We start from the raw sequence: 57,671 nt of genomic DNA, 5'->3' as shown, positions 1-57,671 counted from the left end.
GACTTTACAGGACGCGCAAGGCGCACCGAATACTGGATGTTTTTCTTGTTCTACATTATTTTTTACGTAGTTTGTGCAACAATTTCCTATGCTCTTGGTTCTGAAGCCCTCACTGCAATTTTCTCACTAGCTTTACTTATACCCTCGCTGAGTGTTGGTGCTAGACGACTTCATGACACAGGGCGCACTGGTTGGTGGCAGTTACTTAACCTTATCCCGATCATTGGGACAATTGTTTTAATAATCTTTTTCGCACAAGATAGCTCTGAAGATAATAAGTACGGACCCAACCCTAAAGCCGCTGTATAGCCTTACCAGTATGGCTAGGCACGCATCTAAAAAAACGCATAACAATTTTCTTTATGCGTTTTTTTAGCAATCCATTACTGTCGTTAGCTTTTTTCATTAACAACGCCCCCTAAACAAAGCGCTCCCAACGAATTTTATTCAAACCTTATTCAGCAAATCGACAGATTACATTCGACTGTACTTTACATCTCAAAAATACTGTATATATTTACAAGTACTGTATATATCATCATGTTCAACTTTATTAGAGTGTGGTTATGTTAGCGAATCTTTCGATATCAAATTTTGCTGTTGTAAAACAACTTTCAGTTCATTTTGAAAATGGTCTTACCGCTGTGACGGGTGAGACTGGGGCGGGTAAGTCTATTGCCATCGATGCATTAAGCTTATGCCTAGGTGAACGAGCAGACGCAAACGCAGTTAGAAAAGGTTCTGCTAAAGCTGAAATAGTGGCACATTTTTCACTGGTTGATAATGCCAGTGCAAAGGCATTTTTAGATGAACACGAGCTCACCTCAGACGAGGATGACAGCAGTTGTTTTGTGCGCCGCGTTATATCAAAGGAAGGTCGCTCTAAGGCATTTATCAATGGTACTCCAGTATCGTTACAGCAGCTTAAAGGTCTAGGGCAAACGCTACTTTCAATTCATGGGCAAAATACCCACCTGCAATTGTTAAAAGAAGATTATCAGCGCCAACTTATAGATAGTTACGCCAGCCATAATCAGTCGCTCGATGATGTAAAAACCGCCTACACAACGTGGAAAAACAAGCAAAGAACACTAGATGAGTTGCGCGCGAAAGCACAGCAGCGTGAAGACCGTCTACAGCTTTTAACTTACCAGGTGCAAGAACTTGACGAATTTGCAATTGAAAATGGTGAGTTTGAAGAGCTAGAAGTAGAGCATAAACGACTTAGCAACGGTCAAAGCCTGTTAGAGCAGGCTCAAACAAGCGTTTACAACCTGTACGAGAATGATGAAGGCAATGCACTTAGTGTTATTCAAGGGAGTATAGAAAGGTTAGCGGAGCTTGAAGCCCATGATGCCAGCTTGACACCAATTATAGCGCTTTTAAATGAAGCCTCTATTCAAGTGGAGGAGGCAGCGAGCGAGCTGCGTGGATATTGCGATCAGCTAGAAATTGACCCACTGCGTTTGCAGCAAGTGGAAGCGCGGTATTCAAAAGCAATGGAGTTAGCTCGCAAACACGCAGTAATGCCTGAAGCGTTAGCTCAGCATCACCAAACACTTTCCGCAGAGTATGCTTCACTAGGTGAGCAGGAAAGCTTGCTTGAAACTCTAGAGCAAGACGTTGAAGATGCAAGACAGCACTACCTTACTACCACCAAAGGCTTATCAGAAAGCCGTGCTAAAGCAGCTAAAGCCTTCGCGGGAGATATAGAATCGCAAATACAACAAATGAATATGCCCCATGCAAAGGTGTGCATTGACATCCGTTACGACGAACTAAAAAAACCTGCGCCATCAGGGTTAGACACTATTGAATTCAAAGTATCTACCAATCCGGGACAAGATGCTGACGTGCTAGAAAAAGTAGTGTCTGGCGGTGAATTGTCGAGAATTGGCCTGGCAATTCAAGTTATCGCAAGTGATAGTCATGCCACGCCTACTATGATCTTCGATGAGGTAGATACGGGAATAAGTGGCCCTACAGCGTCTATTGTTGGTGCACTGCTTCGCAAACTGGGTAAGCAATCACAAGTTATGTGTGTAACCCACTTACCGCAAGTAGCGGCGCAGGCACATAATCAGCTTTTTGTGACTAAGATCACCGATGGCGAAAGCACAGAAACTCAAATGATTCCGCTTACCAAACAAGACCGTATTGACGAACTAGCAAGATTGCTGGCTGGCGACAAAGTAACCAAGTCTGCGTTGGCGAACGCAAAAGAGCTGCTTAAAAGCGCAACATCGAACTAAAATGCAGTTGATTGGTCATAGCTGTCAATGTAGCATGCCTTCGCGCTTGCAATAAAACAGCTGAGGCTTCCTAATTTTGGAAGCCTTTAGGCACTAACAAAGGCAATACTGGACTTATATACGCATGAAGTTGCACCATCTTATAGTTATTCTCGGCATTACATTTACGACTACGGCCTGCTCAAACTGGATTTTTAGAATCGACGTTCCCCAAGGTAACTTTCTGGATCAGCGAGACGTAGAAAAGTTGCGTATTAATATGACGAAAGAGCAAGTAATTTATGTTCTTGGTAATCCTGTTGTTCAAGACTCTTTCGATAACGACACTTGGTATTATGTATATGATATGAAGCGTGGAATGAAGGATCGCGGCGACGATTTCCAACGTCAAATGATCATAAAATTTGAAGATAACAAAGTCGCATCTGTTGAAGGTGACTTTGAGCTTTCAGAAGATTTTAACACCCCGCTAGACGAGTAGATTTATAGAGTCTAGATAATTAAGCTGGGTATCGACTTTCCTGTAGTCATAATTCTGTTTTTCAGTGTGTTTCAATGGCAGGTTATCTCGCTAGTCATTGGGAATAATGATGTTGTACAGTTAAAGAATGAACGTCTGAGCATAGGTATATGGTCTGCGCTAAGTTTGCGCTTATTGGAAGACTGGGCTTTTAAAGCATTTGTAAAAGCGTTTAGCCAACGTTTTTTAGCGAAGCAGTATTATTGATTACTCGCGCTTTTCGAAATGGAGTACAAAAATGGAGCATAGCTTCTGGCATAGTAAGTGGAATAAAAATGAAATCGGATTTCATGAACCCGAAGGAAACGCCCTTCTTGTCAAATATAGCCATGTCCTGCTTAATGTAAAAAGCGATACGATTGAAAGTGAAGCTTTAGTTAACGAAAGCGCCTCTTCGGAGAAAACGCAAAAACGTATTTTTGTTCCTTTATGTGGAAAAACAAAAGATATTGCTTGGTTGCTCTCTAAAGGCTGCGAAGTGGTTGGTGCTGAATTAAGCGAAATTGCTATTACGCAACTCTTCGAAGACCTTAATTTAACTCCAACTATTAAGTCATCTCCCAAAGGCAAGGTTTACTCAGCAAATCACATCACTATTTTTGTTGGTGATATTTTTAAGTTAACTCCTGAAGATATTGGTGAAGTTACTGGCGTGTACGACAGAGCTGCTCTCGTCGCCCTACCCGATGGTCTTCGCGAGCGTTACGCTGAGCATATGGTATCGTTAACTCGCTGCGCGCCTCAGCTTTTAATCACATTCGACTATCAACAAAGCGAGTTACAGGGCCCTCCATTTTGCGTTAGCCAAAGCATGGTTGAGAACATGTATAAAGAGCACTATGCTATCTCATTGCTTGAACGCTCTAATTTAGAAGGTGGACTTAAGAAAAAGGTAAAAGCAGATAATTTAGTATTTACACTTTCATAGTAAAAACCTTCGATGCAGCTTGCCAATCAGCTGTATACGTAAACTCACATACGTCGAAGTTTTCTCCCCACATATTTGCTGGCACAGTGATGGGAGCGTTAAATAACAGCCTAGTAATAGGTGACTGAGGTAGGGAAAACAAGAGAGGAAAAACAAGAGACCAAGTAAGTCACACGCAGCCCTAACCCCACCAACTGTTAACAACCTGTTACCATCCAACCACAAATTCATCCGTATTTGATATCTGTATTTTATCTCTGTAATTCATAGCAGCTCCCGAATACATCCCCTTTACTCGGGGATTTAGCAAGTGCCAAGCCATTCCCTTAAGCAGCTTCAATTTGTAAACAAATTGTAATAAAGGATAATTTGCACAATTCCTACTTTGCACTAGTATCAAAACCAGACAACTTCGTTAGTGTATTTTTATTTAAAAATCAGTACTAGGTGTTTCTGAGAGAGTAAATGCACTCAGGATGTCGCGAAAAGGACCTTCAGTCAGGCAACACGGTATTTAATTTAGCAACACTGGTGTAGTGAAAACTGCATTGCTATCTGGTATCGACTTTGTAAAAGCCCTGACAAACGCATCAGTTAAAAGAAAAAAATAAAGATAAGTACACACGTTGGTTGTTTTTCAATGGCTTCTTTCACTTCCAAAATGAAAGAGCTGAATTGCGTATTTTTAAGTGCTCGACCTATTCACTACTTGCACTTCGAAACCAGCGCAAACACTCAAAACTAATACACACTACGTTAATTGAGAGTAATGCCGCATGACCATAAAACGAAACTGGCTTAGCATAGCACTCGCTGCGGGCGCAACTGTTGCAATAGGCGGATGCCAAAACGACGATGAAGCGATTGGCGGAACCTTAGAAAATCCTCCTCCACCAACATCAGCGAATTATGAACTAATTTGGTCTGATGAATTCGATGGCAGCACGCTAGATACCTCCAAATGGGAAGTACAAGTGGGCGATGGCTCGTCCGAGGGACTGCCGCCTGGCTGGGGAAACAATGAACAGCAGTACTACACCGCAGATAATATAAGCGTAGAAGATGGTTTCTTGGTTATTGAGGCTAGAGTGGGTGATTCGCCAGACCCGAATTTTGCTTTCACCTCAGGCCGTCTGCGCACACAGGGAATATTAGATTTTACGTATGGTCGAATTGAAGCCCGTATTCAAGTTCCAGAAGGGTTAGGCTTATGGCCAGCGTTTTGGACACTAGGAAGCGATCCTTCTCCTTTTGGTGAGTGGGCCGCTAAAGGCGAAATAGACATCATGGAGTCTTTCGGACAAGCAACTCCGTTCATAGCAGGAACCGTGCATTATGGTCAACGTTTCCCCCTAAATGAAAGCGCTACCAAAACTTATGAAATAGATCCAACCGATGGCTTTCACGACTACGCAGTCGAGTGGGACTCTCAGCGAATTCGCTGGTTTGTAGACGGGGTTCATTATTTTACGGTGAGCCGCGATACCTACTGGAACTATTATTTCAAAAACCAAAGTGAAGGCTTCGTAGTTGGGGAAGAAGACGCACCGTTCAACGAAAATCAGCATTTGCTCCTCAATCTTGCTGTAGGCGGCGACCCAGCGGGCATGCCAAACCCTAACGATACCGATGTATTCCCTGGTCAAATGCTGGTGGATTATGTTCGGGTTTATCAATGCCCACTTGCTCCGGTTAACGACGGTTTGGGCTGCGAAAACAGTATTGACCAAGTCGACCCCTTTATCATTACCCAAGGCGGAGACGGTACCCCACCACCGCAAAATGTGGAGATAAACAGCTTTACCCTATACAACAATGGACCGGGAGTTCTATTTGCAGATAGCAATAGCGAACGTCCACTGGGTATTGGCGTATTTGACAATGATGGAGCGTTAACAGTAACTGAAGTCGATTCTGGCGACACGGAGCGCGGCACGGTTATTGAAATCAACACTTCAGGTGGTGGTAACATTCAAATTAACGACCCCGAGGGGAACACGTTTGAGCTATTTGGCGTTGGTCGCGCAGACAACAATGAATTCTATGGCGGCGAATTGACGTTTGATGTGTTTATTGACAGTGCATCCACCAATGCAACTATGCTGCAAGTTGGTGTAGATAGCGGGTTCCCTAACGTGGGCTTTATACAAATTCCACTGACAGATTTACCTCAAGACGAGTGGACATCAGTGTCACTTGCTCTCAGTGATGTTATTCAAAGCAATATTGGTGCTTTTGGTGGCGGTCCTCTGAATATTGAAGAGGTGCTCAACCTTATAATACTTGAACCTGTTGGCGGTGCTGCCCGCATACAGTTCGACAATATAAACCTTCTTTGCGGTGCTCCAGCCTCTCGTCCTTGCGGCATAGTGAGTATTACCACCGTTCCACAAAATGTGTTTATCGATAGCGTTGACCCGCTTTGGGACTTTGGTATTGGTGCGGCAGACAGCGGTTCAGGCTTTGCCACTTACACCGACGGCAGTAATCCAGATGGCGTTAATAAAATTGAATGGGAAGTAGTAACGTCTGACGACGCAGCTCGCGATCAAGTTATCGATATCACCTTCAACGGCGACGGCGAAAGTGGTGTATGGTTTATCGCCACCGAGCCCGTTAACCTTTCTGGTTATAATAACGGCGCCGTGGTTTTTGACCTTTTCGTTTCCGACTTCGGCAGCGATACAAATACCGTAACCATGCAAGTAGACTGTGTATTCCCCTGTACAAGTGGCCCACAAGATTTAGGGCGACCTGCAGACGGTGAATGGCAGGAAATTGAAATTCCTTTAAGTCAGCTGATAAGCAGTGGCTTGAACACCGCTAATGTTAGCTCTGGCCTTGTGCTTGCAGTAACAGACGTTAATGCCACAACCTCGCTCACTGTAGATAACATACGCTGGGAGCCCACGACTGAGATTGTGGAGGAGGAAGTGCTGCCACTTGGTTTCTTTGCTGACTTTGAAGGAGTTAACCCGGCAGCCACTGCACTTGGTGGAAATTGGCAAAGCTTTGGAACGGTATTCGATGCCAATGGCGGCTTCATTTATAACTACGGCCAACCTTTCCCGACACCGCTTAACAGCAATAGTTTTGCCAATATAGCCACGGGGTTAGGCGGTGACGAACAAGGCTCGCAGCAACTCGTTATATTTAACGACTACAACAATCAAGATCACGGAAACGGTCTGTTGATAGAGGCTGCAACCTTCCAGCAAGTAACGCTTACAGCTGACGACTCTGGTATCTATACGTTTAGCTTTGATGCCCGAGTTCCCGATGAAGGCGCGATTACTGAACCCACAATAGCCACTGCATATGTGCAAACTCTAGACCCTTCAAACGGCTTTGCCACGACGGCGAGAGTTGAAATCGATTTATCGATGATTTCGAGCACAGAATGGCAGACCTACTCTGTTGACTTCAATATCGACGGCGAAGCTATGGCTGGACAATTACTAGAATTTGGCTTTACCACTCGCACTACAGGTTTTGCCCCCTCTGCCATAGTGGTAGATAACGTCGACTTCAACCTAGCCGAAGGCGGCATTAGCTATAACACTGATTTTGAAAGTGGCGACGCAAGCGCCGATGCCATAGGTGATAACTGGCTAAGCTTCGCTGCGGTGTTTGGTGCAGATGGAAACTTTGCCTACAGCTACGGTCCGTTCCCTGCGCCTAACAACACCGGTGGGTTTACCAGTTACGCCACAGGTGAGGCAGGTGAAAGCCAAGGCTCTCAGTACCTAAATGTATTTAGCGACTATAACAACGGCGACCATGCTGGCGGACTTACAATTGAGGCTGCAAGCTTTCAAGAGCGCATATTCTCTGCTGCTGATGCAGGTAACTATACGTTCTCTTTTGATGCCAAAGCGCCCTTTGAAGGCGGAATAGCACCACCTACAACGGCGTATGCCTATATTCGTGTACTCGACCCTAATAATGGTTTTGCCTCTACCGTCGACATTCGCGTTGATTTAAGCGAAGTCAGTAACAGCGAGTGGTCTCGATACACTGTTGAAGCGGTGCTTGAGCAAAACTTAGATGGTCAAATACTTCAGTTTGGATTCTCTAACTCGGCCACGGACTATAACCCCAGCGGCATTTTCTACGACAACCTAGTTTTCGCAAGGGCTGAATAGAGGGACATGAATATGAAATTATTTACTAAAGCTTTATTCAATGCGGAGCAAGGCGCTATGTTGCAAACCAAGACCAGTTTTAAATCCTTGTGCAAGTTTCTGTATATTCCCGTGTTCGCATCTTTGGTAAGCGGTTCGTTAGCGGCGCAAGAGGCCGACGATAAGACGAAAGAAAAAGATGCCGACGTTGAACGTATAATAGTAACTGTGGAACGTCGAACTCAAGATTTACAAGACTTAGCGGGTACCGCCTTTGCGTTTTCGGGAGAAGACTTAAAGTCTCAGGGTATTCAGGATATTACTGATATTTCCGAATCTATTCCTGGGCTGGAAATAGGTAATAACCAAGGCAACGTGGAAGTTTGGATCCGAGGCATTGGTAGTTCAAATAATACAGAGCTTGGCGACCCCGCAGCCGCAACCCATTTAGACGGTGTGTACATTCCCCGTCCATCTGGGATAGGTTCGGCGTTTTTTGATATCTCAAGGGTAGAGGTTAATGTTGGCCCCCAGGGTACATTGCGCGGGCGAAACGCAACTGCGGGCTCGGTGAATATTATTCCATGGCGGCCCGCTATTGGTCAGTGGAATGGTAGCGCCGAGATAGAGTTTGGTAATTACAACCAACGTGCTATTACTGGCGCTTTGAATATACCGGCCACTGACAAACTCGCATTTCGTATTGCCGGCACTAAAATCGATCATGACTCATATTATAATGATGTTGGTCCGTTAGACTTAGAGCTTGCCGAAGCTGCTGATAATCTTGGCTTACGCTTCCAAGCGCTCTACGAACCGACTAACGATTTGAGTATTTATTTATCTTATGACTTTGCTCGCGAACAAGGTACTGGTTATACCGGAACTAATTACGCTCTGCCTCTGGGGTTAGGTATAGATCCAGATGATATTGAAGATCCTCGTGACGTGGTAGGTAGGGGCTTTACGCCAGTGCAAGATACCATTCACGACGGCTTTAAAATTGAAGTCACATGGGACTTGGGAGACGCGTTACTGGAATACAACGGTAGCTATCGCGATTTAATTTACGATTATCAAGCCGCTACCCCACTCTCTCCCGATTTTCCGGGCGTTTTTGAGGCATTGGATCCTCTCGAACAAGCATTAGACGATTTCTCACGCTTTCAGTTTTTGACTGACTCTGAGTCTATCATTCACGAATTGCGTTTGTTATCCGACGATGACGCGAGCCGTCTAACCTACACTGCCGGTGTATTCTTGTTCGACGAACGTCAGCAAACGTTTCTAGCGTCTGCTGGCGATAGAGGAGGTTTTTTCCAAGGGGCAGAGTTTAACCAACCTAACACAGATACCGACTCTTTCTCTGTTTATGCCGATGCCACGTACGAGTTCAGTGCAGATACTCGTTTCACAATAGGCTTGCGATACACCGAAGACACCAAAACCCGTCAGGGCGTGAATGCACGTTATGCATTTGCGCTAGGCGGTTTTGACGTCAACACGGGCAATCCGTTTGGCTGCTGTATGGGTGCCAGAGTTGGTACTGAAGGATTCGCATTTGCAGGGTTTGGACGTTCTATTTATGATCCCGACCAAGATGGTGATGGTTCAGTTTCTGACGACGAGTTCTTAAGCTTTTACTTTGATGGTATTGCTCAGTTTGGTGAACGCGATACGCTAGACGATATTTTCGCAAATGGCATCACTCCAGGTGGCGCAGATGTACGTCCAGCCTGCTCAGACAGCGACGTTACTGACAACTTGATTTGTAATCAGGACGGTACCCATTCGTTTGCCGTTCCCATTTCGCCTAATAACTCTATTACCGTGCAAGATGGCCGCATAGATAATAGCTTTGTCGACTGGCGTTTGCGCTTAGAACACGATTTAAATAATGACCAGCTTGTTTATGGCCTTATTGCTACCGGTCATAAATCGGGTGGTTTTAACGATACGTTCAGCGATCCAACAACAGGACTGACACTAGCTCCCACCTATCAGGAAGAAAGCGTTACGTTGTTTGAGTTTGGCTCTAAAAATGAATTCGATTGGGGAGATGTACCCACTACATTCAATTTCTCTGCGTTTTACAACGACTACCGAGACCAAGTATTCACCAACTTGCTGTCTGTAGAGCAAGCGCTTGAATTTAACTCTGGTGCGCCCGTTGACCCACTCGACGCTACGCCTGGAGCTTTGGTTGTGTCATTTAGTTTTAACGCTGCAGACTCTGCCATTTACGGCATGCAGTTCGATGGCAAATTTGAACTGCCTTACGACATTAATCTTAGTTGGACAGCCCTATGGCTTGAAGCTGAGATTGAAGACAGCCAAGATATTCAAGACTCACGATTCCAAGCTGACGTGGCACCAGATGAAGCCGTTTTTCAATCTATTGATGGAAATAGACTTCCTCGTACCCCTCGCTACCAGCTTAACGCAAGCTTAAGTCAAATATTCGATATTAGCTCGGGCACCATTGATTACGTGATATCCGCTGGCTGGCGTGATGAGCAGTTCTTAACCATTTTTAACAGTATAGATTATCAAAACCCTGATAACCCTCGTCGCCGACTTGACGATAGCGTAGATGCTTATTGGACAGTCGACGCCGGGCTTGGATATACCCATGGCGATGGTGCACTGCGTTTTGAAGCATTTGCTAATAACCTGTTTGATGAGGTGCGCACTGCGGCCACTATCATTACTCAGTTTGATAACACTCGCTTCTTTACGCGCCCAAGAACCTTTGGTGTCCGTATGCGCTATACTTATTAAAAGGTATCCATAACAAGATCCCCACGCGATACCCTTAGATATTATTAAAAGGGTATCGCAACTGGTATCGCAATTTTCTGCTCGACGCCTTTGCAACAAACTTAAATTTTCAAGGAGTGACGTAGTGGCAACACATCGTAAGAAAAAATCGTTTTTATTGTTAGCCTGCTTACTTTTCCTCTCACCAGTCCTATTTGCTAAACCCATTCATGTAGAAGTAATTAAAACCCAAGACGACGGTTTTGTGCTTATGCGCGGAGATAAGCCTTACACAGTTAGAGGTGCTGGCGTAGACGGCGCTGATTTAAAAACACTGGCTGCTCATGGTGCAAATTCAATTCGTACCTGGTCTGTTGATGGTGGTGTCTACCCTGCCTCAGTCCTGTTAGATAAAGCCCATGAGCTTGGTATGACGGTCTCATTAGGTATCGACTTCGCGCGTGAGCGACATGGTTTTGATTACAACGATCCCGTCGCTGTTGCTGAACAACTAGAGCGAGTAAAAGCTCAGGTAATTAAACATAAAGACCACCCTGCACTTCTCACTTGGTTTATTGGCAACGAGCTCAACTTTGATTTTACCAATCCGAAGGTTTACGACGCGGTTAATCAAGTTGCCGAAATGATAAAGCAGTTAGATCCCCATCATCCAACCACAACCACCTTGGCAGGTTTCGATGAAGATGCTATGGATGCCATCACACAACGTGCTCCCGCGTTAGATTTCATCAGCTTTCAGCTTTATGCAGACGTGGTTAACTTGCCTAAATATGTAAAGTCTTATGGGTATGAAGGACCCTACATGATTACAGAATGGGGCGCGGTAGGACACTGGGAGGTATATAAAACAAAATGGGACGCACCGGTTGAAACAACAAGCTCTGAGAAAGCGAGCAATTACGCTAAAAGTTACCTGAAAGCCATTCAGCCAGAAGCAAAACAAGTTATAGGTAACTACGTTTTTTTGTGGGGTCAAAAGCAAGAGCGAACAGGTACTTGGTACGGTATGTTTTTAGATTCTGGGGAGCGCACTGAAGCCGTTGATGTTATGCACTACATCTGGACTGGACAATGGCCGGCCAATAGAACCCCTCGCGTTAGCCCAATAGGCCTAGACGGTAAAGTTGCCTTCGACAATATTTATCTTTTTATGGGTGACGAGTATGAGGCAACATTGAACGCCGTAGACCCAGATAATGATAAATTAAGCTTTAAGTGGGAAATACGACAAGAGTCTACCGCCACCGAAGTAGGAGGTGATAAAGAAGAGATCCCTGAACTGGTGGAGGGCTTGATAGAAGATGCCTCAGTTCAGAAAATTAAGTTTAAGGCCCCCAACACATCCGGAGCTTACCGTCTCTATGCCTATGTGTATGATGGAAACGGAAATGCGGCACACGCGAATATTCCGTTTTTTGTAAAGTAGGTGGTACTATTTTTCACTTAGTGTAGAGGCCGAAGAAATCTTACCATCGAGAATGAACTAATCTAAGTTGGCACCTTGGTGATGTGATAATTACCTAAGTGTAGTCAGCCTCATCACAGTGCCGGCCCTCTTTTAGATCGCAATCTTCTCGCTTGGCCTTGTTAAGCCAATAAAAAGTATAAGAGACGATGGCAATTCCGGCGAGAATATTAGATGCACAAATGGCATAAAACACCCATTCATAGTCGAAAAACAATGACGCGAGAAAGCTTAGAGGTATATATAAAAGTCCGCCTCTAACGATATAATGCATCAGTCCAGTTAGTGGCTTACCTAACGCGTTAAATGTTGCTGAAGAGACGATTACCGCGCCATAACCGCACAAACTGATTATTACCGCATACAAATACCCATTGGCGATATTTGCCACCTCGTTATCTGAAGCAAGTGCTTGGGTAAATGTATCTGCAAAAAACGCGGTGATAGTAGCGACTATTAATGCCCAGAGCACAGAAAAAACATAGCAATACGCCACTGCCGAAATTACTCGCTGCTTTTTATTCGCCCCCCAATTTTGCCCAACAATTGGACCAATAGCCGCGGAAAGTGACAACATCGGAATACTTGCAAAAGACTCAATTCTGGTGGCAACACCAAATGCCGCAACAACTTCTTGAGAATAGGCTGCCATTATTCCCGTTACCACACCAATCGACATTGGATTAACAATACTTCCTGTGGCAGCAGGTACCGCAATTTTAAGAATGCTTTTCACCGATTGGATAAAGTCTGAAAACGCAGGAACGGTTTTAGTCAACATTTTAGTCTGAAAGCCTACCAAATATAGCGCTAAGACAAAGGTGAATACTCGAGCAATCAAGGTACCGAGTGCTGCTCCTTCTATACTCATAGCTGGAATAGGACCATAGCCAAAAATAAATACCGGCGTAAGAACAATATTTACAACCGCAGAACAGACCATAATGAAACCGGGCCAACGCGCGTTGCCGACTGAACGCAAAATAGCATTGGCGACCATAGGGATAACTAAAAAGGGCATCGAGATATACCAAATCTGCATATAGCGTCGAATAAGGTCTAGTGTTTTTCCTTGTGCGCCAAGCAGGCTAAACAGTGGATCTATAGTGAAATATCCGATTGTGCTTAAAAGCGCCACTATCGTGCATGACAATAATAAGCTATCGACGGAATAACGCCTCGCTGATTGCTTATCGCCTGAGCCGTATGTTCGGCTGACCAAAGAAGCCGTTCCTGCACCAAGTCCACTTGAAAGGCTAGCAATAGTCATAGTGACTGGAAAAGTAAAAGTGAGCGCCGCAAGCTCAGTTGTGCCAAGCTTACCGACAAAGTAAGTATCTACTAGGGCAATGGAGAACACAGCAGCTATGCCAAGCATCATCGGAAAAGCTTGAGAGAATAGAATTGGAATTAATTTGCCAGAAGTGAGATTCGAATCAGACATTACGCTCGCGCAAAATAATAACTACGGCAAACAATTCGCATTAGCTCAGTTGGGCAATAGGTAGTCTTATCTTAGTCTTGATAGAAGGTTAAAGTTCAAGCTATCAGTCCTGACTCCTTCTTTCATACGGACGCGCAAATTCTAATAAACCTGGGATTGAATTAGTTCAACGTCAGCTACGAGCTTTGAGTCCAATTGCTAAGTGCAACTCTATCCTGATGTAGAGAGAAACGTTGCCATAAATCATCATTGCCGCCCCCATTTCTTTCCACCCATTTCTACCAACCGAGACGCGGCTCTTCGAAAGGAAAAGGCGAGATCGTTGGCAGACGAAAATTGTGCCAGTGACACGCCAATTCGTCCCGTCGCCGACCACTCATAATATTTCCCCTCTTTGGTGCGAATCATGGTGGTCGCAAAGGAACTCGAGTTTCCTCCCTTATCATTAACAATCAATTCTTCATCTCCGTCGCTACTTTCGACTTGCGCTTCAAAATCAACAAACAATTCGTCGAGCGGGACTTGTGCCGCCAGTACCAAGCGAGTACGAGACTCATAACACGCGTCAATGAGGGTCACGAAACGTCGCGCTTCGTTGAGGTGATTGGCGTCCAGTTGGGGGACGCCTTCCATGATGATGACCGGAAATCGGCGGCATAGGGAAATATAATCGGCCGCTCCGAGCGGTTGGTAGCACAACTCGGAAAAGTCAAACCAGGCGCACCGGTCATTCAACCGGGCAACCTGGACGGTGCGGCCAAAGTGGACGGGAATGAACTCGGCTTCAGTTCCGGTTGCAGTGCCACCAAAAATTTCTTCCAACTGAGCCTGCAGTTCCCTATTAATACTATTATCGCCAAGAATTTCTTTGCCTGACCAAAAATAGGATTGACCATCCGCTCGACTTTCGAGTCGATAATCCTTCTGGGAGTCCTCCATGGAGATAATGTCGAACGTGTCTTTCGGCATGTCGATGAATGGTAAAAAAAGAGAGCGGTTTATACCTCCCTCGTACAAGGCATCGGGGGAGCGATTCGAGGTGGCCACCACAACGACATTGCAATCCAATAATAACAAAAACAGTCGTTTCAAAATCATGGCATCGGCGACGTCTGTCACTTGAAATTCATCGAAACAGAGGAGTTGGGCTTCTTGTGCCAATTGTTGTGCAATGATGGGAATCGCATCACCTCGTGGATGCTTCTCTTTGTAGACAAAGATTCTATGATGGACATCTAGCATAAATTCATGAAAGTGGACGCGGCGTTTGGTAATTTTTGCTTGCTTGTGACTGTCATTATTACAGCCAGAATCATCATCAGGAACATTAACCAACGAGTAAAAGAGATCCATTAGAAAACTCTTTCCGACCCCGACCGGCCCATGAATATATATGCCTCGCGGTGGTGGACCAATAGACCACAAATTGAACTTCTTTCGAAAAAAAGACTGGGCGGATGTTAAGGATCGCGCCAGTGACAGAGGCCCGCTACTTGTAAAGCGACTCGCTGTCTGATCGTCAGTGCTTATGGGTACTGGTGGCATCGAGGTAAGAGACTCGTGCAGGGCATCGAATTTTGCCGCCAGAGCGACCTGCGCGTCATCTCGTCGCACCTCCCCCGCGTCCACCTTGAGTTCATACGCCGCTGTCACTGGGCCTATCGAGGAGCACCGCCAAGCGACACGAGGTTGTGCTATCGTCGTGTTCATCATCGTCTTCGTCTTCATCATGGAACTGATGAGTTTATTAACATGATGGATGTTACGTTAGATCTCTGTATAGGTATCAAATGAATTTGTATAAACCTACAACTACAGCGCCAAAGCAATTAGGTACTCTGAGTTAATAAAGCCAGGCTGCACCGGCTTAGCGTTTTGTTGTTTTGTCGTTAGCTTTCAAAGCGGCGTTTAAAACAAGCTAGCCAAATTCAGCGATAGTCAGAGACCTCTTAAAGACCAATTAACACTTCGATGCCATACAATGCTGCGCCAATGCAACCACCGACAATTGTGCCGTTGATGCGCACTTTTTGAAGATCTCTTCCAATATTAAGCTCTACTTGCTCGGCCATATCTTTTTCATTCCAGGTGTTAATCGTGTCTCTTATGTGTGCGGTTAAAAATTGAGCGAGCTCAGGTGCCATATATTTTGCAGCTTCACCAATATGCTTGTTAAATGCTTTAGACAGCTCACTATCGCCTCGCAAGGAACTGCCTAAATCCTGCAGAAGACCAGACACTTTTTGTTCTGCTCTCCCCTCTTTCTCTTCTAGCGAGCGCAGTAACCATTCGCTAAAACGTTGCCATGATGAATGTAAATACCCTTTCAACGCAGGGTCATCAATGATCTTTTCTTTGAAGCCGTTAACCTTTTGCTCCATGTCATCACTATGCTGCAAATCGTGCAGAAATTCGTTCACTTGCTCGTCGAAAGCCAGTCGAATGGGGTGAGATTGATCTTGGTAAATGTCTTCTAAAATAGACGAAACCGCCTTAACAGCAATAAGTGCCCCCTGCTCACTTAACCAACTAGATGGCAATATTTTCTCTACTCTGCTGTACTCAGTTTTTAGCCAAACAATTAACGTATCGGCAATATATTCTTGGGTATCGGGCTGACTGAGTAGCCCAGCTAATTTCCCAAGTAATCTGTCGAGTACTACTTGGTGCTGTCCTTCTTTAGTAACGGCATTCAACGAAGTAGCAATTAACTGATTTAACTCTAAGCTTCTTACCCCTTTTTCAGCGGTTCTTGAAATGAAGTCTTTTACGGGTTTGTCGTCTAACACCTTCAACATACCGCTGAGTGCATCACACAAAAAGCGGCTTAATTCCTGCGCATTTTGTGGCGACTCAAGCCATCTGCCAGCGCCTTTAGCGGGGTCGCTTTCACTGATTAGTTTTTCAATTGCCATAGGGTTAAAGAATTTTTCTTTCACGAATTCCGAGAGATTATTGGCAATTGCGCTTTTGTTACTGGCTACAATGTTAGTATGAGGAATGGGATACGCTGAGGGAATAGGTTTAAACAGAGCAGTTACTGCAAACCAATCTGCTAAACCGCCCACCAAAGCCGCTTCACTGGCCATTTTTATAAGTTCCAGCCACCAACTCGAGGAAACCTGAGGGCTGTACTTTTGTGTGAGAACAGTAATAACAAAAATAGCAGCTGCTATCATCAAGCATGCCAGAGCCTGTCTTTTCGCTCTTTGCAACTGTAGGTGCTTATCCAGCATGCATTTTCCTTTTTCGACTTAGTGGCATTAAATGTAGCATCTTATCTTTGCACACATGATTTTCTTCAGTTCGTACTAATAGTGAGTAAATAAAGAGCTGCAAATATCGCGCCCATTGAAAATAGGTAGAATAAAGGATGAGTCATTGCCCCATAACGCAATGCCCCAAAGCGATATGCATAATTTAGTACTACTTCTCTCCTGTCTTCCACACAACTGACTCGCGATTAATTAAACGCCATAAATAGCAAGAAACTTAACAAATTGGCGCTTTTAACAATTTTGTCACCAAACCTGCCACAAAAACGCATTAAAAATGCATTAAAAATCGTAAGCCATTGATTTTAAACACTTAAACCATTTGGCACAGTACGTGATAAGCCTAAACATAGAATGAGTTTAAATCCTAAATTAGTGATGCTGGAAACTCCTCAACTTTCTTTTTTTAATTTTTAACTTTTTACTTTTAAGGTTATTGCAATGAACAAATCTTTTTTATCTGCCGCTGTTATAGTGCTTGGAACCACATTGCTAAGCGGCTGCGTTATTCACGTGGGAAATGCCAGTGCTTTAGATGGCAACGACGTAAGCACGATGCTGGGAAATATTAACATTGCCAGTGGTAAACACGCAGGCGATATATCGTCAGTGAATGGTAATGTAGATATCAAAGAGCATGGCAGTGCAGCCGAAATAAGTATTGTTAACGGTAATTTAGATATGAGTAGCCATGTTACCGTCGACAGCATTGATATAGTGAATGGCGACGTTGCTGCATCATCTCATCTTACTGTTAAACGAAGCATTGAGACGGTTAATGGTGATATTTCATTACAAGCTAACGGCAGTGTTGGTGGCAATATTGAAACCGTAAATGGAAATATCAGTATTACTGATGTAACGGTGAATAACGATATTAGCACCCTTAATGGCGACATAGATATTACTGGCAACAGTGAAATACACGGAGACATTATTTATGAGCACAATGAAAGTAACTGGGGCAACGACAAGGACAAGTTACCAACGTTAACGATTGGCAAGAACGTAACCCTTCACGGCAACATAATTTTAAAGCGTAGAGTCGAGTTAAATGTCGAAAGCGCAGACATAGATAAGAAAGTTGTTGTAAGCTATGACCATGCGAAATAGCTAAGAAAAATTGCGGAAGATATCGTCCTTTGGTAATCACACTCACATGACCGAACAAGAGAAAATGCTCGCAGGCGAGCTTTATTTCCCCTCTGATAAAACACTTACGGCACTTCGCAAGAACTGCCGTAAACAGCTAGATATTCTCAATAGCACCTGTCAGACCGAGCACAAAAAACGAACTCAGTTACTCAAAACATTATTTGGTAAAACTGGAAAGCGTTTGTATATCGAGTCTACGTTCAAATGTGACTATGGCGAGAACATATTAGTTGGCGAAAATTTTTACGCCAATTTCAATTGCGTAATTTTAGACGCCGCCAGAGTGACCATTGGTGATAACTGCATGTTGGCTCCACAGGTGGGCATTTACACGGCGACACACCCTACAGATCCAAAGCAAAGAGCCACCGGCATTGAGTTTGCAAAACCTATCACCCTTGGAGACGACTGTTGGGTGGGAGGTATGGCCGTAATTAACCCTGGCGTTACACTTGGCAATAATGTGGTTGTCGCTTCTGGCGCTGTGGTTACCAAGTCCTTCGGCGATAACGTCATTATTGGTGGTAACCCCGCTCGCGTGATTAAAGTTATCGATACTCACTCTACTGAGTAAAAATGTTCAAAGAGCGCGGGTTTAGCAGATTAAGAAAGGTCGCTTAAAGTAGCAAAGCCAACAAGGTTTTTGCCTTTGTGTTTAGCACTGTAGAGCGCCTCATCTGCGCACGATAGCATCTGATTCGGCAAGTCTTTCATGGTAAGTTGTTCAGGCGTTACACTGACGACACCGAATGAGCAAGACGCGTTAAACCTGCGCTCTCCTTCTCCGAACTGAGCTTTCGCAACATAGCTGCGAATACGCTCAACAATAACTGGGGCATGATTTTCGTTTTGTGTATCGGTGAATAAAATAACAAATTCATCGCCGCCAAGCCGAGCAATGCAGTCAGATTGGCGAATATTTTCTTTTATTATACCCGTGACTTGCGTGAGCAGCGCATCTCCGCTTGCATGGCCATATTTATCGTTTATCGCTTTAAAATTATCTACATCAAAAACGCAAACAGATACCCACTGTAGCTCTCCCCTCATCATCAAATTTATCGCTTCAGTGAGACGTATTTCTAAGTAACTGCGAGAAAAGGCTTGGGTTAAATGGTCATACATTAAACGGTCGCTTAGTAAGCGCCTTTCCTCATAAAGATCATCGATATGTAGCACCAGCGCCCATGCAATGCAGGACGTAACACAGAAAGAACCAACCCATGTCAGCGGCGGAAGATCAATAACCTGAATTCCCGTTAACATGTCACACACGCCGGTAAACATCCAAAACATATTGGCTATTAATAAAAGTAAAACGGTACTCGAGTTGCCATTGTCCTGTTTTCTTTGCTGTCGGTTGAAGACTCGGACTAATACGAAGATACCGTATACGGCCAATATCAAAATCCATGCCCCCATACCTGAAATAGCGGCCCGTAGACTAAGCCCGTGTAATAAGAGGACGTTGCATAAAAAGCATTGGCGAGAAAAAGCGAGCTGGGTATAGCGGTAGCAATCGAAAAAGCCGCGCAAACCCCATAGCACCATTTCAACGAGGTGGGTGCCTCATATTCGAAGAAGGACAGATAAAAGTGCAAGCTGATCACGGTGGTAAACATGGCGGCAATCACCGTAATACGATTTGAAACGCTCAGATAAATAAGGTTGTCACTTGAGTTGAGCAGCACGGCAAAAGCACCAAAAAAGATACTGCTGACGAGGGCCCCAATGGAGAAAATTAAGTAATATTTTACCGACTCCTCATGGCGGGACGTCAGGCGATAATACAAGAGTATAAAGAATAAACTTAGTAATAAGCAGACCGCAGAGGTAATGAATAAAGGCAGCGATAATGCGTGAATCATTTTTGTTATTTACGCCCTTTTCTCTCGTTTGCTTTTAAGCAAAAGCATATCATCAATACTCGCTGCAAATAGGCTTATCAACTATCGAAGCGCAAACGGCCATGTATTTTTTATAGTTTAATTAGAATTTCTTACATAAATATATCAGCTGTTTTTCGTTTGTTTCATATGAAGTCAGCAGAACTATCTACGTTAATGCAAGCGCACAAGCGCTATCCTTTCTTATTTTAGCCAAGGCCTGCTTTTTGCACATCTTTTTTTATTAATGAATGTTATGAATAAGTAATACATAGATAAATAGAATAAGGACTAACTAATGACAGATATCACCTTTTCGGCATATTTTGCTTTTTTCCTTTACTTACTACTTTTACTTGTGCAGTGGGGTGTAGCAACTATTAGTAAAGCAAAACAACCTAATGCTGTTCCCGGCAAGATAGATGACGAATTGTCTCACAATAGTTTTGTATTTCGAGCACACCGCACGTTCCATAACACTCTTGAAAATAGTGCATTATTTATAGGGACGATAATGCTTGCCTTTGTGTTAAATTATCAAAGTACGGTATTTGCACTTTGTATCTGGGTTTATCTAATTGCCAGGTTCATTCACATGGTGCTGTATTATGCGATAGCCACTGAGAAAAACCCCAGCCCCCGTAGCTATTTCTTTTTAATTGGTGTTGTTGCGAATATCACCATGCTGGTGTTATTGGGAATGCGGCTAGTGGCGTAACTTGATTTCATAGGGCCATATTTGGAAGAGAAACCATGCGTATTACACTGCTTTGCAATTTAGATATTGCCAGTAATTTAGCCGCCAACCAGTTAATTAATGCACTCCCCGAACACCAGTTTAGTATATTGATGACGTCACAGGTTGGCGGTAATAACAAAAGACCGGATGCATTAGAGGCGCTTTCGTTTTATGAGAACGCCCTATTTACGCAAATACTTTTTCCCGCGTTAGAGTGTAATAAGGGAACTAATAAACAAGGACACCTTGACTCCTCTATAGAGAGCTCGCAAAACAAGGACGCCCCATTGCTCACATTTGACGCCATGAAACAACGTGGCATTGACATTCATATTGTCTCCAATATTAACGAAGGCAATGGGCTTGAGCGTTTAACAGCAAGTAATCCCGAATTAGTTTTGTCAGTTCGTTTCGGTCGAATATTGAAAGAGCCAGCGCTTAATGTGCCTCAGAATGGCGTTTTAAATTTGCATTCAGGATTACTGCCTCAGTACCGAGGAATTATGGCGACATTCTGGTCGATGCTAAAAGGCGAGCCACAGATAGGCTGTACGTTGCACCGAATACAGGACGCTGGAATTGACACCGGTGATATCGTATCTATTCACCCTATCGTTACTGATTATGATAAGTCGTACTTTGACAACATGCTTGCCATTTATCCTCAGGGTTTAGAGGCAATGATTGATGCTGTGAAACGAATTGCCGATGGCAAACAGTTAGACGCACTATCACAGGATATGTCGCAAGCAGGTTATTTCACAATGCCTGATCAAGCGTCGATAACACTCTTTGAGCAAAAAGGCTATCGGTGGGTTAATCACGATAAATTGATTATGCTAGCAAAACGATTTATGCCCAATGGCGTTGTAATGTAAAATACTGGTTTATGCTCTGCGGGTTTATATTGTGTAGGTTTATGCTCTGCGGGTTTATATTGTGTAGGTTTATGCTTTGCAGATTTATGTTGTGCGTAGCGAAAAAATGAAACCAACTATAGGGATAATGTGTGAACAGAGTTTTACTGGCTAAATTGTTCGGTTTCATTATTTTGGGAAGCGTTTTCAATTACTCAAAAGAAACTAATGCCAACGAACTACACTTTTCCCAGAAACTAGATATTCAACTGCGTTACGACAATCGCTCGAATAGACCAAGTCGAGAGCAGTACCGTTTTCGTTATTACCCCTCTTTGGCGCTATCTAAAACCTGGTCTCTCAACAGTTTTGTTGTAACGGGAGACGGGTTTTCTTCAAGTCACAACACCATTGGCAGTAGTAACACAGATTATCTGTACGCAAGGCGACTTTATATTCGTCACCAAGGTGATTACGGAAAAACCGAATTTGGTGTTATTCCAACGTACAAAGGACGAGTTTCCTCTACTGGTCTTTCAAAAGACGGCTGGATAACCGGCCTTAGGCATGTCCGCCATCTTCAAAACAACAGCGCGCTCGAAGTCGTTATCGGACAGCTTGCCAACGAGCAGGCTAACCACGCGTTAGGTTTTGGAAAGGGAAACAGTGGTGATAACTATTTTGAAGTTGAATACTCGGCGAGAATGGGACAGCGACACAGCTATGAGGCCAGCATAGAGCGAATGCTGCGTGGAGATTTTCTGCGTGCTGAATATCGGTTTAATTATGCCACTAACAACACCGTGTTTTTTGAAAACGTTCAGCGAATAGATGCTACAGCAAATAAGTTTGTTGCAGGTATGAGTGGAGAATTCTCCGGCACATTTTTGAGCCTACCTTATCCCATTGAGTACTTTGCCTATTATTCCTATGTGGATGACGGATTTGGCCAGCGAGTAGAGCTTACCGAGGACTTTTTAGGCACTGGGCATGGTGGTTCAGTAGAAATAAGCAGCGTATTGTCTACACAGCATGGGTTGGACTGGTTTGTAAGAGTAGATACCGTTGATAGTGTTAGCCGCTTGCTTGCGGGCATAAAGCTCTCTTTGAACCGGTGACTACAAGGGCGTGTTTAATACAAAAACACCCATCAGACCTGCTTTAGAGCTTGATTCAATATTAAGCGCAACAGGTTAGGATGGGTGCTTATTAAGCTGAAATGTACTAGCTTACCCTAGAATGACTCCCACTCGCCGTGCTCGGGTACCTTGGGTTTAAGGTTCGTTACTGTGCTGCCAAGGTTTTCTATCTGCTTTGGTCGCACGCTGTTTATATGAGTTTCTCTCGGTATCATTGAAGAGTGGTTGCTTTGCAAATTTCTATCGCCGATATCAAACACAGAGACTCTATTTGATAAGTTGCCAGCTTGCTGCTGAAGGCTCTCTGCAGCGGCCGCCGCTTCTTCTACAAGTGCTGCATTTTGCTGCGTTACTTCGTCCATTTGCACCACCGCTTTACTGACTTCTTCAATTCCAGAAGCCTGTTCGGAGCTTGCCGCTGCTATCTCGCTCATTATATCGTTAACCCGCTTAATCGAAGTGACAACTTCTTGCATGGTGTCTCCAGATTGCCTAACGAGGGTATTTCCACTGTCTATTTTGCTTACTGAGTTGGAGATAAGCTCTTTAATTTCCTTTGCCGCTTCAGCAGAGCGCTGTGCAAGGCTTCTTACTTCTGAGGCGACTACCGCAAAGCCTCTTCCCTGCTCACCGGCACGTGCGGCCTCAACAGCCGCATTCAGTGCGAGAATATTTGTTTGAAATGCAATGCCATCAATAACTCCAATGATGTCAGAAATTTCTTGCGCAGACTCATTAATCGACGACATGGTATCAACAACTTGGCCAATAAGGTCGCCTCCCTGCGTGGCAACCAAACAGCTTTGCGATGCCAACTTATTGGCCTGCTCTGCATTTTCGGCGTTAAGTTTTACCGTTCCGGTAAGCTCTTCCATACTCGATGCAGTTTCTTCTAAGCTAGACGCCTGCTGCTCTGTTCTACTGGAAAGATCGCTGTTACCTGTTGCTATTTCCGTAGATGCAGTAGTGATAGTTTCTACGGCGTCATAGATAGAGCCTATGGTACTGCTCATTTGTTCGATAAATTGGTTAATGGCCTCACCGAGAACTTGAAATTCCCCCTCAAATTGACGGTCGACTTTGCATTTTAAATTGCCCTTAACCAGCTCGCCCATTATAAACTTGATATCGTTTATCGCCTGTTTTCTACCAGTGATGTTTACCGCGAACTGAACAACTTTAAAAGGCTTTCCGTTTTGATCGAGTATTGGATTATAAGACGCCTGTACCCACACTTCTTTTGACCCGCGACCTACGCGTTTAAACTCACCGCTCACCAACACACCTTCTCTCAATTGTTCCCACAGCTGGTTATATTCAATACTGCGCTTGAACTCTTCATCGACAAACAAGCTGTGATGGCGACCCTTTATCTCTCTAAGGTCGTACCCCATCATATCGAGGAAATTGTCATTGGCTGAAAGTACCTTGCCCTCTAAGTCAAATTCCACTACCGGCTGTGCTTTATTTATTGCATCGATTTGCCCCTCAAAGTAGGCATTTTTCAGTTTCGACTCGGTGACATCGGTTGCAAATTGGACTATTCGAATCACTTTGCCCGCACTGTTTTTTACTGGATTAAAAGTAGATTGTATCCACACTTCCTCTCCATTTTTATCTACAATGCAGTATTTACCATCTTGCTCGGTTCCCTCTTTTAGTTCACGCCATAGGCTTGAGCACTCTTCCGACTTTTTGTAATCACTGGTATGCAAAGTTTTATATTGCTTTCCAACAAGTTCATCTTTCGAGAACCCCAGAATTTCTTGAAATTTGTCATTGGCATTTTCGATAACTCCATCCGCGTTCATTTCAACTACCGCTTGAGCGTTATTCAATACATTTAGCATGGTCGTTTTTATGAGTAATTCGGATTGGTCGACCCACTCAACCATAGTGCCAATATTACGATTAGATTGATCGAAAAGAGGCGTTAGGGTGAGTTTAAAATTTAAGTCGCCAATACTAACCGAGGACTCCATGGTAGATTTCAATTCGGCAAGAACATGGCGCTGATGAGAGGGGTTTTTATGAAATTGATCGATATTCTGTCCCACCAGGTTATCGGCTGAAAACGTGGGAAGGATGGCTTGTAGTTTTTTCTCGTTGTCTTTAAGCAACTTTTTAACCGCTTCGTTTGCATAAATTATATTGCGGTCTGCATCTGCCATCATAATGCAGCAGGTTGTTGCATTCAGTGCTTGTTCGTTTCGTTGGGACTGCTTTGCGTCGGTCGCTGATGTAAATTCATCTAGCCATGTCATCACGCCCATGTTATTCACCTTTCTGTACTGTTATTGCTGTCATCAATTGAAACAAGTCCAGTAGAAAATTCCATTTTTTGGGCTTGTAATAGAGAGCCGACATGTCTGTAGTCTTTCTGTTTTAACCTTATTTGAACCCCTCGGCTGCGCTAATTAACGCTAAGCCGCGAGCTTCGAAAATATCAGTCAACTGCTCCCAAATTTGCCTGATCTTGTAAGACTGCCAACTTAAAAACCAACGTTAGAACGCTAGCCCTTTAAGTATTAATATAATTTAATATTCATCCATTATACTTTTGAATACTTTTATGAAAAAAATTTAATTTATACAGAAACTGAAATAGCAACTAAATTTCAATAACTTACCTAGATAAAGAGATAGAAAAGCAGAACCAATGTCATAAAAGCGAAAAAACAAACGCGACAGATACGACATTTGTTTATACTGACACCCTGTAAAAGGCCTTGTGACGACAATATTAGATTTAACGCTAGCGGACATTTTCCTGCCCCGAATTTGACCACCGCACAAAAAGCTTACATGTGTTTGTTAAGAAAAAAATTTTTAAGATTCTTTTTATTTAGCAGGCACGAACAATAATAAAAACAGGAATACGAGATAATAAAAACCACTGCGATAGGTTTTAATATCGCAGCGGCTCTGAAGTGTTAAACCCAAAGATGGTTGGCCCTAATACTTAACGCAAGAGTCAAATGGGCATTTTAGAAAAAAACGCACTAATCCCATTTTGGAGCGAAGTCTGGGTCGACAATTCGCTCGCCATTATCGAGCTCATCGATAGCGGTCAAATCTTCCTCAGAAAGCTGTACGCCGCCATAAGCCAGATTTTCCGCCAAGTGCGTTTTGCTGGTAGAAGATGGTATGGCGTATATATGACGCTTCTCCATCCATGACAACACCACCTGCGCTGGTGAGGCATCGTATTTTGCGCCAATACTAATGAGTGTATCGTCTTTCATTACCTTGCCTACAGCAAATGGCATGTACGCAGTTATCTTGATGTCTTTTTCTCTACAAGCTTCAACTACAGCGCGATTTTGCATAAAAGGATGCAACTCGATTTGGTTAGTGTAAAGCTCACCTTTACCTAAAATCTTTTCAGCTTGATCCAGCTGGTCGATGGTAAAGTTAGATACGCCAATATGACGAGCTAAACCAAGTTCTTTTACCTGTTTGAGTCGGCCTAAGTAGCTTTCTAGGGTGATATCGTCACCGGGATAAGGCCAATGAATTAAGAGAAGATCGACGTATTCTAATTTTAGCTTTTCCAAGCTTTCGTGAACACTTGCCATAAACTGGTCTTCACCGAGGGACTCGTACCATACTTTGGTAGTCACAAAAATATCGGAACGGCTTAAACCACTGGTTTGGATAGCATCACCTACCTCAGATTCATTTCCGTAGAATTGCGCAGTATCAATGTGTCTAAACCCTACACTTAGCGCGTCGACGACTGCTTGTCTTGCTTGGCTACCCTCTAAACGGAACGTTCCCATTCCCATTTGCGGCATGTCTTTCATACTTTCTCCTTGTGATTGAAAAAACATCTTGTTCGCTTTTTCCTACGGACACATTAGAAAGAGGATCGACTTTTCGTTTGTTATAAAACAGGAAAACTGGATTAATACCATTAGTTCGCATAGATAATTGCCCACTCAGAAGGCGCTGGCAAGTTACCCAGCGAAGCCTGGGAATGCAGGAATGGCTGTTAGGCAGATTTAGCGGGACAAAGAAAAAAGCGCTCTTTCTCAAGAGCGCTTATGTTAATGGGTAGCTGGGAATTTATTTACGCTTTGCAGGTCTCGCAGTTCGCTGCTTAAGCCCTTGCTGCTTGCGCACCTTGTGCTTTTTCACAGAGCGACGCATGCGGCTTAACCTAACGTGATCCAGCTTGCCTTGTTGGTTCACATTTACCATGGTTTGTGTTTCATCAGCTAGCTGCACATGCTTTCTCAGCGCGTTAACATCTGATAGTTCAAGTTCTACCCAAGCACCTTGCGGAAGGCGCTTTTGAAGCTCAATAGGTCCGTATTTAACGCGGATAAGACGACTAACCTGAACTCCCTGCGATTCCCAAAGACGACGTACTTCGCGATTGCGTCCTTCTTTAAGAGTAACGTTGTACCAGCGGTTCATACTCTCGTCTTCACCGGTTTGTGGTGTAGGCGTACCAGATACGGTTAAAAATTTTGCTTCACCGTCTTCTAACTGAACGCCTTTTTTCAGGGTGCTGATGGTTTTGCCTGTCACTTCACCAAACACCCGAACGGCATACTCTCGTTCTACTTCGCATTTAGGGTGCATTAAGCGATTTGCCAATTCACCGTCATTGGTGAACAGCAGTAAACCACTGGTGTTCATGTCTAAACGACCCACTGTAATCCAGCGGCCTAGTCGGATAGCGGGGAGTCGGTCGAATACAGTATCGCGCCCTTCGGGATCGTGCCTACTGCATAGCTCGCCTTCCGGCTTGTTATACATAAGCACACGGCACACAGGCTGCTCGGTTTGACGAGACAGCAAGTGACCGTCTACACGGATATTGGCCGTACCATCTACGCGGTCGCCAAGTTTTGCCACAGCGCCGTCTACCGACACTCTGCCATCATCAATCCAACGTTCCATTTCACGTCGCGAGCCTAGCCCTTGATTAGCTAGTACTTTTTGCAACTTTTCAGTCATGGGTAACTTCACTCTATTTTTGCTTGTTTACGGTCGCACGGTCTATTTAGACGGTGCCTCATTTAACACCTTAAGCGTCGGGTCAGATTCACTATTTTCCGCCATATTTTCAAAGGCATCGGCATCTGGCAAATCGGCCAGCGATGACATTGAAAAGTAATCCAGAAACTCTTTTGTTGTAGCATAAAGCGCAGGACGCCCTGGCACTTCTTTGTGCCCTACAACTTTAATCCAACCTCGTTCTGTGAGTGTTTTTATAATATTGCTGCTTACCGCCACGCCTCGAACCTGCTCAATTTCACCGCGGGTAATGGGTTGGCGATAGGCAATAAGCGCCAATGTTTCTAACATTGCGCGCGAATACTTAGGCGCACTTTCCTGCCATAATTTACTTAACCAGGGGCTAAGCGCATCAAGAGACTGAAAACGAAAGCCGCTTGCTACTTCAATAAGCTGTATTCCTCGCGGCTGATAATCTAGCTTCAGCTCATTGAGTATTTTGCTTAACGTTCGGTCAGCCACTGTAAATTCGTTTAGCACAGTATCTTTTAGCTGCTGTCGGCTAATGGGTTTATCTGCAACAAATATAGCAGCTTCAACCAGCTGCTTGAGCTGCGCCGTATTAATCTTCTTCATGAGCGCCTAATTTTACATGAATTTTAGCGTAAGGACCCGCCTGCACACAAAAAATAAGCTGCGCTTTTACCAGCTCTAAAACCGCGAGAAATGATACTACAACACCGGCACGCCCCTCTTCCGGGGTAAAGAGCGCCTCTAGCGAAGAATAATCGGTATTGTTGAGTAAATCTAAAATCATCGACATTCTTTCTCGCGTGCTCAATGCTTCTCTGGCAATAGTATGGTGCTCGAATGCCTCTGCGCGCTTCATTGCTTGACTAAATGCCAGTACCACTTCGGCAAGCGATACATCTGGCTCAACGCGTATGGGAACCACGTTAGAACTCGTCGATACACTCACCTCAAAGATATCGCGCTCTAGTCTGGGCTGCAGGTCAAGGTCTTCTGCCGCTTGTTTTACCAATTCATATTCTTTTAACCGACGAATAAGCTCAGCACGAGGGTCCTCCTCTTCCTCACTTTCATCACTTCGCCTAGGCAATAACAAGCGAGACTTTATCTCAGCCAAAATGGCCGCCATGAGTAGGTATTCAGCAGCAAGTTCTAGCTTTAACGCCATCATGGCGTCCACATATTCCATGTATTGCTTAGTTACATCGGCAATGGGCAACACGGTAATGTCAAACTTTTGCTTTCTAATTAAATAAAGTAATAAATCAAGGGGGCCCTCGAAGGTTTCTAAAATCACCTCCAGCGCGTCGGGCGGGATAAATAAGTCTTCAGGTTTTTCAATTAGCGCTTCGCCGTTAATAAATGCTAACGGTAATGGCTGTTGAACGGGTGCGGTTGCTGCTGCACTGGCGTCATTCCCCACAACGCTGTGCTCTGAGCTAACCTGTATTTTGCCTGCACTACTGTTCAACAGTTTTTCTCATTATTGGAACGGCGTAATGTCACCGGTACCCTCGCGCAAAATAACAGGGGTATCGTCTGAAAGGTCGACAACGGTAGTCAAATGCTCACCAATGTACCCGCCATGAATAATTAGGCCGACTTGCTTTTCGAGGTTTTCACGAATAACGTCAGGGTCTGATTCTGCCGCGGTATTGCCAGGTAAAATTAATGACGTAGACATTAGCGGCTCTCCAAGCTCTTCCAATAACGCCAGAGCAATAGCGTTGTCTGGCACGCGAATACCAATTGTTTTTCGCTTGGGGTTTTGCAAGCGCTTGGGTACTTCACGGGTAGCTTTTAATACAAAGGTGTAGTGCCCTGGCGTATTATTTTTGATTTGACGGAACGCTGTATTATCAACTTTTGCGTAAATGGACAGTTCTGACATGTCACGGCACATCAAGGTAAAATTATGGTCTTTACCTATTTGACGAATGCGGCAAAGCTGCTCAAGCGCTTTTTTATCTTCAATTTGGCATCCAATGGCATAGCCAGAGTCAGTAGGATAAACCACCACTTCGCCATTGCGAATTAACTCACAAGCTTGGCTAATGAGGCGCTTTTGAGGGTTGTCTGGGTGAACGTAAAAAAATTGGCTCATAGTTTCTCTCAATCTTGTGTGTTAGGTACGCTGCTCGATATGCTGCCAATTATGCCAGACAGGTGTCAACTTGCTGTTTATACCTAAATTCTTTCCAAGTTCAGTCCAACGAGACGGAAAGTGAAAATCGGAACCCGCAGAGGCGTAAAGGCCGTGATTTTCTGCTAGCTCGTTAATAAGTTCTTGTTTGGTTTTGTTAATGCCAGGAAACGCAGTTTCGATTGCATCACCACCACTTTGCTCAAAGAAAGCGACAAGTCTTCGCAGCCATTTTGCCGTCATGTCGTAATGCGCAGGATGTGCCAATACCGCTTGCCCACCCGCGTCTTGAATCCACGATATCGCAGTATCTATACTTGGCCACTGCGCTTTAACGGCAGCCCGTTTACCTTTACCTAAATATTTTTTGAACGCGGCGTTCATGGTGGGAACACCGTAATTATTCACCAGCACCCTCGCAAAATGGGCGCGGGTTACTTGCCCAACACCGGCGAGTGCTTTTGCTCGCGCTAGAACGCCCTCAAAACCACATTTTTCTAATTTTTCTGCAATTAACTCAGCCCGCTCTTCCCGAGTGTCTGCCTGCTGCTGTAAACGCGCAAGAAAGGTTGGACAATTGCGATTGACATTAAGCCCTACCACGTGAATATCAAAACTGTGCCAAAGCGTCGATATTTCTACACCGTCAATAAGCGTAAGCGCACGTTTTTGCTGTGCTTGAGTAGCATGGGCTTCGCTCAGTCCAGCAACGGTATCGTGGTCTGTAATTGCAAGGACATCCACCTGCATAGTGTGCGCGCGAAGCACGAGTTCAGCGGGCGTGAGATGGCCGTCAGAAAATTTTGTATGGCTATGTAGATCTATTTTCAATGTATTATGCAAATTTAAGGTTGACACAAAAGGCGTTTTGTTTTCTTCTATAGGCACAGAGTATACGTTTTTACAGCTTCAATGCCTATTGAAGTTTGAACCAAACACAGAGTTATTCATGCATTCTTTATTAAATTCGACAGCAATGAAAATTGCAGCTTGGTGGTGGCACTCCCTAGTTTAGCGGGCGGTGTGCATGGTAGTGCGTGAATGAATACACAAAAGGCCCGTTAGTACGGGCCTTTTTTTTATCTTTTTGCAGTTGGAGAGTAAGCAAAAATGAGTTTAGCAGAACTGGGGACATCTCCAGGCAAGGTAGAAACCATCGAACAGGCGGGCCGATATATTGACGACCCTCTTGCCGCTTTTGCGCATATTTGCGGTGAAAAAAGTAATGCCTTACTTCTTGAATCTGCAGAGATAGATTCGAAAGACGATCTTCAGAGCTTATTAATGGTAGACGCCGCTTTACGCCTTGAGTGTAATGAAAATAAAGTGACTGTGACTGCATTAACGGCCAACGGCAAATCGGTGCTTCCGCTTTTCCTCTCTGAATGCCCGGAGGGGTTAAATGTGACGGGTAATGATGAGATGTCTGTCTCTCTTGAGGCCGATATCGCATCAGCTGAGTTAGATGAAGATAGTAGACTGAAAGCGGCTAGTGTTATGGACGCACTACGCATCATTGTGAATAAAATAATCCCAATAAGACAACACCCCCACGCGGTATTTTTAGGGGGCGTTTTTGCCTACGATATGTTGGCCGGATTTGAAAATCTTCCCAATGTGGCTGACGGAGAAAATGACTGTCCAGACTTTGTTTTCTATTTAGCTGAAACGCTTATTACTGTAGATCATCAAACTCGCGAAACTAAACTATTAGGCAGTGTTTTTAGCGGTGCAGACGTAGCACAACAGTATTTTGCGGTTGCACAGCGTTTAGAATCATTGCATCAGCAGCTGCACGCTATGCCAGAAACACCGCAGCTAACGGGCCAAAAGAACCGCGATACTGCAAGAACTCAGTTCAGACAAGCACAAAACGGACAGTCACTCGTAAGTACAGATATGAGCGACGAAGTGTATTGCAACCACGTACTCGATTTAAAACAGCACATATTAGCGGGGGATATTTTTCAAGTAGTACCATCGCGTACTTTCTCCCTGCCATGCCCTTCTCCTCTTCTTGCCTATGCAAAATTAAAAGAACAAAATCCCAGCCCTTACATGTTCTATATGCAAGATGCCGAATTCGCTATTTTCGGTGCGTCACCAGAGTCGGCATTAAAATACGATAGCGAAACCAACCAGGTAGAAATTTACCCTATTGCAGGAACCCGTCCTCGCGGTAAACATGCCGATGGTAGTATTAACCATGATTTAGACGGTCGAATTGAATTAGACTTGCGCGAAGATACCAAAGAGAAATCTGAGCATATTATGCTGGTTGATCTTGCTCGCAACGACGTGGCGAAGGTGAGCCAACCAGGTACCCGCTTTGTTAAAGACCTATTTAAAGTAGACCGTTACTCTCATGTAATGCACCTTGTTTCACGTGTGGTGGGTCAGCTTCGCGATGACGTAGATGCGCTAAATGCCTATCAAGCGTGTATGAACATGGGCACACTGGTTGGTGCTCCAAAAGTAAGTGCAGCTACGCTTATTCGCCAAGTCGAGCAAAAACGACGAGGCAGCTATGGCGGTGCAGTAGGCTACATAAATGGGCGAGGCGATATGGATACCTGTATTGTTATTCGTTCTGCCTTTGTAAAAAATAACACAGCCTATATTCAAGCTGGTGCCGGTGTAGTGCACGACTCAATTCCTCAGGCTGAGGCTGATGAAACCAGAGCAAAAGCGCAAGCGGTTATTGGAGCAGTGCGCGCATCACTTGAAGAAGAATTTGAGCCAACAGCTCAGGCTGGTGAAAAGCAAGCCAGCGAGCAGGCCTCAAACAATGAGGGCTCGGCATGAACACAGCGATGAAAACACCAACGGATACACCTGTGAACTCACAAAACACTACAACTCCAACCACGTTGTTTTTATTAGATAATGTAGACTCTTTTACCTACAACCTAGTAGACGAACTCAGAACGTTAAACCTAGATATCAAAGTGTATCGCAATACCGTATCTGCCGACTTGCTGTTTGAACGTATGCAAGAGCAAGCCACAAAAGGCCCGGTACTTCTTATGCTATCACCTGGCCCTGGAGCACCTAGCGATGCCGGCTGCATGCCTGCTTTATTAGAAAAAGTCGCAGGCCAGTTTCCCGTTATCGGCATTTGTTTGGGTCATCAGGCTATTGTAGAGCACTACGGGGGTGTTGTAGGGCGTGCCGCTCAGGTTATGCACGGTAAATCATCCGCGATTAGTCACTCAGCGAAAGACATGTTTCAGGGGTTGCCACAGCCTTTGCATGTAGCCAGATATCACTCGCTAGTTGCGCATTCGTTGCCAGACAGTTTGACGGCGTGCGCTTCGTGTCTTAACGAAGATGGAAGCGAGGCCATTATGGCGGTGTATAATGAATCCGACCATATGCTCGGCTTTCAATTTCATCCAGAATCGATATTAACAGCGCAGGGGAGTCTTTTGCTTAAACAGAGCATTGATTACCTCACATCACAAGGAATTGCTCATGCTTAATGCTGCCACACTTCTAGAGCAACTTATGTTGCATGAATCATTGTCACAATCTGAGGCTTTCAGCTTGTTTAACAGTATTATGCACGGTGAGCAAAGCGATGCCATGATTGCCGCAGTACTTACATCACTAAAGATGAAAAAAGAGTCTCCAGGAGAAATAGCGGGTGCGGCAAGCGCGATGGTAGCGAATGCACTTCCCTTCCCTACGCCAGATTATGAGTTTGCTGATATTGTTGGTACCGGCGGTGACGGTCACAACACGATAAATATTTCGAGTGCCGCAGGGGTCGTTGCCGCGGCATGCGGTGTAAAAGTTGCCAAACACGGCAACAGAAGTGTGTCTAGTAAGTCTGGTTCTGCTGATTTGTTTCGTCAGTTTGGTTTAAACCTTGAAATAAGCCCTGAGCAATCGCGCAAGTGTTTAGATGAAGCAAATTTCACATTTCTTTTTGCGCCTGTTTATCACGCAGGCATGAGGTACGCAGCCCCCGTGCGAGCTGCGCTCAAGACCAGAACACTGTTTAACATTTTAGGCCCACTTGCCAACCCTGCGGGTCCAACTCACGGTGTTTTCGGCGTATACTCTCCCGAGTTGCTTGAACCTTACGCAAAAACCCTTATGCTGCTCGGTCAGCATCGCGCAATGATAGTTCATGGCGACGGGCTAGACGAGCTTGCACTTCACGGTGAATCAATCATTTACGACCTTGAACACGGTGATATTCGCGAGGTTACCGTAACCGCCAGTGACTTTGGGTTATCTAGTTACCCTCTTTCTGCCATTGAAGGTGGAGAGCCAGAGGAAAATAAAGAATATATTCAAGCAGCGCTAAACGGTGAAGGTAAAGAAGCTCACCGTGCTGCTATAGCCATGAACTGCGGCGCCCTGTTAAAGGTAACAGGTAAAGTATCGAACTTTAAAGACGGCGCGGAAATGGCAATGGAAGCAATGAAAAAAGGTGCGCCCATGCAGGTGTTATCACACGTAGCAAAAATTACTCAGGAGGTAGGCACGAATGGCTAATGTGCTTGAGAAAATAGTTGCCGATAAAAGAGAAGAAGTTGCAGCAAGAAAGTCTGCACTGCCGCTAGACACATTTAAGTCGCAGCTTACGCCTTCACAAGAAAGTCTTTTCGCCGCGTTGAGCGAGCCAAATGCAGGCTTTATTTTTGAATGTAAAAAAGCATCGCCCTCGAAAGGGCTCATTAGAGAAAATTTCGACCTAGATGAAATTCTTGCTGCCTACACACCGTACGCTGCAGGTATATCAGTACTTACCGACGAGAAGTATTTTCAGGGTACCTTTGAATATCTCAGTTACGTTACTGAACGAGTGGCGCAGCCTGTTTTGAACAAAGATTTTTTTGTAGACACTTACCAAGTGTATTTGGCTCGGTATTATAATGCTGATGCCGTGCTATTAATGCTAAGCGTGTTAGACGATGCAAGCTACAAAGAACTCGCCGACGTTGCGGATTCATTGAACTTAGATATTCTCACCGAAGTGAGTAACGAAGAAGAGATGGAGCGCGCTATCGCTCTTGAAGCAGGTATCATTGGTATTAATAACCGCGACTTGCGCGACCTTTCTACCGACCTCGCGACTACCGAACGACTCGTACCCATGCTTGAAGGTGCAACTCATGATTTTGTTGTTATCTCAGAGTCTGGCATTTACACCCACGACGATGTGTTAAGACTCTCAGCAGTGTCACAAGGATTTCTTGTGGGCAGTGCATTAATGGCACAAGAAGACCTTCCCCGTGCGGTAAAAACACTTGTGAATGGTGCTGTAAAAGTGTGCGGCCTAACCAGCCCATCTCAAGCTCAAATGGCCTTTGAACGCGGCGCTAGTTTTGGTGGGTTGATTTTCGCTGAAAAATCTCCTCGCTGCGTAAGTAAAGATACCGCGTTGGGCATCACACAATCGGCACCTGGTGCCTATGTGGGAGTGTTTGTAAATCACTCAGTGGATGAAGTTGCAGATATAGCCTCATCAGCAAATCTATTCGCCGTGCAGTTACACGGAAGCGAAGACGATGCTTACATTAACGAGCTAGCCGGCAAACTGCCTAGCCACTGTGAAATTTGGGTTGCGGTTGGCGTAAAAGATTCAATACCTAGCGAAGTAAATAGCCATTTAGATAACAAACTAGTACACCGCGTACTCTTAGATTGCCAAGTAGGCAGTGCTAAAGGTGGTACTGGGGAATCGTTTGATTGGTCATTACTTGACAATATTGAACAAAAACAAAATATCATCCTTGCGGGTGGCATTAGCCCAGATAACGTTGAAGATGCTATTGCCACTGGCTGCGGTGTGCTAGACGTAAATTCTGGTGTTGAAAATGCACCGGGTGACAAATCAGCAGAAAAGCTTGCTGAATTATTCACAGTCTGCCGCCGCTATTAATTAAAAAACAGGACAACGTATGAACCAGTTAGATACAAAATTTGGCGAATTTGGTGGCATGTACGTGCCCGAATTGCTAATTCCAGCTCTTGATCAGTTGGAGAAGGAATTCTTAGACGCAAAAGAAGATCCAAGCTTTAATAAAGAGTTTTTGTCGCTTCTCAAAGATTATGCCGGTCGTCCCACCCCGATGACTCTGACTCGCAATTTAGTGAGTAACCCTAAAGTAAAACTTTACCTAAAGCGTGAAGACTTACTTCACGGTGGCGCGCACAAAACCAATCAGGTGCTAGGTCAAGCATTATTGACAAAGCGTATGGGTAAAAAAGAAGTTATCGCTGAAACCGGTGCAGGTCAACACGGTGTTGCTACTGCACTAGCCTGTGCATTACTTGGCTTAAAAGCGCGTATTTACATGGGTGCTAAGGACGTTGAGCGCCAAGCGCCAAACGTTTTTAGAATGAAGCTTATGGGCGCGGAGGTTATTCCTGTAAACGCCGGCTCAGGTACACTGAAAGATGCCGTTAACGAAGCGATGCGCGACTGGTCTGCTAACTATGACACTGCTCACTACCTTTTAGGTACTGCAGCAGGCCCGCACCCTTTCCCCACCATTGTACGCGAATATCACCGCATGATGGGTGAAGAAACTCGTGCGCAAATTATGGAAAAAGAAGGCAGATTGCCTGATGCTGTTGTGGCATGTGTGGGTGGCGGTTCAAATGCTATTGGTATGTTCGCAGACTTTATTGATGAGCCTTCAGTTCGCCTAGTGGGCGTTGAGCCTGCAGGTAAAGGTGTGCACACTAAAGATCACGGTGCCACTATAGTAACCGGCACAAAAGGCATTTTGCATGGTGCTTACACCTTCATTATGCAAGACAACGAAGGTCAAATTGAAGAGAGCTACTCTGTGTCTGCTGGTTTAGATTACCCAGCTGTTGGCCCTCAGCATGCTTACTTACACGATATTGGTCGTGCAGAGTATGTGGCAGCAACCGACGAAGAAGCGCTGAACGCGTTTAAATTGTTGGCACGAAAAGAAGGTATTATTCCTGCGCTTGAGCCATCTCATGCACTAGCTCACGCTTTGAATATGGCAGATGAAGCAGAAGAAGAGACCATTATCGTTGTTAATCTTTCAGGCCGTGGCGACAAAGACCTAGAGCATGTAATTAGAGTATTAGGAGATGATATATAATGGATAGATATGCAGACATGTTCTCTCGTCTTAACGAGAAAAATCAAGGCGCGTTCGTACCGTTTGTTATGGTAGGCGACCCAGATTTAGCGCAATCTGAAGCCATTATTTGCCAGTTAGTAGAAAGCGGCGCCGATGCGCTCGAGCTTGGCATTCCTTACTCAGATCCTATTGCCGATGGTCCAACAATACAGGCTGCAAGTATTCGTGCGTTAAGCCACAAGATAAAAGTGGCAGATTGCATGGCGTTAATTTCACGAGTACGAGATAAGTACCCTGAAGTGCCCATTGGTTTACTGCTGTACAGCAATCTAGTGATGGCACAAGGTATTGGTAACTTCTACAAAAAGGCACAGGATGCCGGTGTTGACTCCATATTAGTTGCTGATGTTCCTATTCGCGAGGCTGCACCGTTTCAACAGGCCGCGCAGGATACTGGTGTATCGCAAATCCTTATCGCACCGCCAAATGCCACGGATGAAACCATGGAGAAAATTGGCGAGTACTCTACGGGCTATACATATCTGCTAGGACGCGCGGGTGTGACTGGTGCTGAAACTGCTGCCAACGTTCCTGCATCTGACCTCATTGAGCGACTTAACAAACACAATGCCGCGCCAGCACTTCTTGGCTTTGGTATTTCAACGCCTGAGCAAGTAAAAAGCGCGATTGATGCCGGGGCTGCAGGTGCGATATCGGGCTCTGCTACCGTCAATATTATTGCTGCGAACCTGGATAACAGTGAAAAAATGCTTAGTGAATTGGATAGCTTTGTATCCTCAATGAAAGCTGCAACAATAAAAGGCTAAGCATATGCTTTACATGATTTGTGCTACTGATGTCGCTGAAAGCTTAGAGAAACGTCTTGCTGCTCGGCCTGCGCATTTAGAAAGACTGAATGCCCTTAAAAGCGAGGGCCGCCTAGTTTTGGCTGGTCCTTTCCCTGCTATTGATAGCCCTGATCCCGGCCCTGCCGGATTTACAGGTTCGCTGGTTGTGGCAGAATTTGATTCCTTGGAGGATGCGCAAGCATGGGCAGACAACGACCCTTACATTGAAGCCGGTGTATATGAAAGCGTTATAGTGAAGCCTTATAAAAAGGTACTGCCGTAACGCTAGCGTTGGCTACCGTCTTATTTTAAAAGTTGGCGAGAGTCGATTGCCAGAAAGAAAGAGAGAAAGATTGAAAGAAAGCTTGTTTTCGCATGCATTTCTACTCTATGAGGAGAGGCATGTGCGTACCAAGCTTTCTTTTTCTGTTTACTGACCGCAGGTAGTACCTATGGCTTTCCTCTCCATCGCTTTAAACGTTCAGCTTTAAGCTTTAAAAAAATACCCCTGCTTTTATAAGTCGACCTTTATGTGATCGCCCATTTCTTCAGGCTGAACATTCTTGCCCGTCAGCATTTTAAATACCCCTTTGATAGACGGGTCTGCGTCCCAAATTTCAGCATCATCTAACTCAAATCTGAGCATAAGCAGGCTTGGATCGTCTTTGCCCTCTTCGTACCAGGCCTCCACGGGGTTAGACCAATACTTGTCTATAATTTCAGAGCGGCTTTCGGTAACTAGCGTCCCGCGAATACAGGCAAACACGTCGTGTCCCTTAGACGCAAAATGGATCATTGCCTTTCCGCCCTGAGCAATTCGGTTGTCTTTGGTTGTGTAAAACCAAAACCTTCCATCAGCATCACTGTCTAATTGCGCATACATAGGTTCTGCGTGCATATCTTTATTTACAAGGCTCACCATTACCTTTGGGCTCTGTGACATGGCTTTCCACATTTTTGTTTTGATATCGTCTGACATGGTTCCTCCGTAGAGAACGTTTTCATAATAAAAACTTTGGTACCAGAGTTAACGCACATGTCATGCCACTAGGACGGTTATGACAGCAGCACTGCTTTTAAAACTCAACTTCAACCTGTTTAAATGACCACCAGCAGTCGTTAGAGCAAGTATTGCAGGCTAATATGGAACGAAGAAATAAACAAAAAGTGAAAAAGGGACAGTCACTTAGTTGCGCTCAAAGCAAAAAATAATTTCGAATGAGCGGCATCGGACAGTCACTCATCAGTTGATTCCGGACAGTCACTCATAAAAGCTCATTAGTTAATATTAAGTGACTGTCCGATTTTGCTTGCGATTTTGCTTGATTTCGAGTCGCATTTAAATTTGGTGTCATTCGAGTGACTGTCCACTTTCAGGTTCAACTTATGTACAGGGTTTATTTCACAGGGTAAACTCATTACAAATTCAGGGTGGGTTCATCATTACCTTTTATACTCAAAAGAGTCAGTGAGCCTGAACGCATTTTTTCTATAGTGAGGTTTTATGTGGTTATTGCTTAGAGCAGCTTTATTCAGTGCATGCCTTGCGCTGGTAAGCGTAAATACTGCATATGCTCAGCAAAAAAAAAGTAATGAGGTTTCAAAAAGCCAGGCTGCATCAAAAGCCAGCAGCGCTGCAAACGGCCGTGTTTTGAAAATAGAGCAAACCTCGTCAACTTATCGCGTCAAAGTGTTGAAAAAGTCGGGCCGCGTGGTTTCCGTGGATGTTGATAAACGTTCAGGTAAAGTTAAAAAGTCCAAAGACAAGGATTAACATGCGAATTTTAATAGCAGAGGATGACAGTAGGCTCCTTACGCAACTCGATGCTTTGTTGCAGCAAAATGGTTATAGCGTAGACCTTGCAGACAACGGTGAACATGCGCTTTTTTTAATTAAAGAATATGCTTACGACCTCGCCATTATTGATATTGGTATGCCGAAGTTAGATGGTTTTGATGTAATTCGACAGGCCCGTAAAGACAATATCCCTTGTCCAATTCTTATTTTGACGGCTCGAGACCGATGGCAAGAAAAGGTGGAAGGCCTTGACGCAGGTGCTGATGATTACCTGACCAAGCCGTTTCACAATGAAGAGCTTTTAGCGCGAACAAAAGCGCTTATTAGAAGAGCGTCCGGACAAGCCAACCCAGTTATACAGTTTGGCCCGATAGCGCTTAATACAGTGACGGAAGAACTCGCTGTAAACGAAACCCCATTCGATCTTACCGCTTATGAATACAAGGTAATGGAATACCTAATGATGAATCCTCAAAAAGTAGTGTCGAAAACCGAACTTACTGAGCACATATACGATCAAGATTTCGATCTTGATAGTAACGTTATCGAGGTGTTTATTGGCCGGCTGCGCAAAAAACTCGACCCCGACGGTACGCTTAAGCCCATTGAGACTCTTCGAGGACGAGGCTATAGGATAAACCGAAACTTATGAGACAACTTTCACTTCGCGTGAGAAGTGTGTTACTAGCCTTTACCCTACTCGCTCTTTTCGCACCGTTTACCGTCATTATTCTCGAAGAGGCTTTCACTGAAAGTTTGACAGAAGCCAAAATGAGCGAGCTGCGCTTGATGAACTTAAGCCTGCTAACCGCATTCGAATTAGAAGGCGATTCGCCTGTGATGCCGGAAGTGTTATTTGAAGAAGAGCTAAATTTACCCGGTTCTGGATACTTAGGCCTAATTGTTTTTCGCAATGAGGTTATATGGCAGTCGGCGTCTGCGTTGGAGTATGTTTTTACGCCGCCAAACATGGATGTCCCGGTTGGCAACGAAGTATTCAGCGATGACTACACTCCTAAATTCGACATCGACAGCAACTTTTTCGTTTACGCGTTTACCGCAGAGTTTCTTTCAAGCCAAGATTTTGAGCCGGTACATTTTTACATTTTCAACAATAAAGCCGTGTTTGAGAAAGAACGTCAAACCTTCTTAGCGACAACATGGCAATGGATAATCACACTATCCGCCGCTCTGCTCATTTTCATTATTGTTGGTATAAGCCTAATTTTACTGCCGGTTAAAAAGATAATTGACGAAATATCACTCGCCTCTAAAGGTAAAAAAAGTGCGCTAAACAACCGCTACCCTGTCGAATTCGACTCATTAAAGCATTCTATTAACGAATTACTTCACTTTGAAGCTACCCAGCGAAAGCGCTATAAAAATAGCCTTGGTGATTTAGCTCATAGCTTAAAAACACCTCTTGCCGTGGCACTAGGGTCTAAAAACCTGCAACCTGAAATAAAAGAATCCCTAACGCAGATTGACAATATTATTCAGCGACAATTGAAACGCGCGAGTGCTGGCAAAACAGGTTGGCAAGCTGCTATCCCTGTCGAGCCTGTATTGCTCAAGATAGCAGACGCCATGGACAAAATTTATCAAGATAAAAATCTGTCGATTGAATGTGAATGTTCGCATTCCCCCAACTCTCAAACTATTGCATTTAAGGGTGATGAGACAGATTTGCTAGAACTCTGTGGCAACCTTTTAGATAACGCATGCAAGGCAGCAGTATCTCGAGTGTGTGTATCTGCAAGTATCGAAAGCGAGTGGCTCATTATTACTATAGAGGATGATGGGCCTGGTATTGTCGATGGTAAAAAACAAGAGCTGCTTGAGCGAGGAGCTCGGCTAGATACCTATGCCGAGGGTCAGGGCATAGGTTTAGCACTAGTGAGCGATCTCGTCTCAATTTACGAAGGTAAAATGCACATTGAAAATAGCCATCTTGGTGGTGCTCGGGTAGTAGTTAAGTTTCCTAACCACTAACCTGTTTTCTATTGCCTTCGCTGGAGAGTAATACGGCTAACCACCTACTCTCTTCCCTAGACTCCAATGCGATTTTTACAACCATGGTTAGGGGCACAGAAAGCAACATTCCTACCGTGCCCAATAGCCAGCCCCAAAAGATTAATGAGAGAAATACGACCAAGGTAGACAGCCCCATTCCTTTGCCCATTAGTCTCGGCTCAACCATGTTGCCCATAATTGTGTTCACTAACAGAAACCCTAAAGCAACAAACCCCGCCGAGGCAATTCCATATTGTACAAAGGCAATTAATACCGCCGGTACTGCAGCGATTATAGAACCAATATTGGGGATAAAATTAAGCATAAATGCCAATACAGCCCAAAGCATAAAGTGGTCAATTCCCATTACATAGAGCCAAGTACCGATGATGATCCCGGTTCCTAAGCTCACCACTGTTTTTATGGCTAAATAACTATTTACCGAGCGAATAAACTTATCGATGTGTTGAAGCTTCATGTCTGGGTCGGCTAATGCGATGTGCAGGCGTCTTGGTATACTGTCTGCTTCAAACAGCATAAAGATTACGGTTAGCAGTATAAGGAAAAGGTTAGATAATACTCCTCCCATACCACTTATAAAGTTAGTGGCTACCGACATCGCGGTAGCGGGGTCTAAATGATTGGCTATGAGCTCACTGTTGATATGGATATTGAAGTCGGCTAACTTTCCAACTACCCATTCAAATTCAGAATCGAGCTTACTCCTGTATTGCGGCAGGTTTTCTCGAAACTCTGCCATCGATTGACCCACTAGCCCAGCTAAGAGAAATCCGAAAACTACGATAAGTAGTATAACAAAGGATATAGATAACCATTTAGGTACGCCAAAGCGTGATGTCCAATGGATAATCGGGCCGCAGGCTATAGCTATAAATATGGATAAAAAGAAGGGTACCATAATGGCACTTGCTGATTTGATACCTGCCATAACAACAACCAAACTCGCAAATACAACGAGAAATTTTGCTGTGGGCGATCGTAGTTCCATGGACATTGTGTGCTACATTCCTAATTAAAACAGCAACACTTTACAACGACTTATAATTAACTACAAACAAGAGAATGTAATGACTTTCAACCTTGCCACCATAAAAATCAAAAATTTACGCCTTCGCACCTATATCGGTATTAATGAAGACGAGATAAAAAACAAACAGGACGTTGTGGTGAACGTAAAAATCGACTATGACGCAGGAAAGGCCTCTAACACTGATAACATGAAGGATGCGCTTAATTACAAGACAATCACCAAAGCAATTATCAAGCTAGTCGAAGACAATCGTTTTTCTCTTTTAGAAAAGCTAACCGCCGACGTATTGACTATTGCATCTGAGCATAGCTCTGTGCGCTTTGCCCAAGTTGAAGTTGATAAGCCTCATGCACTGCGATTCTCTGACTCGGTGTCGCTTACTCTTTCCTGCAACAAGTCTGAATAATTAATTCAGCAGGGAGTTATCTTTTGAACATTCTTATTACTGGCGGCACCGGGTTAATTGGCAGCAGCTTAATCAAAAAGCTCAAAAACACCCACAGCTTTACTGTGTTAACCCGCAATCCAAATAGTGCGCAACAGTCATTGGGCTCTGATATTAAAACCATTGAGAGTGTATCTGAGATAGACGATATTGGCGGGTTTGATGCTGTTGTTAATCTTGCCGGAGAGCCTATAGCCGATAAAAGGTGGACAGACACTCAAAAGAAAATCATATGCGATAGCCGTTGGGATATAACCACTCAACTGGTCGCCAAAATGAATAGCAGTAGCACACCTGTAAAAACCTTTATTTCTGGCTCAGCTATAGGCTATTACGGGCGTCAGGGAAATAAGATCGTTACCGAGGAGACGCCTGTTCACAAGGAGTTCACTCAAGACTTGTGTGAAAAATGGGAAAATATTGCCATGAGCGTGAACACGGAAGAGACCCGTGTAGCAACGTTACGTACTGGCGTGGTGTTATCAAAGAATGGCGGAGCATTAGAAAAAATGGCGCTTCCGTTTAAGCTTGGTGTAGGCGGCAGTTTAGGAAGCGGTAAACAGTATCTTTCGTGGATCCACCTTGATGATATGGTTAGCGGCATCGAGTTCTTGCTTAATAACCATGAATGCAAAGGTCCGTTCAACTTAACCGCCCCAGAGCCTGTGACGAACAAAACCTTTTCTAAACAATTAGCAAAAGCACTATCCCGCCCCTGTCTGTTTTTTGTCCCTAGTTTTGTAATGAAGATAGCGATGGGTGAGTCCTCTACCATGCTTCTAGAAGGGCAAAACGTGATACCTGACAAACTGGTTAAAGCCGGTTTTACCTTTGAATACCCCACGGTTGATAAGGCCCTAGCAGCTATTTACAGCTAGCTATTAAACCCTGAGCAAATAAGCGAAATAACTAATTCTAATATTCAACGAACAGCTGTCTGTAAGCAACGCTTGCAGACAACTCCTTTCATTCCTTGTATCTAGCAAAAATTTTGAAGAAGTAGCGCTCCAATTCAATTAATAGAAGTGACGGCGAACGCCCCCAGTTAGCGACATCGGACAGTCACTCGGAATAACTCCAAATATTACCTGAAGCGAATACCGGCCAGTAACATGTAATGAAGGTGTAATTGGACAGTCACTCATTGTCCGGACTCATTGGGCAGTCCAGAACGCAGCAAGAGACAGAGAAAACGGACAGACACTCATTTAACGAGTGACTGTCCACAAACTTTTCAATACGCTTAATACGGAGTCCCTTAAACCATTTTTCGAAGCAATTCGCCGGTATTGAGCGTTAATAGTCTCCAACATCCTATGGCTCCAAGTACTCCGACAACAAGCGCACCAACGGCGGGAGCTACAAGCCAATACTCAACATGAAGTGTGGCAGACATTTGAAACACGTTCGTTTGCAGTAAATACAGGCTTAGTTCATTTGCCAGCGCCGCCATAAAACCGGCAACGGTGCCAATGATCAAAAACTCAAACACAACACTCTTTCTAATTAAGCTGCCTTTGGCCCCTAAAGTACGCAAAATCGCTATTTCTTGGCGGCGTTCGTCCATGCTGGCCTGCACTTGAGCAATAAGTACTAAGCTGCCAGCCATCAATACAAGCACTAGAATAAATTCAACAGCCACTGAAACTTGCTCAACAATATCTCTTAGTTGGTTAATTCGTGCATCAACATCAAACATGGTGACAGAGGCAAAAGGCTTTAATAGCTTGGTTAACTCGTCTTTCCTATCAGTAGGAAGATAAAAGCTGGTTATATAGGTAGGACTGAATGCCGCCATCGCTTCTGGGTGAATAACAAAAAAGAAGTTGGGCTGCATGGTCTGCCAGTTTACTTTTCGAAGGCTCGTGACCTTCGTTTGCACTATTTCGCTACCGACATTGAAGTTGAGCATGTCTCCCATCTTGATATCTAAACGCTCTGCCACGCCCTCTTCAACCGATACTGGATACCAACCCTTGTCGTAATCTGAGTCTAGCTCGCCATGCCAAACTCCCTCTATTATTTCATTCTCTTTTTGCAGCGAGTTGCCCCACGTGAGATTAGCTTCTCGGCCAAGCCCTCTTCTGCCCTCATTAGATGACTCTTCTTCTTTTGAAACTTCAGTGTTAACCCCTTCTCCATTGACAGAAACAAAGCGCCCACGAGTTACTGGGAAAAATTCATTAATATCAACACCGTTAACAGAAAAGTGTCTGTCCAATCGTTTCTGAATATCAGGGGTTATGTTTGTTAGGAAATAGTTAGGCGTCCCCTGAGGTAGCTGAGCACGCCACTGTGAAACCATATCGTTTCTCATCACTAAAACAACCAGCAACAGCATGATGGTGATGGAGAAGCTGATAAGCTGCACACTATTATCCATTGCTCTGCGCTTTATACGTGCCCAAGCAAGCTGCCATGGCCCGATACTGCCGCTTCCAAGCTTTCTACCTATTGCAATAAGGAAGTAAGTAGCAACAAGAAGGCCAATTACCAACGCGGCGCCAGAGGCGAAGAGAATAGCGCTAATTTTTAAATCTTGGCTGTACATCCACATCAGCGCAAAAATGGCTCCCCCCGAAGCAACAAACTGAATACTTCTAGAGCGCAGGCTTGCATCTAAATCTTTGCGTAACACTCGAAGCGGAGGCACAGAAAAAAGCTGCAACAGCGGATAGAGCGAAAATAATATTGCACAAGTAGCGCCAGTCGCAATGGCGATAATAACCGGCCGCCAATGCCACACATTCAAAGAGACATCTACTCTATCGGCTACCAAAGACACTACTACATGCTGACCTATAAAGCCCACAACCAGTCCAATAAGAATACCCAGCAGCGTTATCAACAGTATTTGAATTAGGTACACTTTCCTGATGGTTTGTTTAGTTGCGCCTAATGTTTTCATAATCGCAACAGGATCGAAGTGGCGTTGAGCATAACGCTGGGCAGCTACAGCTATAGACACCGCAGCCAGTACAATTGCCAACAAGCTAGCTAAAAGGAAATAACGCTCAGCGCGGGCCACTGAGCGGCCAATAGCAGACTCATCGTCCTGTACTGTGCGCCACGAGTGCAGATCGTCGTTTAGTTGGGGTAATAACCACGATGAGTAACTCTTTACATCCGAGGCGTCTCCAGCAAAATAGCTGATATATCTCGCTCTACTTCCAGGGCCGGTGATATTTGCAGACGGCAAGTCTTCCATTCTCATCAGTACAATAGGGTCGGTGTTAAAAACACTAAAACCCGCATCAGGAATATCTGCAAGTACTCGAGTTACCGTCACCCGAGCGTCACCAATATCAATTTTATCTCCCAGCTGCAATTTAAGCGATTGGAAGAGTCTTGACTGCACCCAAGCTTCCCCAGGCTCCGGAAGTGTGTTGGTGTCCTTTTTCTGTCCAAAAGGCACGTCGGCTACGCTAACCATACCCTTGAGAGGATAGTGTTCGTTTACCGCTCTTAAATCTACCAACGACATATCGTCGTCTTTGAATACCATTGAGCGTGTCGATACTTGCTTCGCTGTGTTTAAGTCTTCGGCTTTTGCTTTCACCAGCCAACTTTCATCAATAGGCTTATCTGAACGAAGCTGCGCATCGGCTGCGATAAACGCTGCCGAGCGAGATTTAAGCGCGCCCTGCAAGCGCTCACTGAAAAGCGAAAGTGAGAGAACAGCCCCTACCGACAATACAATGGCAAGCAGTATTATCGTGAGCTCGCCACGTCGGGCCTCGTGTTTAAATAGTCGCCACGCGAGATTAAAAGTCATAGACATCTAGCTAACCTCGCTAGGTGATGTAGATGCAGATGTGGTTTCTGTCAATTCACCTGCATGCATCGTAAGCTGTCTATCACAATGCTCTGCTAACTCAGTATCGTGAGTTACAAGCACAAGCGTAGTACCAGTATTTCGGTTTAGCTCAAAAAGCAGCTCTTCTATTTTGCCACTGTTTTTAGCATCCAAATTTCCGGTTGGTTCGTCGGCAAATAGAATCTTTGGCGAGGTAATAAATGCCCTGGCAATTGCAACCCGCTGCTGCTCTCCGCCTGATAGCTGATTGGGAAAATGATGAGCGCGGTGTGCAAGCCCTACTTGTTCAAGTATATCCATAGCCAGCTTTTTGGGGTTGTCGAGACCTGAGATCTCGGCAGGCAACATAACATTCTCCAGTGCGGTAAGGCTCTGTACCAGCATAAAACTTTGGAAGATAAACCCCACTTTGCTCCCTCTAAGAACAGCTCGCTGCTCTTCATCCATGTTGTGAAGCGCTTCACCATCTAGGTATATTTCTCCGCTGGTGACTTCATCAAGCCCAGCTAATAGACCAAGTAAAGTTGATTTACCGGAGCCTGACGCACCAATAATTGCAACGGACTCACCAGCCTTGACTTCAAAAGAGATTGGCTGAAGGATCTGCAAAGAGCCTTCGCTCGTATTTACCGTTTTAGTTACCGTGCTTGTTTTAATCATAGGGGTCATCAATTCGTGTTCGTTAGTTATCGTCAATTTTTTGCATTTTTGCTCATTGTCTTAATACCGTTTCAAGCGCTTTCAGATCAAGAGAAATCCTCGTCTAGCGCCCATGAAGCAACCTTACTTGTTGTTGGCGATAGTTTATCGGCAGCGTACGGATTACAGCAGCACCAAGGTTGGGTTAGTTTGTTACAAAAGCATTGGCAAAACGACAACATTCCGATCGATATTGTAAATGCTGCGGTAAGTGGTGAAACAACAGACGGCGGACTAGCCAGGCTACCTCGTCTTATTGAACAGCATATGCCGTCTCACATTTTAATTGAGTTGGGTGGAAACGACGGATTGCAGGGGCATAATATAAAGAAAATTAGAAATAATTTAGATGCTTTAGTGAAAGCAGCGAAAAAAAGTGGTGCCGAAGTTTTTCTTCAACAGATGCAGATCCCCTCAAATTACGGTAATAGATATACAAAGATGTTCACGGAAAGTTATTCCATAGTTGCTGAAAGGAATGCTGTTCATCTTGTTCCTTTCTTTCTTGAAGAGATTGCACTTAACGACAGCTTAATGCAAAACGATGGAATTCACCCAAATGCCGAAGCGCAGCCAAAGATAGCTGAGTTGATGGACAAAAGCCTCAGAAGTTTAATATTAGCTGAATGATTTTTGTGCTATCTTTTAATGAATAAATATGGTTTTTCAAAAGAGGAGTCTTTATGGATGTTTCTTCAGTTAACTCTGCACCGGTATCAACTATTTTAGAGTCGACGCCACAGGCTCCGCAGCGTCAAGAGTTACGTTCTGAACAGGAGCGCCAGTCGAGCCAAACAAGTCAGCCCCAACAGTCGAATGAACCAAGTACAAACCGCTCGGATAGCAGACTGGGCAGCCGAGTGGATGTTTTTGCCTAATTGAGGTAAAGCCGTACTGGCATTGGACAGTCACTTAGTTAGCGCTCAGTTAACAGCTAAACTGTTTTGATAAATCTCTATGGGACAGTCACTTATTCGTTTGTGAATGACTGTCCACTACTCCCACTACTCGCACGAGTGACTGTCCACAATTTAGCTTCACGTTTAGGCTTCACTATGTGTGTTTAAACGAGCTACCGGCTATGAATGATCGATACAATCCTGCTCTAAAGCTCAGTTCACATCCTTAGTTTTTTGTTCATAATAATAAAAAACAGTTGGGATATGGACATGCCTTTACCTCGCTACAAACAAATTAATACAGACATTACGCCCTATTATCACTGCACTTCACGCTGTGTTAGACAGTCTTTTCTATGCGGTAAAGATGTTAAAACTGGCATCAACTACGAACATAGGCGCAAGTGGTTTACCGATAGGTTACACAAATTAACCCAGGCGTTTGCTATCGACTTATGTGCGTATGCTGTTATGCACAATCATATTCATGTCGTGCTTCACATTGCAAAAGGTCGTGCAGAGGGCTGGTCGATGGACGAAGTTTTCTTGCGGTGGAGAATGTTTTATAAATGTCCTCCTGTTGTTCGATTCTATCTAGAGAATAGAGCGCTAGAAAAGGAAGGCTCGGCCAGCAATTCTCAAGCTTGCTCCGAAGCCGAGTTGAACGAACTGAAAGCATTATCTGTGCAATATCGAGAAAGGCTACAAAGCGTTAGCTGGTTTATGAGGTTGCTTAACGAGTATATCGCTCGAAGGGCAAACAAAGAGGACGATTGTAAAGGCTATTTTTGGGAAAGACGATTTCGCTCGCAAGCCATTTTGGACGAAAAAGCACTAGCGGCCGTTATGGCCTATGTCGACCTAAATCCAATTAGAGCGAGCATCGCAACTTCCTTGAATAACTCTAAATATACGAGTATCCACTATCGTCTGAACGCTCACAAAGCGAGAAAACATCCCAAATATCTTATGTTGTTTAAAGACCAAGCACCGAATGTCAAAGACTGTAAGGATAAATCGCCGAGCGCTCTTTCACTAAACAACACAGCTCACTTGTCATTTAATTTTCATGACTACAAGGAATTGCTGTGTGCAACACTAACGGCAAAACAAACAAAGACTAATAGTGAACCACCAAGGTTCCCAACTCGACTGCTATCAACATTGGGTTTAGAGCAAAAGAAATGGCATATCATAACCAGCCGGTTCGAAATGCTTTTTTCCGGCCCCGTGGGTGAGCCTGATAATATGACCACCTTCGCCGAGAAGTGTAATAGAGGCACTAGGCCAAACGTGAAAAATGCTATTCAATATCTGTCATAAAAAATGGCTGCGCTAATTCTGAATTTACTCTGAAATAGGCGGCAGCCACTTTATCGGTTATCACAAATTACTGGGCACTGCGTTCGTATTGAGAAGGCATAGTGTACTCAGAATCTTGTAGCGTTAAATACCTATCTCGAAGCTTAGTTTGCCTTGACTCCATTTTGATGACCTTCCCTCCAATAAAAACAGATTCAGCAGCTTGCGTTACTTCCAGTGGATCTCCAGACCAAATTACAACGTCTGCTCTTGCGCCCTTAACCAAACTTCCCAGCTGGCTTTCTAGCCCTAAAATCTGAGCTGGTACCTTAGTAAGACTTGCCAGGCCAGCCTCGTAATCCAGACCATTCGCAACTGCATTGCCCGCATGCTGCGCTGCCAGTCGAATGTTATGAGTATCCATGCCAATAGCTACTTGCACCCCAGCATTATGCAACCTAGCAGCATTTTTAAGCGTGGCCCCCATCTGATCAAAGCCACCCGGCAAATTATATTCAGGGTCTATTATTACCGGTATCTCAGCATCAGCCAATTGATTGGCCACCCTCCAAGCTTCTACGCCATGAACAAGAATGACATTTATAGAAGAATGTCTTTTCTTAAACGCAATGACTTGGCGGATATCAGATGCCCTATCAGCACGCATGAACAATGGCATGTCACCTGCAATCACCTGCTTAAGTGCACTTACATCTAAACGGGTATTAATGCCATACCAGGGCTTTTCAGCAGAAAGGTTATCTTTGGCATTTTTCGCCTCGTTGAACACCTTGTCTAGCATCACCCATAGTGAAGCTCGTGAGCCGCCAGAGATTTCAGCACCACCGCTACCAGCATCTACTGTCATGAAAGCACCGGCTTTCAGCACAGGCGCAAATCCGTCAAGACTTATAACAGCCCCTTTACCGCCAAACAAAAATTCACCATTACTCACAGTAGTAGCGGCTGAAGTTACTCCCTCTAAACGCGTTACTGGAATCAAAGAACTATCGGTATTAATGGCATACTGAACGTCAAACGCCGCGCCAGTGTTTGTGATTGGCGTTTTTTCTACGCTAGAGTCCACGACCCCAGACGATGATGAAACCTCTACTAGCCCTAAAGATGTAAGTGCGCCTACAAAACCTGGCGTAACTACCTTGCCGCTTGCATCAATAACCTTATAACCTTGTGGCACTTCACCATCAGCAAAAACTGCGCTTATTCGCCCGTCAGATAATAATACGGTACCTTTTTCTAATACGCCGGCAGATGTCATGGTGTGCACTTTGCCACCAACGATAGCAATATTTTCCGCCGCAATTGAAGAGACCATTGAGAGAGCGGTAACTAGTGTGATTAATTTTTTCATTTGCTATCTCCTTCACCAACTTGTCCTAACTCAAAGTCACTCACTGGCCAGGTTGAACTATCTGTTAGTGAGTATGCTAAACCACCATCGATATAAACATGTTCAGCCTTGGTGTAGGTAGAAAAAGGATTGCCGTTCCACAGTACGATATCAGCTTGTTTCCCCGCTTCTAGCGAACCAGTCTTATCTAATATACCCAATGATTTTGCAGGATTTGCTGAAAGCCACAACCAAGCATCTTTCATGGGGATATCAATACCAGCGCGCTTACCATCAGACCACGCTTTCGCAGCTTCTTGGTTAAGTCTTTGGATCCCTAGGTCACTGTCTGAATGAACAATAGCGCAAGCCCCAGCATTGTGCACTGCAGGAATATTCTCGCGAATACCATCGTAGGCTTCCATCTTAAAGCCCCACCAATCGGCCCACATTGCCGAGCAAACGTCGTTTTCTTTCAACTTATCAGCAATTTTGTAGGCCTCGACAGCGTGATGAAAGGTGCCAATTTGATAGTTAAACTCTTTCATTACATCCATCATCACCGTCATCTCGTCGGCGCGGTAGCAATGCATGTGTACACGAATATCTCCCTCAAGCACACCGGCTAACGTCTCGAGTTTAAGATCTCGCTTAGGCGCTTTAGGGTTTTTTCCTGCTTCATAGTCTCTTTCATACGCTTCCCACTTGCGCATGTAATCTTGTGCGTCAGACCATGCCTGACGATAACCTGCAACATTCCCCATACGCGTCATCGGGCCACCCTTTTGACCGTATACTCGCTTAGGGTTTTCACCACAAGCCATTTTCATTCCGTATGGCGCATCGGGAAACTTCATATCTTGCATAGTTCTGTTCGGCACATTTTTCAAAACCACAGAACGTCCGCCAAATAAGTTCGCAGACCCAGGCAAAATTTGTAAGGTTGTTACCCCGCCGGCCAGTGCTCGACCAAAACCAGGATCTTGTGGCCATACCGAATGCTCAGCCCAAACCTGCGCAGTGACAGGGTTAGTCATTTCATTTCCATCGGAGTGAGAGCGAGTTGAAGGTGATGGATACACGCCTAAGTGACTGTGATTATCAATAATTCCTGGCGTGACCCACTTACCCTTTCCATCAATGATTTTTGCATTTTCAGAGACGTCGAGTGTCTGTCCACTTTCAGCTATGGCTTGAATTTTTCCGTCCACAAAATAGATACTGCCATTATCAAACCGATTCCCCACACCATCTAAGATGGTGACGTTAGTGATAAGGGTTGGCTCTCCCTCTATTGGCTTGTAAGTGCTTGGATACGGATTTGGGTTTATGGTGACTTTCGATGGCTGCGCATCACTTTTGTTGGGCTTCGCAATGCATCCTGCCGTAAGCAAGGACATAGTGCAGACCAACAGCAGCGTCAGCTTTGATGTTGCTGATTTCATGAGTTCCCCAGATTAATTTTAATTGTTTTAAGAAGTGAGACATGTAACTTACTCTCTGTTGCCATTTCAGAGTAGTCAATTACCCTCCTAAAACCAAGCAGGTCTGGGATAAACCTGCGTTTTATTGAGAAGACTGGCGTGCTAACACATCTACAATATCTTGGGAGTTAGTGAGCCGCCTAATATCATTGAATAACACTTCAGCTTGCGGATACTGTCTCTTCAAGTAGCCACACCATTGCTTTATTCTATTCGGATAGTACCTTCCCTTATCACCATAGATCTCATAGCCAGAATATTGTATTAGCAAGGCCGCTAACTCAGGCCATGGCATCGGTGTGTCGCCATGCTTTATGCTACGCGCAAGGTTCGGCATCGCAAGGGCTCCACGTCCAACCATCAAATTTATACAATCGGATTGCTCTTGACAGTTTTTCGCATCATCTGCGTTCCATATCTCACCGTTGGCGACCAAAGGTATATCCGTGTGTTGCTTAATTTTTGCAATCCAGTTCCAATATGCTGGCGGTTTATACCCTTCTGTTTTCGTTCGTGCATGCACGACAAGCTCAGAGGCACCAGCTTCCGTTATCGCTATCGCATTATCAACCGCTAACGATTTATCCTCAAAACCGAGCCTAATTTTTGCCGATACTGGTATATGCTGAGGTACAGCATCTCTAACCGCTTTCACAATATCGTAAAGCGTTTGAGTTTCTCTAAGGAGCACCGCGCCACCTTTACTCTTGTTGACTGTCTTGGCCGGACATCCAAAGTTCAAATCAACCCCCGGCGAGCCCAGTTCTACCGCTGTTTCCGCATTTTCAGCAAGCCACTGTGCGTGCTGCCCTAATAATTGAACCCGCACAGGAACACCCGAAGCGGTTTTGCCATCGGTATGAAGCTCTGGACAAATCTTATAGAACGTTTTTTTAGGTAATTTCTGGTCGACTACGCGAACAAATTCCGTCACACATTGATCAAAACCGCCAACGCGGGTCAACATATCTCTCATTAGGTGATCAACTACCCCTTCCATCGGGGCTAACATTATTTTCATTCGGAATTTGGCTCGAAATAAGTATCTAAAATCGGCGCGGAGTTTACCAAAAAGACGAGTACCTAGCTACGCGATGAAGGTTAATTATAAGACGTTTGAGCTAACTGATTAAAAATAGGTTTGTGAGTCTATGTTTATGATTTGAACATAAGAAGTTCGTTTTGGTTTACGTTGAAGGAGGGGGAGTGTTTTGAGTGACTGTCCGTTGTTGAATTTAATTCGCTTTAAGTGACTGTCCGTTGTTCGCTTTCTAATTAAGTGACTGTCCGGTTTTTATTTTTATTCGGTTTTTATTAGTCGGGGTGAGATTGCGTTTCGAGTCTTTCGAACACTGCGATCTTTTGTTCGTTGGTGTAATTAGCCCAGTTAACAATTTCGTCAATGGTACGATGACAACCGGCACATATATCATTTTCGTCGAGTTTACATTGCGCTTTGCAAGGAGAAATTGGGTACGTCATTTTTTACTTCTTTGTGTCTAAGGATTACTGAACTCTCTTTGCCGCTGCTATGTTTGCCAGCGTGCTTTCAGAAAGCTCTTTGTTCGACCACAAGCAAACGTGACAGCCGTATTGCGATTCTAAATAATCAGAAAACTCAGTGTCGGTTTTACAATCGTGTCGAATTAATATTTGTTTATTGCCGTTATATATTACTGCCGAAAAAGTAAACACAGAAAGCCTCCTTTGAAAGAAGGCCCAATATACATCTAGACGTCTAAACGTTCAAGCGTCTAAATGATTTATCATGTGTGAGACTTATTTTATAAAATCGAGCGCCGCGCACACCGCTGCAACTTGAGCATCATTACAGTTTTCTGGCGTTGCATTGTCACTGTCTGGATATACTTCCGTTGTGGTAACGTATTTAGCGTCAGTCATACCACCGCATAAAAACAGCGACTTCTTGTCATAACAGATAACCCCTTCGCTCATTACATCGGCACCAATAATCTTTCCGTTTTCATCAGCAGGGGCTATATGAGTAACCTTGCGAACAGCGTCGATTACTGCCTGTTGGAAAGCAAGCTGCGGATTGGGTGTGTTTGCTACTGTGTAAAAGCCATCTGGAATATTCCAGTTGTCGTGAGTCGTTCCATCTCGCGCCGCCAAAGCAGGTCTAAACTCGCTGTTATCTGTGTCAGTCGTTTCGTGCAAGTCGATATGTAACGACAACTCCATGCCCAGCGATGCAATAAAGTTCATTAACTGTTGTGACTCAGGCGCTGGTGAATCCGCATGAAAAGAACGGTTGGGATCTATCGCTAACGGATTCCATCTATTGATGGTCTCATATCCCCAAGGACTTACACAGGGTACAACAACAATATTGAAATCAACGGCATAAGCCGCCAACTGCGTTTGAATAAATTTTAGTGCTCCCTGCACTCCGCTAGTCTCATAACCATGAACTCCGCCGGTAACTAATGCCGAGGGCTTACTTTCGTCGAATGAATTCGGTACTACAGCATAAAGAGGATAACGCTCTTCATCGTATGGCAGTGCTCCATATTGTTGCAGTCGAAACCCGTCTGGAATGATATGTGTTAACTTATCAAAAACCTCTTCTTTAACGCTGCGCTTCACGCTTTGCTGATCATACCATTGAGCTTTTTCTTCGGCGCCCCACGGTTTGCCAGGCGTTCCAATTGAATAATCCTGCATAATGACCTCATTCTTTTTATATTAGCTTTACTTTTAATAATATCATCTGCCACTAACAAAGTATGCGCCAAGCGGTGCGCCGCATTAAGTGAAAGTCACCATTTAAGTGCGGATTGTATAATTTTTTTTGCACTTAAATAATTAGGGCTGTTGTTCTTTGTTCTACGAATTTTGAGTAAAGTGCTTCTATAACGCTCCCTTCGGTTAGCGTCTGTGGTCTGCAAAAAAGGAAAGAGAAAAGGCACAGTGAGGCGAAACGCAGCACTAATGAGCAACAATACCAGCCCGTATAGATAAAGATTCAGACCCTAAAAACAAAAAAACCAGCCTGATGGCCTGTCTCTTGATCACAAGTCGATATCAAGAGACAGGGCTAGCTCATAGCCTTCAAGGATGGTTTGCAGTTTGAACCATCCTTGCCATATGACTTTCACAGACGCTCTCCCTGTTCTTTTTGTATCTTTCCACCCTCCTAGCTTTGCAAGCTCCGTATAGGCCCATTTCATTGAGGGGGCTGAGTCAGGTGGTGTCTTACTCACTCGTTTTAACCATAATAACTTCCATGCTTTAGGTGATAGGACTTCTTCACAGCTACTATCGTCCGGTCGGTCTTTTGCGAATTTGAGTTGAAGGATCCTTACGGCAATAAACGCGTTTATTGTGACTAGACGCTCAACGTTTTCCTTACTTTGTAAGCGCGAAGCTTCGATATTAGTACCGTCACTTTTCCACGCCTTATGATATTCTTCTACTAACCAACGATGCTCGTAATAGCCAATTATTTTTTGTGCTTGCGCTTGATTTGTGATGGGTTCATTTGTCAGTAAATGCCAGCATAACGCCTCTTTTGAATTACCGCGCTCTACACATCCGACGTAGTATAAAGGAAGTGATTCACCACGTTTATTGCTAGGAACCTTGAGCGTAACGGGAGCAAATACAATATCCAACGTCACGTTTCGTGCTTTGCGCCCTCCTTTTTGCGGAATATGTATTTGCTTGTGCCCTGCACTTTTTAACTGACTGGCATAGTGATATAGCTTGTTTTCGCCTTCCTCAATGTGCCGACTTTGCATTGAACGAACAATAAACCGCTGCTGAGTTGTTAGCTTATAAAGTAGGTACTCGTAGATATCGGCTTCTCGGTCACAGACGGATATCACATCATCTATCTTTGCGCCCAGTCTTGCTGACATATTGATTGATGCTGACTCCCACTTGTAGCCTTCTTTCTCAGTGTATGGTGTCGATGCATGTTTCGCTCTTTTACCACGCGTTGTTATGTCTCGTGTCCAACGCGACTGTTCAATCAGTCCAACTATTTCTTGTGATTCCGGCGCAAAAAGTAAGACACTATGGGCAAGCATACCGCGGCAACGGTTACCCTGATTCACGTGTCCAAGTTCGTTTCGAATACTTTTATGGCTGTATGAAATGGTCGTAGTATCTTCTAGGGCAAGTAATGTTTTGTGTTGCGCAGCTTGTACAGCTGTAACGTTAAATCCAGTTTCAGCGATTGAAGTCGCATCTACACTTTCATTTCTAATGAAGCGGTATGCTCCTTCCATATCGGCGGGGGATTCAGTGATATTCACAAGAGGCTTTCCTGGTGTATTGGCAAGTGTTGCAGCTAATTTTACCAGACGAGATGTACGACGAGGATCTCCTAGATTTGCTTCTCCAAACGTTTTTTCAGCCCACTCTACATTATCAATCATAATCTTTCCCAATGAGTTAAGTGAAAGATCTGATCAGAGTTGGAAGGAAGAGTTCAAAAAAATCCCCACTAATTACTTAGTAGGGATTTGTGTATAAGAGACAGGCCTGATGGCTGGTTTTCTTATATGGCGTCCCCTAGGGGATTCGAACCCCTGTTACCGCCGTGAAAGGGCGGTGTCCTAGGCCTCTAGACGAAGGGGACTGAAAACCTTCTTTCGAAAGCTACGCTTTCGATATTTTCAGTAAGGCGAAGTGAGCCAGCGAACTGAGCGACCTTTTCCTTACCAAACTTTCAGTCAGGAGTTTAAAAAACCCCAGCCTATTTCACAGTATTGACCGACTGTGACGCGATTAAAATGGCGTCCCCTAGGGGATTCGAACCCCTGTTACCGCCGTGAAAGGGCGGTGTCCTAGGCCTCTAGACGAAGGGGACTGAAAACCTTCTTTCGAAAGCTACGCTTTCGATATTTTCAGTAAGGCGAAGTGAGCCAGCGAACTGAGCGACCTTTTCCTTACCAAACTTTCAGTCAGGAGTTTAAAAAACCCCAGCCTATTTCACAGTATTGACCGACTGTGACGCGATTAAAATGGCGTCCCCTAGGGGATTCGAACCCCTGTTACCGCCGTGAAAGGGCGGTGTCCTAGGCCTCTAGACGAAGGGGACTGAAAACCTTCTTTCGAAAGCTACGCTTTCGATATTTTCAGTAAGGCGAAGTGAGCCAGCGAACTGAGCGACCTTTTCCTTACCAAACTTTCAGTCAGGAGTTTAAAAAAC

At 44.5% G+C, this 57,671-nt stretch carries 50 protein-coding genes and 3 tRNA genes (1 of these 53 cut by a window edge); 27 read left to right on the top strand and 26 right to left on the bottom strand.

Annotated elements, in window-relative coordinates:
- The 7 genes from CW735_RS06750 to CW735_RS06720 form a co-directional block, all read left to right on the top strand.
- Window positions 1-309: the 3' portion of a DUF805 domain-containing protein gene (locus tag CW735_RS06750; RefSeq protein WP_100971403.1), read on the top strand. Its footprint begins 36 nt before the window's first position; 309 of the gene's 345 nt are visible here — the last part of the coding sequence; the start codon falls outside the window, past its left edge; it ends in the stop codon at window positions 307-309.
- 257 nt (window positions 310-566) lie between these two features.
- The gene (recN, locus tag CW735_RS06745) at window positions 567-2,252 is read left to right on the top strand and encodes a DNA repair protein RecN (protein ID WP_100971401.1); all 1,686 of its coding nucleotides are present in this window, start codon (window positions 567-569) and stop codon (window positions 2,250-2,252) included.
- Window positions 2,253-2,376: 124 nt separating this feature from the next.
- Window positions 2,377-2,733: an outer membrane protein assembly factor BamE gene (locus CW735_RS06740; protein WP_071979382.1), complete on the top strand. Its 357-nt coding sequence runs from the start codon at window positions 2,377-2,379 to the stop codon at window positions 2,731-2,733.
- Between the two features lie 277 nt (window positions 2,734-3,010).
- Complete coding sequence (tmpT, locus tag CW735_RS06735; protein ID WP_071979383.1) at window positions 3,011-3,700, top strand: thiopurine S-methyltransferase; 690 nt, start codon at window positions 3,011-3,013, stop codon at window positions 3,698-3,700.
- Between the two features lie 776 nt (window positions 3,701-4,476).
- Entirely contained in the window at window positions 4,477-7,845 is a 3,369-nt protein-coding gene (locus CW735_RS06730) for a glycoside hydrolase family 16 protein (RefSeq protein WP_100971399.1), read from the top strand.
- 12 nt (window positions 7,846-7,857) lie between these two features.
- Window positions 7,858-10,605, top strand: a complete 2,748-nt coding sequence (locus CW735_RS06725; protein ID WP_157812653.1) for a TonB-dependent receptor — start codon at window positions 7,858-7,860, stop codon at window positions 10,603-10,605.
- A gap of 124 nt (window positions 10,606-10,729) precedes the next feature.
- A complete protein-coding gene (locus CW735_RS06720; RefSeq protein ID WP_100971395.1) occupies window positions 10,730-12,031 on the top strand; it encodes a glycoside hydrolase family 2 TIM barrel-domain containing protein in 1,302 nt (433 codons plus the stop codon).
- A gap of 94 nt (window positions 12,032-12,125) precedes the next feature.
- On the opposite strand, the gene CW735_RS06715 is transcribed toward CW735_RS06720, so the two are convergent.
- The 3 genes from CW735_RS06715 to CW735_RS06705 form a co-directional block, all read right to left on the bottom strand.
- Complete coding sequence (locus CW735_RS06715; protein WP_100971393.1) at window positions 12,126-13,514, bottom strand: MATE family efflux transporter; 1,389 nt, start codon at window positions 13,512-13,514, stop codon at window positions 12,126-12,128.
- A 246-nt stretch (window positions 13,515-13,760) separates the two neighbouring features.
- On the bottom strand, window positions 13,761-15,224 hold the full coding sequence (gene zapE / locus CW735_RS06710; RefSeq protein ID WP_232368422.1) for a cell division protein ZapE: 1,464 nt from the start codon (window positions 15,222-15,224) through the stop codon (window positions 13,761-13,763).
- Window positions 15,225-15,463: 239 nt separating this feature from the next.
- Window positions 15,464-16,750, bottom strand: coding sequence for a DUF445 domain-containing protein (locus CW735_RS06705; RefSeq protein ID WP_100971391.1), 1,287 nt, complete (start codon window positions 16,748-16,750; stop codon window positions 15,464-15,466).
- 480 nt (window positions 16,751-17,230) lie between these two features.
- On the opposite strand from CW735_RS06705, the gene CW735_RS06700 reads away from it, so the two are divergent.
- Both CW735_RS06700 and CW735_RS06695 read left to right on the top strand, forming a co-directional pair.
- Window positions 17,231-17,902: a hypothetical protein gene (locus CW735_RS06700; RefSeq protein WP_100971389.1), complete on the top strand. Its 672-nt coding sequence runs from the start codon at window positions 17,231-17,233 to the stop codon at window positions 17,900-17,902.
- A 46-nt stretch (window positions 17,903-17,948) separates the two neighbouring features.
- On the top strand, window positions 17,949-18,518 hold the full coding sequence (locus tag CW735_RS06695) for a sugar O-acetyltransferase (protein WP_100971387.1): 570 nt from the start codon (window positions 17,949-17,951) through the stop codon (window positions 18,516-18,518).
- A 29-nt stretch (window positions 18,519-18,547) separates the two neighbouring features.
- Here CW735_RS06695 and CW735_RS19860 read toward each other — a convergent pair whose 3' ends face one another.
- A complete protein-coding gene (locus CW735_RS19860; RefSeq protein ID WP_232368383.1) occupies window positions 18,548-19,240 on the bottom strand; it encodes a GGDEF domain-containing protein in 693 nt (230 codons plus the stop codon).
- 107 nt (window positions 19,241-19,347) lie between these two features.
- Window positions 19,348-19,812 carry a hypothetical protein gene (locus tag CW735_RS19855; RefSeq protein ID WP_232368382.1) on the bottom strand — a complete coding sequence of 155 codons (465 nt, stop codon included), beginning with the start codon at window positions 19,810-19,812 and terminating at the stop codon, window positions 19,348-19,350.
- Between the two features lie 316 nt (window positions 19,813-20,128).
- On the opposite strand from CW735_RS19855, the gene CW735_RS06685 reads away from it, so the two are divergent.
- The 3 genes from CW735_RS06685 (at window position 20,129) to CW735_RS06675 (ending at window position 22,544) form a co-directional block, all read left to right on the top strand.
- The gene (locus tag CW735_RS06685) at window positions 20,129-20,548 is read left to right on the top strand and encodes an MAPEG family protein (protein ID WP_071979393.1); all 420 of its coding nucleotides are present in this window, start codon (window positions 20,129-20,131) and stop codon (window positions 20,546-20,548) included.
- 35 nt (window positions 20,549-20,583) lie between these two features.
- Window positions 20,584-21,447 (top strand): formyl transferase, encoded by an 864-nt coding sequence (locus CW735_RS06680; protein WP_100971385.1) that lies wholly within the window; start codon window positions 20,584-20,586, stop codon window positions 21,445-21,447.
- Between the two features lie 167 nt (window positions 21,448-21,614).
- Window positions 21,615-22,544, top strand: a complete 930-nt coding sequence (locus CW735_RS06675; protein WP_442857505.1) for a hypothetical protein — start codon at window positions 21,615-21,617, stop codon at window positions 22,542-22,544.
- A gap of 116 nt (window positions 22,545-22,660) precedes the next feature.
- Here CW735_RS06675 and CW735_RS06670 read toward each other — a convergent pair whose 3' ends face one another.
- From CW735_RS06670 to CW735_RS06640, 7 genes are all read right to left on the bottom strand, one after another.
- Window positions 22,661-24,838, bottom strand: coding sequence for a methyl-accepting chemotaxis protein (locus tag CW735_RS06670; RefSeq protein WP_100971383.1), 2,178 nt, complete (start codon window positions 24,836-24,838; stop codon window positions 22,661-22,663).
- A 729-nt stretch (window positions 24,839-25,567) separates the two neighbouring features.
- Window positions 25,568-26,371, bottom strand: coding sequence for a 2,5-didehydrogluconate reductase DkgB (gene dkgB / locus CW735_RS06665; protein WP_100973198.1), 804 nt, complete (start codon window positions 26,369-26,371; stop codon window positions 25,568-25,570).
- Window positions 26,372-26,633: 262 nt separating this feature from the next.
- Window positions 26,634-27,533 (bottom strand): 23S rRNA pseudouridine(2605) synthase RluB, encoded by a 900-nt coding sequence (gene rluB / locus CW735_RS06660; RefSeq protein ID WP_100971381.1) that lies wholly within the window; start codon window positions 27,531-27,533, stop codon window positions 26,634-26,636.
- Window positions 27,534-27,575: 42 nt separating this feature from the next.
- Window positions 27,576-28,169 (bottom strand): SMC-Scp complex subunit ScpB, encoded by a 594-nt coding sequence (gene scpB / locus CW735_RS06655; RefSeq protein ID WP_100971379.1) that lies wholly within the window; start codon window positions 28,167-28,169, stop codon window positions 27,576-27,578.
- Window positions 28,156-28,986, bottom strand: coding sequence for a segregation and condensation protein A (locus CW735_RS06650; protein WP_232368421.1), 831 nt, complete (start codon window positions 28,984-28,986; stop codon window positions 28,156-28,158). Before CW735_RS06650 ends, scpB begins: the two co-directional genes overlap by 14 nt.
- A gap of 60 nt (window positions 28,987-29,046) precedes the next feature.
- Window positions 29,047-29,667 (bottom strand): L-threonylcarbamoyladenylate synthase, encoded by a 621-nt coding sequence (locus CW735_RS06645; protein ID WP_071979399.1) that lies wholly within the window; start codon window positions 29,665-29,667, stop codon window positions 29,047-29,049.
- Between the two features lie 21 nt (window positions 29,668-29,688).
- Entirely contained in the window at window positions 29,689-30,537 is an 849-nt protein-coding gene (locus tag CW735_RS06640; RefSeq protein WP_100973196.1) for a PHP domain-containing protein, read from the bottom strand.
- Window positions 30,538-30,816: 279 nt separating this feature from the next.
- On the opposite strand from CW735_RS06640, the gene CW735_RS06635 reads away from it, so the two are divergent.
- The 7 genes from CW735_RS06635 to CW735_RS06605 are packed head-to-tail and all read left to right on the top strand — an operon-like array spanning window position 30,817 to window position 37,916.
- The gene (locus CW735_RS06635; RefSeq protein ID WP_100971377.1) at window positions 30,817-32,511 is read left to right on the top strand and encodes an anthranilate synthase component 1; all 1,695 of its coding nucleotides are present in this window, start codon (window positions 30,817-30,819) and stop codon (window positions 32,509-32,511) included.
- Window positions 32,512-32,519: 8 nt separating this feature from the next.
- Entirely contained in the window at window positions 32,520-33,188 is a 669-nt protein-coding gene (locus tag CW735_RS06630; RefSeq protein WP_100973195.1) for an aminodeoxychorismate/anthranilate synthase component II, read from the top strand.
- Window positions 33,181-34,212, top strand: a complete 1,032-nt coding sequence (gene trpD / locus CW735_RS06625) for an anthranilate phosphoribosyltransferase (RefSeq protein ID WP_071979401.1) — start codon at window positions 33,181-33,183, stop codon at window positions 34,210-34,212. Before CW735_RS06630 ends, trpD begins: the two co-directional genes overlap by 8 nt.
- Window positions 34,205-35,602 (top strand): bifunctional indole-3-glycerol-phosphate synthase TrpC/phosphoribosylanthranilate isomerase TrpF, encoded by a 1,398-nt coding sequence (trpCF, locus tag CW735_RS06620; RefSeq protein WP_100971375.1) that lies wholly within the window; start codon window positions 34,205-34,207, stop codon window positions 35,600-35,602. Before trpD ends, trpCF begins: the two co-directional genes overlap by 8 nt.
- 19 nt (window positions 35,603-35,621) lie before the next feature.
- Window positions 35,622-36,803: a tryptophan synthase subunit beta gene (gene trpB / locus CW735_RS06615; RefSeq protein WP_100971373.1), complete on the top strand. Its 1,182-nt coding sequence runs from the start codon at window positions 35,622-35,624 to the stop codon at window positions 36,801-36,803.
- Complete coding sequence (gene trpA / locus CW735_RS06610) at window positions 36,803-37,612, top strand: tryptophan synthase subunit alpha (protein ID WP_100971371.1); 810 nt, start codon at window positions 36,803-36,805, stop codon at window positions 37,610-37,612. Before trpB ends, trpA begins: the two co-directional genes overlap by 1 nt.
- Before the next feature lie 4 nt (window positions 37,613-37,616).
- Window positions 37,617-37,916, top strand: coding sequence for a YciI family protein (locus CW735_RS06605; RefSeq protein WP_071979405.1), 300 nt, complete (start codon window positions 37,617-37,619; stop codon window positions 37,914-37,916).
- A gap of 231 nt (window positions 37,917-38,147) precedes the next feature.
- Here the strand turns inward: CW735_RS06605 and CW735_RS06600 are convergent, their stop codons facing one another.
- Window positions 38,148-38,612: a pyridoxamine 5'-phosphate oxidase family protein gene (locus CW735_RS06600; protein ID WP_100971369.1), complete on the bottom strand. Its 465-nt coding sequence runs from the start codon at window positions 38,610-38,612 to the stop codon at window positions 38,148-38,150.
- Window positions 38,613-39,137: 525 nt separating this feature from the next.
- On the opposite strand from CW735_RS06600, the gene CW735_RS06595 reads away from it, so the two are divergent.
- Genes CW735_RS06595 through CW735_RS06585 form a run of 3 tightly spaced genes read left to right on the top strand, consistent with a single transcriptional unit; the run spans window position 39,138 to window position 41,423 of the window.
- Window positions 39,138-39,407 carry a PepSY domain-containing protein gene (locus CW735_RS06595; RefSeq protein ID WP_071979407.1) on the top strand — a complete coding sequence of 90 codons (270 nt, stop codon included), beginning with the start codon at window positions 39,138-39,140 and terminating at the stop codon, window positions 39,405-39,407.
- Between the two features lies 1 nt (window position 39,408).
- Window positions 39,409-40,083: a response regulator transcription factor gene (locus tag CW735_RS06590; protein WP_071979408.1), complete on the top strand. Its 675-nt coding sequence runs from the start codon at window positions 39,409-39,411 to the stop codon at window positions 40,081-40,083.
- Window positions 40,080-41,423 carry an ATP-binding protein gene (locus CW735_RS06585; protein WP_071979409.1) on the top strand — a complete coding sequence of 448 codons (1,344 nt, stop codon included), beginning with the start codon at window positions 40,080-40,082 and terminating at the stop codon, window positions 41,421-41,423. The genes CW735_RS06590 and CW735_RS06585 overlap by 4 nt, the downstream gene beginning before the upstream one ends.
- Here CW735_RS06585 and CW735_RS06580 read toward each other — a convergent pair.
- Window positions 41,413-42,459 carry an AI-2E family transporter gene (locus CW735_RS06580; protein ID WP_071979410.1) on the bottom strand — a complete coding sequence of 349 codons (1,047 nt, stop codon included), beginning with the start codon at window positions 42,457-42,459 and terminating at the stop codon, window positions 41,413-41,415. The two genes, CW735_RS06585 and CW735_RS06580, sit on opposite strands and share 11 nt — an antisense overlap.
- A gap of 73 nt (window positions 42,460-42,532) precedes the next feature.
- Between CW735_RS06580 and folX the strand changes: the two genes are divergently transcribed.
- Together folX and CW735_RS06570 are read left to right on the top strand one after the other, a co-directional pair.
- Window positions 42,533-42,901 carry a dihydroneopterin triphosphate 2'-epimerase gene (gene folX / locus CW735_RS06575; protein WP_071979411.1) on the top strand — a complete coding sequence of 123 codons (369 nt, stop codon included), beginning with the start codon at window positions 42,533-42,535 and terminating at the stop codon, window positions 42,899-42,901.
- Between the two features lie 23 nt (window positions 42,902-42,924).
- Window positions 42,925-43,818: a TIGR01777 family oxidoreductase gene (locus CW735_RS06570; RefSeq protein ID WP_071979412.1), complete on the top strand. Its 894-nt coding sequence runs from the start codon at window positions 42,925-42,927 to the stop codon at window positions 43,816-43,818.
- 380 nt (window positions 43,819-44,198) lie between these two features.
- Here the strand turns inward: CW735_RS06570 and CW735_RS06565 are convergent, their stop codons facing one another.
- Window positions 44,199-46,721 (bottom strand): ABC transporter permease, encoded by a 2,523-nt coding sequence (locus CW735_RS06565; protein ID WP_100971367.1) that lies wholly within the window; start codon window positions 46,719-46,721, stop codon window positions 44,199-44,201.
- Window positions 46,722-47,417 (bottom strand): ABC transporter ATP-binding protein, encoded by a 696-nt coding sequence (locus CW735_RS06560; RefSeq protein WP_100973194.1) that lies wholly within the window; start codon window positions 47,415-47,417, stop codon window positions 46,722-46,724. It abuts the gene before it with no gap.
- A gap of 15 nt (window positions 47,418-47,432) precedes the next feature.
- On the opposite strand from CW735_RS06560, the gene CW735_RS06555 reads away from it, so the two are divergent.
- The 3 genes from CW735_RS06555 to CW735_RS06545 all read left to right on the top strand — a co-directional run bounded on the left by CW735_RS06555 (window position 47,433) and on the right by CW735_RS06545 (window position 49,678).
- Entirely contained in the window at window positions 47,433-48,086 is a 654-nt protein-coding gene (locus CW735_RS06555; protein WP_071979414.1) for an arylesterase, read from the top strand.
- A 53-nt stretch (window positions 48,087-48,139) separates the two neighbouring features.
- Window positions 48,140-48,334 carry a hypothetical protein gene (locus CW735_RS06550; protein WP_071979415.1) on the top strand — a complete coding sequence of 65 codons (195 nt, stop codon included), beginning with the start codon at window positions 48,140-48,142 and terminating at the stop codon, window positions 48,332-48,334.
- A 291-nt stretch (window positions 48,335-48,625) separates the two neighbouring features.
- On the top strand, window positions 48,626-49,678 hold the full coding sequence (locus CW735_RS06545) for a transposase (RefSeq protein WP_100973193.1): 1,053 nt from the start codon (window positions 48,626-48,628) through the stop codon (window positions 49,676-49,678).
- A gap of 67 nt (window positions 49,679-49,745) precedes the next feature.
- Here the strand turns inward: CW735_RS06545 and CW735_RS06540 are convergent, their stop codons facing one another.
- The 10 genes from CW735_RS06540 to CW735_RS06495 form a co-directional block, all read right to left on the bottom strand.
- Window positions 49,746-51,029: an amidohydrolase family protein gene (locus CW735_RS06540; protein WP_100971365.1), complete on the bottom strand. Its 1,284-nt coding sequence runs from the start codon at window positions 51,027-51,029 to the stop codon at window positions 49,746-49,748.
- The gene (locus tag CW735_RS06535) at window positions 51,026-52,453 is read right to left on the bottom strand and encodes an amidohydrolase (RefSeq protein ID WP_100971363.1); all 1,428 of its coding nucleotides are present in this window, start codon (window positions 52,451-52,453) and stop codon (window positions 51,026-51,028) included. Before CW735_RS06535 ends, CW735_RS06540 begins: the two co-directional genes overlap by 4 nt.
- Window positions 52,454-52,574: 121 nt before the next feature.
- A complete protein-coding gene (dusC, locus tag CW735_RS06530) occupies window positions 52,575-53,513 on the bottom strand; it encodes a tRNA dihydrouridine(16) synthase DusC (RefSeq protein WP_071979418.1) in 939 nt (312 codons plus the stop codon).
- A gap of 293 nt (window positions 53,514-53,806) precedes the next feature.
- Window positions 53,807-53,974 (bottom strand): DUF1289 domain-containing protein, encoded by a 168-nt coding sequence (locus tag CW735_RS06525; protein WP_100971361.1) that lies wholly within the window; start codon window positions 53,972-53,974, stop codon window positions 53,807-53,809.
- 24 nt (window positions 53,975-53,998) lie between these two features.
- Window positions 53,999-54,187 (bottom strand): hypothetical protein, encoded by a 189-nt coding sequence (locus CW735_RS06520; protein ID WP_100971359.1) that lies wholly within the window; start codon window positions 54,185-54,187, stop codon window positions 53,999-54,001.
- Between the two features lie 84 nt (window positions 54,188-54,271).
- On the bottom strand, window positions 54,272-55,177 hold the full coding sequence (locus tag CW735_RS06515) for a M14 family metallopeptidase (RefSeq protein WP_100971357.1): 906 nt from the start codon (window positions 55,175-55,177) through the stop codon (window positions 54,272-54,274).
- A gap of 347 nt (window positions 55,178-55,524) precedes the next feature.
- Window positions 55,525-56,895: an IS4-like element ISUnCu9 family transposase gene (locus CW735_RS06510; RefSeq protein ID WP_100970794.1), complete on the bottom strand. Its 1,371-nt coding sequence runs from the start codon at window positions 56,893-56,895 to the stop codon at window positions 55,525-55,527.
- Window positions 56,896-57,022: 127 nt separating this feature from the next.
- Window positions 57,023-57,098 (bottom strand) — tRNA-Glu (locus CW735_RS06505).
- A 155-nt stretch (window positions 57,099-57,253) separates the two neighbouring features.
- Window positions 57,254-57,329, bottom strand: a tRNA-Glu gene (locus tag CW735_RS06500).
- 155 nt (window positions 57,330-57,484) lie between these two features.
- A tRNA-Glu gene (locus CW735_RS06495) sits at window positions 57,485-57,560 on the bottom strand.
- Window positions 57,561-57,671 lie beyond the last annotated feature (111 nt).

This window comes from Alteromonas sp. MB-3u-76 (genome assembly GCF_002831605.1).
Taxonomy (GTDB): domain Bacteria; phylum Pseudomonadota; class Gammaproteobacteria; order Enterobacterales; family Alteromonadaceae; genus Alteromonas; species Alteromonas hispanica.
Note: the sequence above shows the minus strand (reverse complement) of the source record. Positions and strands in the feature narration are given on the sequence as shown.

Coding starts and splice junctions, on each gene's coding strand:
- trpCF (WP_100971375.1), top strand. CDS start 34,205: ATGGCTAATGTGCTTGAGAAAATAGTTGCCGATAAAAGAGAAGAAGTT.
- CW735_RS06635 (WP_100971377.1), top strand. CDS start 30,817: ATGAGTTTAGCAGAACTGGGGACATCTCCAGGCAAGGTAGAAACCATC.
- CW735_RS06585 (WP_071979409.1), top strand. CDS start 40,080: ATGAGACAACTTTCACTTCGCGTGAGAAGTGTGTTACTAGCCTTTACC.
- dusC (WP_071979418.1), bottom strand. CDS start 53,513: ATGAAAATAATGTTAGCCCCGATGGAAGGGGTAGTTGATCACCTAATG.
- CW735_RS06730 (WP_100971399.1), top strand. CDS start 4,477: ATGACCATAAAACGAAACTGGCTTAGCATAGCACTCGCTGCGGGCGCA.
- CW735_RS06595 (WP_071979407.1), top strand. CDS start 39,138: ATGTGGTTATTGCTTAGAGCAGCTTTATTCAGTGCATGCCTTGCGCTG.
- CW735_RS06565 (WP_100971367.1), bottom strand. CDS start 46,721: ATGTCTATGACTTTTAATCTCGCGTGGCGACTATTTAAACACGAGGCC.
- CW735_RS06605 (WP_071979405.1), top strand. CDS start 37,617: ATGCTTTACATGATTTGTGCTACTGATGTCGCTGAAAGCTTAGAGAAA.
- tmpT (WP_071979383.1), top strand. CDS start 3,011: ATGGAGCATAGCTTCTGGCATAGTAAGTGGAATAAAAATGAAATCGGA.
- CW735_RS06580 (WP_071979410.1), bottom strand. CDS start 42,459: ATGTCCATGGAACTACGATCGCCCACAGCAAAATTTCTCGTTGTATTT.
- CW735_RS06630 (WP_100973195.1), top strand. CDS start 32,520: ATGAAAACACCAACGGATACACCTGTGAACTCACAAAACACTACAACT.
- CW735_RS06525 (WP_100971361.1), bottom strand. CDS start 53,974: ATGACGTACCCAATTTCTCCTTGCAAAGCGCAATGTAAACTCGACGAA.
- CW735_RS06510 (WP_100970794.1), bottom strand. CDS start 56,895: ATGATTGATAATGTAGAGTGGGCTGAAAAAACGTTTGGAGAAGCAAAT.
- CW735_RS06700 (WP_100971389.1), top strand. CDS start 17,231: ATGAACAAATCTTTTTTATCTGCCGCTGTTATAGTGCTTGGAACCACA.
- scpB (WP_100971379.1), bottom strand. CDS start 28,169: ATGAAGAAGATTAATACGGCGCAGCTCAAGCAGCTGGTTGAAGCTGCT.
- rluB (WP_100971381.1), bottom strand. CDS start 27,533: ATGACTGAAAAGTTGCAAAAAGTACTAGCTAATCAAGGGCTAGGCTCG.
- CW735_RS06540 (WP_100971365.1), bottom strand. CDS start 51,029: ATGAAAAAATTAATCACACTAGTTACCGCTCTCTCAATGGTCTCTTCA.
- CW735_RS06560 (WP_100973194.1), bottom strand. CDS start 47,417: ATGATTAAAACAAGCACGGTAACTAAAACGGTAAATACGAGCGAAGGC.
- CW735_RS06600 (WP_100971369.1), bottom strand. CDS start 38,612: ATGTCAGACGATATCAAAACAAAAATGTGGAAAGCCATGTCACAGAGC.
- CW735_RS06705 (WP_100971391.1), bottom strand. CDS start 16,750: ATGCTGGATAAGCACCTACAGTTGCAAAGAGCGAAAAGACAGGCTCTG.
- CW735_RS06545 (WP_100973193.1), top strand. CDS start 48,626: ATGCCTTTACCTCGCTACAAACAAATTAATACAGACATTACGCCCTAT.
- trpA (WP_100971371.1), top strand. CDS start 36,803: ATGGATAGATATGCAGACATGTTCTCTCGTCTTAACGAGAAAAATCAA.
- CW735_RS06535 (WP_100971363.1), bottom strand. CDS start 52,453: ATGAAATCAGCAACATCAAAGCTGACGCTGCTGTTGGTCTGCACTATG.
- CW735_RS06740 (WP_071979382.1), top strand. CDS start 2,377: ATGAAGTTGCACCATCTTATAGTTATTCTCGGCATTACATTTACGACT.
- CW735_RS06685 (WP_071979393.1), top strand. CDS start 20,129: ATGACAGATATCACCTTTTCGGCATATTTTGCTTTTTTCCTTTACTTA.
- CW735_RS06715 (WP_100971393.1), bottom strand. CDS start 13,514: ATGTCTGATTCGAATCTCACTTCTGGCAAATTAATTCCAATTCTATTC.
- folX (WP_071979411.1), top strand. CDS start 42,533: ATGACTTTCAACCTTGCCACCATAAAAATCAAAAATTTACGCCTTCGC.
- CW735_RS06695 (WP_100971387.1), top strand. CDS start 17,949: ATGACCGAACAAGAGAAAATGCTCGCAGGCGAGCTTTATTTCCCCTCT.
- dkgB (WP_100973198.1), bottom strand. CDS start 26,371: ATGAAAGACATGCCGCAAATGGGAATGGGAACGTTCCGTTTAGAGGGT.
- zapE (WP_232368422.1), bottom strand. CDS start 15,224: ATGAACACGACGATAGCACAACCTCGTGTCGCTTGGCGGTGCTCCTCG.
- CW735_RS06725 (WP_157812653.1), top strand. CDS start 7,858: ATGAAATTATTTACTAAAGCTTTATTCAATGCGGAGCAAGGCGCTATG.
- CW735_RS19860 (WP_232368383.1), bottom strand. CDS start 19,240: ATGTTTTGGATGTTTACCGGCGTGTGTGACATGTTAACGGGAATTCAG.
- trpB (WP_100971373.1), top strand. CDS start 35,622: ATGAACCAGTTAGATACAAAATTTGGCGAATTTGGTGGCATGTACGTG.
- CW735_RS06645 (WP_071979399.1), bottom strand. CDS start 29,667: ATGAGCCAATTTTTTTACGTTCACCCAGACAACCCTCAAAAGCGCCTC.
- CW735_RS06550 (WP_071979415.1), top strand. CDS start 48,140: ATGGATGTTTCTTCAGTTAACTCTGCACCGGTATCAACTATTTTAGAG.
- CW735_RS06680 (WP_100971385.1), top strand. CDS start 20,584: ATGCGTATTACACTGCTTTGCAATTTAGATATTGCCAGTAATTTAGCC.
- recN (WP_100971401.1), top strand. CDS start 567: ATGTTAGCGAATCTTTCGATATCAAATTTTGCTGTTGTAAAACAACTT.
- CW735_RS06590 (WP_071979408.1), top strand. CDS start 39,409: ATGCGAATTTTAATAGCAGAGGATGACAGTAGGCTCCTTACGCAACTC.
- CW735_RS06515 (WP_100971357.1), bottom strand. CDS start 55,177: ATGCAGGATTATTCAATTGGAACGCCTGGCAAACCGTGGGGCGCCGAA.
- CW735_RS19855 (WP_232368382.1), bottom strand. CDS start 19,812: ATGATTCACGCATTATCGCTGCCTTTATTCATTACCTCTGCGGTCTGC.
- CW735_RS06670 (WP_100971383.1), bottom strand. CDS start 24,838: ATGGGCGTGATGACATGGCTAGATGAATTTACATCAGCGACCGACGCA.
- trpD (WP_071979401.1), top strand. CDS start 33,181: ATGCTTAATGCTGCCACACTTCTAGAGCAACTTATGTTGCATGAATCA.